Here is a 56,863-nt window from a genome sequence, read left to right on the forward strand (position 1 = left end):
TTTTCTTTGTAATTATCTCTCTTTCGCGATTCTCTAGTCCAGGCCGTGGTTGATTCTTCATTTTGCAGCTTTTCGAGGTGAGATCTTTTTATAATTTGATTTATTAGGGTCTTGGATGTGGTCATTCTTCCGACAGGAATTGAAACTGAGTCTGATAATGGTGCCATTACAGTCACCATTGCGAAGAAGTCTTTCATGGCCAAAATTTCTACAGAATTTGTTTGGCGCCCTGGGTTTATGTATAGGCCGTTGTCAAAAATTCGGTTAAATGCCTTGGCTGATTTTGTTTTAAGTGACGCTGGTAATAGTAGCGAGGTAGAAAGGGATTGGGGGCTGCCTGACCACCTTCTGACTAAAGCTCTAAGATCTCCCAAGAGGTAGTTTAAGTCTTCTGTTGCTCCCCAAGACGATCCGCCAGGGCGTAACCAAAAAAAACTAGGCTCTTGTGTTTCGTTTGCTTTAGGGATGTCTGAGTTTGAAATAAGCTCGAGTAAGGCTTTTCTGTTATGGTCAAGATATGGGTAGCCAATGAATGGTCTATTTTGCGAGTCGCAAAGGCCGCTTTCAATGTCGAGCCACTTATGAAGATCTAAATATCCATCCTGAGATGTCGCTTTTTCTAGTGAGTCGATGCTTACTAGTCGAGAGTACTCTTTGCGTGCGGCAACTGTTGCAGCAGGGCGGTCTAATTTTCTGAGTTCATAGGACATTGCATCAGTAAGCTGTCTAAGCTTTCCGGGGCGATCACCTTCAATAGTTGTTAGGGTGGTTTCAAGTTTCGGGGTTAACGTCAGGGTTAGATACTCGCTTCCAGCAATCTGTGCATGGCTAAATCTGCCCGGCTGTACGTCTAGAATTGAATAAAGACTCCACTGCTCCGGGTTCTTTATTTTTCTAAATTTTCTTAAATAGTCTTTGAAGTTAGCATCAAAGGCTTCTCGGGCGAAGTTTGCCTCTATATCCATTCTTGCTGGAATAGGCGTCAGGGTTATTAAATTTCTTGCACTATGAAGGCCGCGAGAGGCTATCATGCTTTGGCTTATGAGATCGAACCAAACTTTTGCGTGGAATTCATCAACAACTGTTAGCGTTGGGGTCGAGTCTGTACTTGTCCGAAATAACTCTCGGGCTGACTGATGTAGTTCTACATTATCACCAGTAATTGTTACAAGGCTCCGTGCTCTTAAGTCATTTAGCACTACTCCGAGATCGTGTCCGTCGAATCCAAAGAAGCGAGCGAGGCGTGAGATACTAATTTGCTCAATGGTATTTAGTACTCGAAGGACAAACTCGTCTACAACAGGCATTCGCCTGTCTTTTGTGATCTGTGCGGATATGATGAATTCCCTGCATGGGATATTAAATCCAAAGGTGTTAATTAAAATTGGCTGAGCAAGGTCTATATCAAGATTGTATTCGGTCATGATAAGTCCTCAATGGGAATTACTTTAGAGTGTTCCGGGTGTGATTTTAAGTGATGTAGTACTTTTGACATTGGGGATCTATTTGAGACCGAACTCCACATGCGTGCTGATCCTATTATGATAAGTCTGGCTTTTGCGCGAGAGACAGCAACATTACATCGATTTGGCGAGCCGACGTGCCCAGTATCCTTTATGTGATTGCTGGCTACCAAAGATAGAATTACTATTGAGTTCTCTTTTCCTTGATAGGAGTCCACGGTATCTATGCGAACCATTCTCCTGAACTTTGGATCCCACGCATGTTTTGCCCATGCGATTTCTAGCTTTCTTTTTTGACCGGCATACATGCAGATCACACCGATAGGGGTTTCTTCGTCGAGTTTGTATAGTTGGGCGGTTATTTCTTTGTCTTCGCTAATTATCTCAAGTGTACGTAGGATTGCTTCAATTTCTGAGTTGTTGTGGCGAGTTGTTTCGCCGGCAGGTCTTTTCTCGCATTCTTCAGGGTGTGCAGAAGTGTCAATCCATGTAATAGGGTTCTTAAGAATGTTGCTTATCGAGCTGTCAAAAGAAATCCCTTGTTGTCGCATTGGTGATGTTTCGAGCTTGACTTCATGCGGCTCGTAGAAGCATGAAGACACCATCTTGCAGATGGCTGGATCCATTCGATATTGTTCAGTGAATCGAGAGCCAATTGTATTGCCGTATGGTGAGGTAAACGTGCGCTCGAAGTCACTTATTTGAACTTGCTCAGCCTCTACTTCGCCGAGTTTTTCGGATAGCTGATATGCTATATCTCTGCTAAGCATTGGCTTTAGCTGGAGATGATCTCCTACTAAGAGCACTCTTCTTGCCATTTGAATGGGCACAGCTAGTTCGCCTGGTGTACATCTGGCTGCTTCGTCGACAATAACCCAGTCAAAAATTTGGGTGTCGATCCTGATTTTTGTTTGCCCAACACCGACGCATGTAGCGGTAACGATATTTCTTGTTTTGGCTAGAAATTCTTCAAAGTTGCGTTGTGGGGACGATAATGCACTCAGCCAGTCTCTAGTTAACGTTAAAGATTTTCTAGCTGAATTCGCGTCGGCAGGGGAAACACCTGTATGCTTTTGGGTCAGTTCTTCTACTGCGTAGTCCAGCTCTTCTAGCGGAAGCTTTACATTAACCTCACGTCCGAGCGTCTGTTTTGCTGCTGCATGAAATGCAGACTCAAGTCTCGCAATCTGATTAAGAGTTCGTTCACGTTCAGGGCTAGACTCATCGAGATCCAAGGTGCCCGCATTTTGAGCGGCATAACATCTTCTGGCTGATAAGCCTACACTGCTATCTAGGTCGAAAAGTTCACTGGCAAAAGGTCGTGCGATACCTTTTGCTGATGTGAGTTGCGAATATCTGAACTTTGCGGCAGCCTCGAAGCGTACTCTGTAGCGCTCTCTAAGCTCTGCAGAATGGTACGGTTTTATTTTTTCTGTGATTCCTTTTGAACCAATTCTCAGTAGGTTTGGGCGGCCACCGAATTGTTTATACAAAGATAGTAAAGATTCAATTGCATTGTTTACCGCTTCGTGTGATTGGCTGGCAATTAGTATTCTTTGGCTTCCGCCTGTTGTCAGTAGCCAGTGCACAAAGGATGCAATGAATCTAGTTTTTCCTGTCCCAGGTGGGCCCTGCAACAAACCGACTGGACCATAACGCAGTAATTTTCGGAAGGCCGATTTTTGTCCTTCGTTTAGATTGTATTTTTTTAGGTCTTCTTCGGGTATTTCTACTTCAAAATCGGTTGGATGTTTGTCGGTATTTGAGTGAAAGTAGTCAATAAGGTCAGGAATGGCAGATCGTCTGTCTAGGATCCGATCAACAGCTTTTGTTCTTCTGTCAATAGAGGTTTGGGCTCTTCTATCTACCAGTTGAACTATATCTCCTTCCGAGAGGCGCCGCCCATTTCCACGAATTGCAATTGTTCCGGGAAAGCTGCTAAGGCTGTACTCTACTTCGCCGATACGTTTGTTAGAAGTTGAGTAAACTTCAACTGTGTCGTCGGGGTCGAAGTCGAACTCCTTTCTTGTATTCTCATACTTATATATTGAAGTGCCGTCCGAACTTGCGATAAGTCTTGTTAACTCAATTTCGATACGATCTTGCTCCTCCAAGTCCATGATAGTTCGCCAGTGTCGCTCGACATCAAGTTTGCTTGAATGGGGTTTCGGCTTTAAGGGGAATGTCTGGATTTTCGCTTGTCCAGTAATACCCCTTAAATAATGATAGATGTCATCAAATGAGTCCTGCTTTGATTCTTCTATTTCTACTTCTATATCTATCGCTTGCCCAGTAACAGAGGCGTGCGCCAAGGCCGTGAAGTGGGGTTTTTGATGTTTCAATGATTTTGAATTTGCTCTATCTCCTTCGATTATTATCTGTATGTGTGGTGAGGTTAATGTGAATTGCTCGGTATCAGCGTCTGGTTCTGTCCTTGAAAGGTAGAAGCCACGTCCTGTGGTGTATTCGCCGGGAGTGTGTTTTAGATAAACTTTGAAGCGAGATGCTGGAGGTGTATTTATTCTATTTATGCATTCTTTGATTGAGTGTAATGCGGGCTCTAGGGACTCTATTATAGGTCGTTCAGTTTCTTTTAGTAAAAATGTAAGGATTTCTCTTGTTTGATCGGACGGGTGTTGTGTGAGCAGGTTTGTAATGATTTTTAGCGCAGCGTACCGATCTAATGATTGTTGAGGCATTCTCTCCCAATTAGGTGGGCACATTGCTGGTGTTCTGATCTCCCCAGAGCCAACAGGAGATATGTCAAATGGATCTAGTATGTAGGTTTCATTTGTAGCTTCGTTAAAGATAATGTTGGATGGTGATATATCACCATGGTCGCAGCCAAGGTCATGTAGGGCTGTGACAGCGTTCAGGATCTGCAGGGCTATGCTCAAGATGTCTTGAGGGCTTAAGTTCTCTATTTTACCTATAGGTGTTCCTTCACAATACTCATAGATCACATAGGGGCCTATTGGAGATAGGCCAGTATCTAGGAACTTGGGGACTCCAGGAATTGGGGAGGATTTTAGCCTGTGCGCGCTATCTAATAAGCTGAATAATGCAAGGTCTGTCGCTGTAGATAATCCGCGTAATACACCATTCCATACTTTAACAGTTAGGTCACTATTTGAATCATGGGCGGTGATATATACGGAGCAGCTCGCTTTTGTCGATAGCGGCGATTTCATCGGCCAGCGTTGATATGGAATTATATCTGTTTCGAATCTGTCTAAAAGGGATTGGTCAATAGATTCTCTTTGGTTGCCCTCGATGAGATTAGAGAAATCTTCGGTCATTGTTATGGCGTCGCAGTATCTTTCGTGCGGCGCCTCGGAAAGACCCTTTGTGATCCAGCCTTTTAAGTGTAGTAATTCTGGGAGGAGGGATGATTCCAAGGAGGAACTATCTCTGCCAGGTGGGCTCCCTGTTAATATTAATGTTGCTAGATATGCGCACATATAAACATCGCGCTGTTGCCCGGTGCTCGGTGTGCTATTTGGTGAAATATCCTCTGGTAGGTCTGGTGAGTAACCTCGTAGAGATGTTAGCCAGTCGACTACGGATTCTTGATCAGGGATTTGAGAGCACATTAATCCTGTTGCTGAAATATCACTTGGGCTGCCAATCCACAAGCAGCGTGCTCCTAAGTCTCGGTGTGAGATTTGATGTTGGTGTAACTGAGAGACTATATTTAGAAGTCCTGAGGTTATTACCAATCTATCGGATATCGATAGATCTTCATGAGCGCGCTCCAAATAACGATCGAGGGTGCTCCAGCCTTGGGATATAGCCCTAATTTCAAAATGATGTGTGGAAATTTCTTCGTGAGGGGTTGATATTTCCCTTAGTAATTTATTTCCGGAGACTAGGCTGCTTTCCTTTTCCTGTAGATGAGCAAATGCCTTGGTTTCTCGGAGGGCAATAAATTGGCGCCTATCAGGACTGTTTAAACCGACCGGTAAATTTTCAAATGACCAGGTTCTAACTATTGCTTTTAGTCTAGTCTCTGCTTTTCGCTCTGCTCTGTGGTCAGACCAGACCCCTTTAGGGTGTTTAAATAGGTCGGGCTCGATAACTTGGTATCCCGACCAATCTGCTTCAAGTGGTTGAAACAACTTTGTGTTGCCAAAAGCTTTCTCAAACTCGGTTTCTAGTTGGTATAGTTTTAGAATTCCAAGCTTTGTCTGTTTTAGGAGCTCTCGCTTTTTGGTCGGTGTAGCGATAGAGCAGGCTTCATTTAGACTCCATACGTAATAGGTCTCCGAGGGGTGAAGGAATTGCTTGGTTGCACTTCCTGTTAGAACCACGCGGTGATCAACATAGAGCTGGCTTCCGATGGCGCCAAGCTCGCCTTTTAATACGGTCTTTAGTTTTTTTGCTTTTTCGCTTGCTTGGATAACAGCTGATCGCCCTCTATTTTGACGGCCAATTAACCATCTGTCGTTCTGATGTGTCAGCTTTCCATTCCAGTCTTTTATTTCTAGTATTAGAACTCTATCGTCCATCACCACTATTGCGTCGATTTCCATAGGGTCTTGACCCCTAGGAAAGCAATTTAGTGCAACATAGAGCAGCCACTCTTGGGGGAGGGACTTGGATAGGGCTTCAACTCCCTTAATCTCTCTTTTCATTATCCCTGAGCTGTTCAGGTAGCGAACTCGGCAAGCCATAATATTTCCCTGTAATTGGCTGTCTTTGGTTTCTAGCTGAGTTTCTTTGCTAGGTTTTCAGTTTTGGGGTGGTAGTAGCGCATAAGCATTCTGGTGTCTTGGTGGCCAGTTATTTTAGTTAGCTCGTGAAGTGGAAATATTTCGGCTAATCGTGAAGTCGCTTCATGTCGTAGGTCATGAAAGCGCAGATCGACCAGAAAAAGATTGCTATCTATCAACTGATCAACTTTGTCTTCTGATAAGCCTTCGTGCTGAAGCTGCACGGTAAGCCCCTCCACATAGGCTTGGCGAGCATCGACTATGGCATTGTTGAATGCTTTAGTAATGGTGTCCGGGCGGCTCTTGAACACGCGACCATTCTCGCGTTTGGGCTGGCTCTTCACGATTTCAGCTGCGCGGCTAGAGAGGGGGACGCCAAGGGCAGAGCCGTTCTTGGTCAGCGGCAAAATGGCGGTGCGTTTTTCTACGTCAACGTTGCTTCTCAGCAGTCCAGCGATCTCACTGCGGCGCATGCCGGTTTCGACAGCAAATTGAATGATCTGTGGCAACTCGGCCGAACGAGCGTGCCGACAGATCATCTCCAACTCGTCCAGGTGCTCGCATACCAGTTTGCCGTCCCGGAGTGCCCACACATTCGCGCTCATGATTCGCCTATCCCTGGCGTCATCAACACTGGGCTGGCGAATCAGCTCCACGGGGTTGCTCAGGGACTCCATGCGCCACTCTTTACGGGCGATGGTGAAGACATGGGATATCAACGCAAGCTCACGGCGTACTGTGGCCGCTGCTAGCCCGTCTGCAAGGCGTTGATCGCGGTAACTGGCCATGTCGGCGCCGCGAATGCTGGCCAGCGATCTTAGGGCCAGTGGGTGGCGTTGCAGGGCTTGTACGCGGGATAGCTCAGAGTCGCTGCTGCGCTTCTTGCTGGTAACCTGCTCGGCGTACATCTCCAGGGCTTTGGCGAAGGAGGTCGATTCCGCCTCGTTGCGGCTGACAAATACGCCGGCGTCTATCTCACGCTCGATCATCGTCGCCCAAGCTTTCGCTTCAGCCTGGGTGTTGAAAGTGCGGGTCTGTTGGGGCCACCCTTTACGCCTGATTTGGGCGTGCCACTGGTATGGGCCTTTCTTCCTGATCGTCGCCATCTTCAATCGCACTGTGCCAAAAATGTGCCATTAATCTTACAGGAACACCCATGGAAGCCGCAAAAAACGCGCTTATACGCGAAACCTTCCCTGTCTTGCCTTTGCAGTGCAACTGCACGGCCATCAGCGGTGTATGCACCGCGACCGGCGACTGACGCCCCTCGAAGTCACCCACCAGCAGGCTGAAGTCGAGGCCATTGGCCTGCCAGCGCGGCACCTCGGGATGATGGGTGAAGACCGGCGGCCCGTGGCGCTCGGCATCCGGCAGGGCGATCCACAGTTGCACGGCATGCAGGCGGCCGCCGTCGGTCGGTGAATCCTCGGTATGCACGATGCCGTCGCCGGCGCTCATCAGATTGACTTGGCCCGGCCGTACCCACTGCTGGTTGCCGAGACTGTCGCGGTGCAGCAGCTCGCCTTCGATCATCCAGGTGAAGGTCTGCAGGCCGATGTGCGGGTGGGCGCCCACGTGCATGCCGCCCTCCCCCGCGAACGTCGCCGGGCCGGCGTGATCGAGAAAGCACCAGGCACCGATGCGCCGGCGCTGCCGCGACGGCAACAGGCGCTGGATCGGGATACCGCCGCCGATTTCTTCACGACGGGCGGTGATGCGTTGGAATGACGATGACATGGGAAGCACCGATGAGCATTGAGGGGCTCAGGGTGCGGGAGATGCGCGGAGGCGTCCAGCCGTGCTGGGAAGCCCCCTCTCTGTGCAACCGGAGCATAGGTAACAAATTAAACCGGCAGCATGGGTTACACCTTTCCCCTCGCATGCCATTGGGATGCGGGCTCCAATCGTGAAGTCTGCAGGTTGATGTAACCCAGCAGGTGAAAGCTATAACGCACCTCCAGGCGTCCATCATCGACTTCACGTAACCCCACACGATGCTGGGCTAGCAGCTCGCTGATGTAAACGAGGCGGCCTTTGCACTTGATCTCACCGTTTTATCGAACGTTGCGTACCTGCTGGTCCTCGTTGTACTCGACAGACCGCTGCACTGGCGAATACCGGCGCAGCGAGGCTTGATATAGGCTCGCTGGCGTATATCTGTCCAAGCCTTCATGGCTACGGTGCTCATTGAACTCCTTGCGAAATGCGGCTAATGCTGCCTGTTGAGCGAGCGCCGACGTTCCACGCAGCTGATCACCGATAGCCCGATTGAGTGATCCATGCATGCGCTCATGACGAGCATTTTGCGTCGGCGTGCCCGGCCGGGTGCGATGCACTCGGATGCCTAATTCAACCCACCACTTCGACAAGCGCGTCAGGCCTCCCGCGCCTCGACTGGCAAAGGGGGAGCCGTTGTCGGTCAAGAGCCCCTCGGGCAAGCCATACTCATGGAAAACCCATTCGAAGATTGGCTTGGCCTGCGCGTAATCAGGGGCCTGCACGGCATGGCAGCCAAGCAGGAAACGGCTGGCGTTGTCCGTCACCGTCAAGGGATAGCACCAGTGCCCGCCCTGCGTAACGTACTGACCTTTGTAGTCCGCGCTCCACAACGCATTGTTGCTGCGGCCTAGCTCGAAGGGCTCGGGCGCCGCTGGATAGGGCCTACGATAGCGCCGCTGTTTGACCAGCCCAGCAGACTTGAGCACCTCACCGGCGGTACTGTCTGCCGGCCAATCGTGGCCAGGCCGCTCGCGGCGCAACAGGTCCATCACCTTCTTGGGACCAAAGCTGGGATGCTCTTTCTTGACGGCTACGATCTGCTCAGCCACCTGCGGATTTACCGCATGCGGGCAGCAGTGAGGGGCTTTAGAGCGCTCCATCAAACCCTCGGCTCCCGCCCGCTGATAGCGCTCGATCCATTTGTAGACGGTCTTGCGGCTAAGCCCATAGCCCACGGCAAGCTCACTAATCGAGTACCGGGCGCTTAGCCAGTCGGCAATCAGCTTTACCTTCAAATCCATTACACAAGTCTCTTTCCAGGGCATGGGCAGCACCTCCTGCTCACACCGTAACTTGTGTAACCCATCCTCCCGGTCTCGTTTGTTACCCATGTTGCCGGTTTGGACACTCCCTGGCCCTCTCCCGCGAGGGGAGAGGGAATGCTCGACGGTAATCGCGGGCAGTTTTAGAGCGTTTTGACGCGCAGCTCGCGGGGCATGGAGAAGGTGATGTTCTCCGGGCGGCCGTCGAGTTCGACCACCTCGCCGGCGCCCCAGGCGTGCAACTGGTCGATGACGCCGCGCACCAGGACTTCAGGCGCCGAGGCGCCGGCGGTGACGCCGATGCGCTGCACGCCGTCGAGCCATTCGCGCTTGAGGTCTTCGGCGCCGTCGATCAGGTAGGCCGGCGTGCCCATGCGCTCGGAAAGCTCGCGCAGGCGGTTGGAGTTGGAGCTGTTCGGACTGCCCACCACCAGCACCAGGTCGCTGTCGCCGGCGAGGGTCTTCACCGCGTCCTGGCGGTTCTGCGTGGCGTAGCAGATGTCGTTCTTGCGCGGCCCGGCGATGTTCGGGAACTTGGCGCGCAGGGCGTCGATGACCTTGCGCGTGTCGTCCATCGACAGAGTGGTCTGGGAGACGTAGAACAGCGCGTCGGGGTTGCGCACTTCCAGCGCGGCGACGTCCGCCTCGTCCTCGACCAGGTAGATCGCGCCGCCGTTGCGCGCGTCGTACTGGCCCATGGTGCCTTCCACCTCGGGGTGCCCGTGGTGGCCGATGAGGATGCATTCCTGGCCGTCGCGGCTGTAGCGGGCGACTTCGATGTGCACCTTGGTGACCAGCGGGCAGGTCGCATCGAACACCTTCAGGCCGCGCCGATCGGCTTCCTGGCGCACTGCCTGGGACACGCCGTGGGCGCTGAAGATGACGATGACGTCGTCCGGCACCTGGTCCAGTTCCTCGACGAAGATGGCGCCACGGGCACGCAGGTCCTCGACGACGAACTTGTTGTGCACCACCTCGTGACGCACGTAGATCGGCGGACCGAAGACCTCCAGGGCGCGGTTGACGATCTCGATGGCGCGGTCGACGCCAGCGCAGAAGCCACGGGGATTGGCCAGTTGGATTTGCATGCAAGGACTCGCGGGATAGGCTTTGGGGCCAGTCTAACGGGGTTCGCCCGGCACCGCAGGCTAGCGGGCCGGACGGTGATCAGCTGTTGTCGACGTCGAGGATCTTCACCTCGAAGGTGAGCGTCTTGCTCGCCAGCGGGTGGTTGAAGTCGACGGTCACGCGCTGCTCGTCGAAGGCTTTGACGATGCCCGGCAGCTCGGTGTTGGCGGCGTCGTTGAAGATCACCAGCAGCCCTTCGGAGAGCTCCATGCCCTCGAACTGGCTGCGCGGCATGACCTGCACGTTGGCCGGGTTGTGCTGGCCGAAGCCCTGCTCCGGGGCGATTTCCAGGCTGCGCTCGTCGCCGGCCTTGAAGCCGTAGAGCGCCTGTTCGAAGCCCGGCAGCAGGTTGCCGTCGCCAACCTTGAAGGTCGCCGGCTGCTTGTCGAAGTTGCTGTCGACCACATCGCCGTTGTCCAGCTTGAGGGCGAAGTGCAGGGTCACTCGGCTGATGGGGCCGATGCGTTGTTCAGCCATGCGCGGCCTCCTTCGGCTGCTTGCCGATGAACATGTCCAGTGCCAGCATCACGGCGCCGACGGTGATGGCGCTGTCCGCCAGGTTGAAGGCCGGGAAGAACCAGCGCTCCTGCCAGTGCACCAGCACGAAGTCGATCACGTGGCCGAGCAGCATGCGGTCGATCAGATTGCCCAGAGCGCCGCCGAGAACCAGCGCCAGGGCGATCGCCAGCCAGGTCTCGTGGGCCTTCAGGCGCTTCATCCAGACCACCAGGGTGATGCTCACGCCGACCGCGATCAGCGCGAACAGCCAGCGCTGCCAGCCGGACTCGTCAGCGAGGAAGCTGAACGCCGCGCCGGTGTTGTAGGCCAGGGTCCAGTCGAAGTAACCGGGAATCACCGTGATGCGCTGGTACAGCGAGAGGTTGCCCTCGAACCAGAACTTGCTGGCCTGGTCGAGGACGAACACGACGAGCGTGAGCCAGAGCCAGGCGAGCTTGCCGAATCGGGAGGTCATGCGGGTCTCCAAACGACGGATGAGGCGCCGCCGGCTGGCGGCGCCCGATGGGTCAGGCGAACTGGCGCTTCTCGCCTTCGCCGTAGACGTTGCTCACGCAGCGACCGCAGATTTCCGGATGCTCCGGATCGACGCCGACGTCCTCGCGCAGGTGCCAGCAACGCGCGCACTTGGCATGCGCTGACTTGCGCACCAGCAGCTTGAGGCCAGGGCGCTCGCTCTGCACGGCGTCTGCCGGTGCCTCGCCTTCGGCGTGCACCTCGGCCTTGGAGCTGATCAGCACGAAGCGCAGCTCGTCGCCCAGCTTGCCGAGCTTCTCGGCCAGAGCGCTGTCGGCGTAGAGATCAATCTCCGCCTGCAGGTTGCCACCGATGGTCTTGGCCGCGCGCAGGTTCTCCAGTTCCTTGTTCACCGCCACCTTGGCTTCCATCACCTGGGCCCAGAATTCGCGACCCAGCTCGAAGTCCGCCGGCAGCTCGCTGAGGCCCTGGTACCAGGTCTCGAGCATCACCGACTCGCCGTGCTCGCCGGGCAGGTACTGCCACAGCTCGTCGGCGGTGAAGGCCAGGATCGGTGCGACCCAGCGCACCAGCGCCTCGCTGATGTGGTACAGCGCGCTCTGGCAGGAGCGCCGCGCCACGCTGTCGGCGGCGGTGGTGTACTGGCGGTCCTTGATGATGTCCAGGTAGAAGCCGCCCAGCTCCTGCACGCAGAAGTTGTGCACCTTCTGGTAGACGTTGAGGAAGCGGTATTCGGTGTAGGCCTGCTCGATCTCGCGCTGCAGCAGCAGGGCGCGGTCCACCACCCAGCGATCCAGGGCCAGCATGTCCTCGGCAGGCAGCAGGTGCTGCGCCGGCTCGAAGCCATTCAGGTTGGCCAGCATGAAGCGCGCGGTGTTGCGGATACGGCGGTAGGCATCGGCGCTGCGCTGGAGGATCTGGTCGGAGACCGCCATCTCGCCGGAGTAGTCGGTGGAGGCGACCCACAGGCGCATGATGTCGGCGCCCAAGGTGTCGTTGACCTTCTGCGGGGCGACGGTGTTGCCCAGCGACTTGGACATCTTGCGGCCGTTCTCGTCCACGGTGAAACCGTGGGTCAGCAGCGCCTTGTAGGGTGCGTGACCGTCGATCGCGGCGCCGGTCAGCAACGACGAGTGGAACCAGCCGCGGTGCTGGTCGGAGCCTTCCAGGTAGAGGTCGGCGGCCGGGCCGTCGGCGTGCGCCAGCTCGGCGTGGGAGCCGCGCAGCACGTGCCAGTGGGTGGTGCCGGAGTCGAACCAGACGTCGAGGGTGTCGACGATCTTCTCGTACTGCGCGGCCTCGTCACCGAGCAGCTCGGCGGCGTCCAGCTTGAACCAGGCCTCGATGCCTTCCTGCTCGACGCGCTGCGCCACCTGCTCCATCAGTTCGACGGTGCGCGGGTGCAGCTCGCCGCTTTCGCGGTGCAGGAAGAACGGGATCGGCACGCCCCAGTTGCGCTGGCGCGAGATGCACCAGTCCGGGCGCCCGGCGATCATGCCATGCAGGCGCGCCTGGCCCCAGGCCGGGACGAACTGAGTGTCGTCCACGCCCTTCAGCGCCCGCTCGCGCAGGGTCGGGCCTTCATGGGGCTGAGTGCCGTCCGCGGCCCGATCCATACCAACGAACCACTGTGCGGTGGCGCGGTAGATCAGCGGGGTCTTGTGCCGCCAGCAGTGCATGTAGCTGTGCGAGATGGAAGCGTGCTTGAGCAGCGCGCCGACTTCGTCGAGCTTGGCGACGATGGCCGGGTTGGCCTTCCAGATGAACTGGCCGCCGAAGAACGGCAGCGAGTCGACGTAGACGCCGTTGCTCTGCACGGGGCTCAAGATGTCGTCGTTGCTCATCCCGTAGCGCTTGCAGCTGTAGAAGTCGTCCTCGCCGTAGGCCGGTGCGGAGTGCACCACGCCGGTACCGGCGCCCAACTCGACGTAGTCGGCCAGGTACATCGGCGACAGGCGGTCGTAGAACGGGTGGCGGAAGTTGATCAGCTCCAGCGCCTGGCCCTGGCAGGTGGCGAGGGTTTCGCCCTGCAGGCCGTAGCGCGCCAGGCAGGATTCGACCAGCTCCTCGGCCAGCACCAGCAGGCGCTCGCCGGTGTCGACCAGCGCGTAGGTGAATTCCGGGTGCACGTTGAGCGCCTGGTTGGCCGGGATGGTCCAGGGCGTGGTGGTCCAGATGACGATGGCGGTGGGCTTGGGCAGTGCGTCCAGGCCGAAGGCGGCGGCCAGCTTGTCGGCGTCCTCGACGGCGAAGGCGACGTCGATGGCGTCGGACTTCTTGTCCTGGTATTCCACCTCGGCCTCGGCCAGCGCCGAGCCGCAGTCGAAGCACCAGTTCACCGGTTTCAGACCCTTGAACACGAAGCCCTGTTCGACCATCTTGCCCAGTGCGCGGATTTCCCCGGCTTCGTTGGCGAAGTTCATGGTCTTGTAGGGGTTGTCCCAGTCACCCAGCACGCCCAGGCGGATGAAGTCGGCCTTCTGCAGCTCGATCTGCTCGGCGGCGTAGGCGCGGCACAGTTCACGCACCTTGTCGGCCGGCAGGTTCTTGCCGTGGGTGGTCTCGACCTTGTGCTCGATGGGCAGGCCGTGGCAGTCCCAGCCCGGCACGTAGGGGGCATCGAAACCGGCCAGGGTGCGCGAGCGGACGATCATGTCCTTGAGGATCTTGTTCACCGCGTGGCCGATGTGGATCACGCCGTTGGCGTAGGGCGGGCCATCATGCAGAACGAAGCGGGGACGACCCTCACCGACCTTGCGCAGCTTGCCGTAGAGGTCGATGTCCTTCCAGCGCTGCAGGGTCTGCGGTTCGCGCTGGGGCAGCCCGGCCTTCATCGGGAATGCCGTGTCCGGCAGGTTGAGGGTCGCTTTGTAGTCGGTCATGTCATCGCCTGTTCAAGTTCGTCGCGGCGCCCGCAGCGGCGCCCAGCATCGCATTCATCACGCAGGCCCGGCCTGCGCGTCTTGTTCGTTCATTCAGTCCAGCGGCTGACCCAGCCAGTACGCCTTCGCCGCATCGATATCGGCGGCAATCGCGACCTGCAGCTCGGCCAGCGAGGCGAAACGTCGCTCGTCACGCAGCTTGCGGTGGAAGGTGACCGTCAGCCGGGCACCGTAGAGGTCACCGGAAAACGCCAGCAGGTGCACCTCCAGGTGCGCGCGTCCGTCGCCCTGCAGCGTGGGGCGCATGCCGATGTTGGCCACCCCGGTGTGCCGCTGCCCTTCATGCAGCACGCTGACCAGGTAGACCCCGGCGAGCGGCACGCGGCTGCGCTTGAGCTGCACGTTGGCGGTCGGCGCGCCGAGCTGGCGACCGAGCTTCTGCCCATGCAGCACGCGCCCGGCGATGCTGTAGTGGCGACCGAGCAGGCGTTCGGCCAGGCGAAAATCGCCTTCGGCCAGCGCCCGTCGTACCCGCGTACTGCTGACCCGTTCGCCATCCACCTCGACGGTGCCGGCGGCCTCGACGCTGAAGCCGGCCTGCTCGCCGGCGCGCACCAGGAAGGCGAAGTCGCCGGCACGATCACAGCCGAAGCGGAAGTCGTCGCCGACCTCCAGATGGCGAATGCCCAGCCCGTCGATCAGCGCCTGCTGCACGAAGGCCTCGGCGCTGAGCTCGCGCAGGCGGCGGTTGAACGCCAGGCACAACACCAGGTCGACGCCGGCCTCGGCGAACAGCTCGAGCTTGTCACGCAGACGGGTCAGCCGTGCCGGCGCATTGCCCGGGGTGAAGAATTCACGGGGTTGCGGCTCGAAAATCACCACGCACGCCGGTACGCCCAGCTCCCCGGCGCGCTCGCGCAGGCGTTTGAGAATCGCCTGGTGGCCCCGGTGGACGCCGTCGAAATTGCCGATGGTGGCGACGCACCCCCGATGCCGGGGACGCAGGTTGTGTAGACCTCGAACCAGCTGCATGACACGCATCTTGCTTACAAAGTGGCCGATTATACGCACAGGCGTGGCCCCGTGCCTCCCCTTATCCGGCTCAGCCGATTGCACGTCGAGCGAACTGCCGCGGACGCATGCCAAGGGCCGCGAGCACCGCGAAATAGCCCGAGGCGCCGACCACCACCAACAGCATCAGGCGCGCCAGGCGCCAGTGCATCGCGCCCTGCTCCCAGGGCGGCATGACGTGCATGCAGCCGAGCAGCAGCGCGGCCATCGCCAGCACGCCGAGAATCACGCGCAGGAGGAAGCCGGACCATCCCGGCTGCGGCTCGAACAGCCGCTGGCGGCGAATCTGCCAGAACAGCAGCGCGGCGTTCAGGCAGGCCGCCAGGCCGATCGACAGCGCCAGCCCGGCATGCTGCAGCGGACCGATGAAGGCGAGGTTCATCAACTGCGTCGCCAGCAGGGTAACCAGCGCGATGCGCACCGGGGTGCGGATGTTCTGCCGTGCGTAGAAGCCGGGCGCGAGGATCTTCACCAGGATCAGACCGAGCAGGCCGGCGGCGTAGGCGATCAGCGCGCGCTGGGTCATCGCCGCGTCCAGCGCGGTGAATTCGCCGTACTGGAACAGCGCCACGGTGAGCGGCTCGGCGAGCACCGCCAGAGCCACGGCGCAGGGCAGCGCCAGCAGCACGCAGAGGCGCAGGCCCCAGTCGAGCAGCCGCGAATACTCGGCGCGGTCGTCGCTGGCGTAGGTCTTCGCAAGCGCCGGTAGGAGGATGGTCCCCAGCGCCACGCCGAGCACCCCGGTGGGCAGCTCCATCAGGCGGTCGGCGTAGTACATCCAGGACACCGATCCAGCCTGCAGGAACGAGGCGAACACGGTGTTGATGATCAGCGACACCTGCGCCACGGACACCCCGAGGATCGCCGGCCCCATCAGCTTGAGCACGCGCCAGACACCGCTGTGGCGCAGGTTCAGGCGCGGCAGCACGAGCATGCCGATCTTCTTCAGGTGCGGCAGCTGCCAGAGCAGTTGCAACACGCCGCCGACCAGCACCGCCCAGCCCAGCGCCAGCACCGGCGGATCGAAGTGCGGCGCGGCGAGCAGCGCGAAGCCGATCATCGCGACGTTGAGCAGGGTCGGCACGAACGCTGGCACCGAGAAGCGGTTCCAGGTGTTGAGCACCGCGCCGGCCAGCGACGACAGCGAGATCAGCAGGATGTACGGGAAGGTGATGCGCAGCAGATGGCTGGTGAGCGCGAAGCGCTGCGGCTCGTCGGCGAATCCCGGCGCACTGATCCACACCACCAGCGGCGCGGCGAGCATGCCCAGCGCGGTAACCAGCGCCAACGCCAGGGTCAGCAGGCCGGCCACGTAGGCCAGGAAGGTGCGCGTGGCCTCCTCGCCCTGCTGGGTCTTGTACTCGGCGAGGATCGGCACGAAGGCCTGGGAGAAGGCCCCCTCGGCGAAGATCCGGCGCAACAGGTTGGGCAGCTTGAAGGCGACGAAGAAGGCGTCGGTGGCGATGCCAGCGCCGAAGATGCGTGCGATGATGGTGTCGCGCACGAAGCCCAGCACCCGAGACAACAACGTCAGGGAGCTGACCGCGGCCAGTGACTTGAGCAGATTCATGGATATCCTGGTTGCCTGTGCGCCCGGGCGGCGAGTGTAGAGCCTGCGCCACGGATTCGCACCTACGCACGTTCGTCCGGCCATCGCTTCGATCACCGGACGGGTGCTTGACAAGCCATCCAGGCATCGGCATGATTCGCGGCCTTATTTGTAAGCCAACCCCCGATTTCGAGGAGTTCGAAAGTGGCCAACAGCCCTTCCGCCAAAAAACGCGCAAAACAGGCTGAGAAGCGTCGCAGCCACAACGCCAGCCTCCGTTCCATGGTCCGTACCTACATCAAGAACGTAGTCAAGGCCATCGACGCCAAAGATCTGGAGAAAGCCCAGGCTGCCTACACCGCAGCGGTCCCGGTCATCGACCGTATGGCCGACAAGGGCATCATCCACAAGAACAAGGCTGCTCGTCACAAGAGCCGCCTGAACGCGCACATCAAGGCCATGGCAATCCCCGCCGCTGCCTGATAAGCACGTTCGAATGAAAAGACCGGCCAATGGCCGGTTTTTTCATGCCCGCGAGAAAGTGCCGGCAAAAGAGGCGGATGCCTCCCTCGCCGAACAGCACTCAGACCATGATCAGGTTGTCGCGATGGATCAGCTCGGGCTCGTACTCGTAGCCGAGCATGCCGGCGATATCCTCACTGGGATGGCCCGCGATGCGCTGCGCTTCGGCTGCGCTGTAGTTGGCCAGGCCATGCGCCACCTCACGCCCTGCGGTATCGACGCAGACCACCATCTCGCCACGTCGGAAGGCGCCCTGCACGGAGCGCACACCCACCGCCAGCAGACTCTTGTGCCCCTGGCGTAGCGCGCGCACGGCGCCGTCGTCGAGCACCAGGGTACCGCGCATCTGCAGGTGCCCGGCGAGCCACTGCTTGCGCGCCGCCAGCACTTCGCGCTCAGGCGCCAGCAGGGTCCCGATCGCCTCGCCGGCGTGCAGGCGATCCAGCACCCGCTCGATACGCCCACCGGCAATCACCGTATGCGCCCCCGAACGCGCCGCCAGACGCGCGGCGCGCAGTTTGGTCTGCATGCCGCCGCGCCCGAGCACGCCGCCGCTGCTGCCAGCGACGGCATCCAGCGCCGGATCGTCGGCACGCGCCTCGCTGATCAGTTGGGCACCGGGGTTATTGCGCGGATCGGCATCGAACATACCGTCGCGATCGGTGAGGATGACCAGCAGATCCGCCTCGACCAGGTTGGCGACCAGCGCCGCCAGGGTGTCGTTGTCACCGAAGCGGATTTCATCGGTGACCACGGTGTCGTTCTCGTTGATCACCGGCACCACCTGCATGTCGAGCAGGGTACGCAGGGCGCTGCGGGCATTCAGGTAGCGCTTGCGGTCGGACAGGTCGTCGTGGGTTAGCAACACCTGGGCAGTCTGCCGGCCCAGCTCGCCGAAGGCGCTTTCCCAGGCACGGATCAGGCTCATCTGGCCGACCGCGGCGGCGGCCTGCAACTCGTGCATAGCGCTTGGTCGCCGCTCCCAGCCGAGGCGCTTCATACCGGCGGCCACGGCGCCGGAGGACACCACCACCAGTTCGACGCCCGCACGACGCAGCGCCTCCATCTGCTCGATCCACACCGCCATGGCCTGGCGGTCCAGTCCGCGGCCATCGGCCGTCAGCAGCGCACTACCGATCTTCACCACCCAGCGTTGCGCACCACTCACCTTGTCACGCATTTCTCGCCTTCCGTAAAACCCGCCAGGCGCGCCGGACGGCGCGCCATCCGTCACCGCACGTAGATGATTTCCGGCCCGTCGCCGTCATCCTCGTCGTCGTCATCCCAGTCGTCTTCCTCGACCGCATCGGCGCTCTTCAGGCCGGCACGACGCAGCGCGCGCTGGTCATCCATCGCCTGCAGACGGGCGCGCGCCTCGTCCTCGATGCGCTGATCGAGCTCCGCCAGCTCCTCGGCATACTCCGGCTCCTCGGCGATACGCAGGTTGCGCTCGTCCAGGTAGCGCATGATCTCCTGGGACAAGGCCTCGGTACCTTCGCGCTCCAGCGCGGAGATGACGAACACCGGGCCTTTCCAGTCGAGCCGCTCGACCACCTGGCGCAGGCGCTCCTCGCGCTCGTCGTCGAGCAACTGGTCGGCCTTGTTCAGCACCAGCCAACGCTCGCGTTCGAGCAGCGCCGGGCTGAATCTCTCCAGCTCGGTGAGAATGGTTTCGGCCGCATCGGCCGGGTCGCTCTCGTCCAGCGGCGCCATGTCCACCAGGTGCAACAGCAGGCGCGTGCGTGACAGGTGCTTGAGGAAGCGGATACCGAGGCCGGCACCGTCCGCCGCGCCTTCGATCAGCCCCGGAATGTCGGCGACCACGAAGCTCTTGTAGCGCCCGACACTCACCACCCCCAGGTTCGGCACCAGGGTGGTGAAGGGATAATCGGCGACCTTCGGCTTGGCCGCGGACACCGAACGAATGAAGGTGCTCTTGCCGGCATTCGGCAGCCCCAGCAGACCGACGTCCGCCAGCACCTTGAGCTCCAGCTTGAGATCGCGAGCCTCGCCCGGCTTGCCCGGTGTGGACTGTCGCGGCGCACGGTTGGTACTGGACTTGAAGCGGGTGTTGCCCAGCCCGTGCCAGCCGCCCTGGGCGACCAGCAGGCGCTGCCCGGCCTTGGTCAGGTCACCGATGATCTCCTGGGTGCCGGCATCGATCACCGTGGTACCCACCGGCACCGGCAGGACCATGTCCTCGCCTTTGCGGCCGGTGCAGTCCTTGCTACCGCCGTTCTGCCCACGCTGCGCGTCGAAGCGCCGGGTATAGCGGTAGTCGACCAGGGTATTGAGGTTTTCGTCGGCCTCCATGTAAACGGAGCCGCCGTCGCCGCCATCGCCACCGTTGGGGCCACCGAACTCGATGAACTTCTCGCGCCGGAAGCTCACCAGACCGTTGCCGCCGTCGCCGGCCTTGACGAATATCGATACTTCATCGACGAATTTCATGAAACGCCTCCCGCCCTTGGGCGGGCTGGTTGATGCATTGGAACGGGCCGGCAAAACCGACCGCTTTCATAGGATACAGAAACGAAAAAGCCCCGTCGCACGGACGGGGCTCTTTCACGCGAGGGTCAGGCTCAGGCGGCCACGACACTCACGTAGCGACGGCCGAAGGCGCCCTTCACTTCGAACTTGACCACGCCATCCACTTTCGCGAACAGGGTGTGGTCTTTGCCGATGCCCACGCCGAAACCGGGGTGGAACTGGGTGCCGCGCTGACGCACGATGATGTTGCCGGCCTTGATGACCTGGCCGCCGTACAGTTTCACGCCAAGGCGTTTACTTTCTGAGTCGCGACCGTTGCGGGTAGAACCGCCAGCTTTTTTGTGTGCCATGAGTCAAATCCTCCTAGAAGATCAGGCCTGGATGCCGGTGATCTTGATTTCGGTGAACCACTGACGGTGGCCCTGGCGCTTCATGTGGTGCTTACGACGACGGAACTTGATGATGCGAACCTTGTCGTGGCGACCCTGGGAAACCACTTCGGCGACGACGGTGGCGCCGTCGACCACCGGTGCGCCGATGGTGACGTCATCACCGTTGGCAACCAGCAGAACGCGGTCGAAAGTCACGGATTCGCCAGTGGCGACTTCCAGCTTCTCGACCTTGAGGAATTCACCTTCAGCGACTTTGTACTGCTTGCCGCCGGTAACGATAACTGCGTACATGGATGTTCTCCGTTAAACCTGCTCACCCGGTGCTTTGTCGGAATAAGAATCGACCGGCATGGCTGCCCGGCACCGAAGTAGCGCCTGGGCAATTGCGTAGGCAGGGAAATACCCTGAGGAAGTTCGGGGTGCGCGATTCTACGCAAGCCCGCCGTGCCGCGCAAGCGCCGCCCGGCGCTGCCTTGACAGCCTCCCGAGCGCCACCTAGCATGCCGCGCAACTCACAGGAGCCCCCAGACCGATGCAACCCCAGGCTTTCCATCGCGTGGTTGCGGACGATTTCGCCGCCGTCGACGGCATCATCCGCGAACAGCTGTCTTCCCGCGTCCCGCTGGTGGAAAAGATCGGTGATTACATCGTCTCCGCCGGCGGCAAGCGCCTCCGCCCCCTGCTCGTGCTGCTGGTCGGCAAGGCCCTCCAGCGCAATGACCGCGATCTGCAACTGCTGGCCGCGACCATCGAGTTCCTGCACACCTCCACGCTGCTGCACGACGACGTGGTCGACATGTCCGGCATGCGCCGCGGTCGTTCCACGGCCAACGCCCTGTGGGGCAACGCCCCGAGCGTGCTGGTTGGCGACTTCCTCTACGCGCGCTCCTTCGAAATGATGGTCAAGCTCGGTTCGATGGAGGTGATGCGCATCATCGCCAACGCGACCCGCGTCATCGCCGAGGGCGAGGTACTGCAATTGTCGCGGGTACGCGACGCCAGCACCACCGAAGCCATCTATATGGAAGTCATACGCGGCAAGACCGCGATGCTCTTCGAAGCGTCCACCCACAGCGCCGCGGTACTCGCCGGCGCCACGCCCGAGCGCTGCGAGGCGCTGCGCCAGTTCGGCGACCAGTTGGGCATCGCGTTCCAGTTGGTGGACGACCTGCTGGACTACCAGGGCGATTCCGAGACGCTGGGCAAGAACGTCGGCGACGACCTTGCCGAAGGCAAGCCGACCCTGCCGCTGATCTACGCCATGCGCGAGGGCACGCCCGAGCAGGCCAGCCTGGTGCGCAAGGCGATCCAGAAAGGCGGCCTCGACGACCTCGAGCAGATCCGCCAGGCGGTTCAGGACAGCGGCGCACTGGCCTACACCGCACGTCTGGCACGCGAACACGCCGAACGCGCGGTCGACCTGCTGCAGGAACTACCGCCGAGTGAATACCGTGAGGCGCTGATCGAACTCACCCGCTTCGCCGTGGCCCGCACCTACTGACGCGATCAATCGCGGCGATAGGCAAAGACGAATTCCTCAAGGCGATCGATCGGGCAAAACTATGCCCATCGATCGTCCACCGAGGAATTTCGCCATGCAAACCCTGCTTCGCCTGTTTCGCAACGCCCCCAGTCCCGCCGCCCCCTCCGACGCCAGCGAAGAGCATCCCAACTTCTGGATGTACTAGGGCCTGATTGCGACCTTCAGCACACCGTCACGCTGGTGAGCGAAGAGGTCGTATGCGGAAACGATGGTGTCGAGCGAATAGCGGTGCGTCACCAGTGCGCCGAAATCGGCGCGATTCGACTCGATGACGCTCATCAGCCGGCGCATGCGCTCCTTCCCGCCGGGACACAAGGCGGTGTTGATCTTGTGATCGCCCAACCCCGCGGCGAAGGCCGAGAGCGGGATCTGCAAGTCACTGGAATACACCCCCAGGCTCGAAAGCGTACCGCCCGGCTTGAGTACCTTCATGGCTTGCTCGAAGGTGCTGGGCAGCCCCAGGCATTCGATGGACGAGTCGGCGCCCCGCCCGCCCGTGAGCTTCATGACCTCGTCCACCACGTCGCATTTCGTGAAGTCCAAGGTGATGTCGGCGCCCATGCCCTTCGAGATACCCAGGCGGTGTTCGTTGCCGTCCACCGCGATGATCGTCGAAGCGCCCAGCAGCCTCGCGCCAGCGGTCGCGCACAAGCCGATCGGGCCTTGGGCGAAGATGACCACCGTGTCGCCGATGCGAATGTTCGCGTTTTCCGCGCCCTTGAAGCCCGTCGACATGATGTCGGGACACATCAGCACCTGCTCGTCGGTCAGGCTGTCCGGAATGGGCGCCAGGTTGCCCTCAGCGTCCGGCACGAGCACGTATTCGGCCTGAGTTCCATCGATGAGGTTGCCGAAGCGCCAGCCCGCGGTAGCCTTGTAACCGTGGCAGGCACAACGCCCCTGCTCGACCAGATAGCTGCCGTCCTGCGAGGCGACGCCATCCTGCGCCGCGTAGGAGTTGAAGTTCGGGCAGATGGCGCCGGCGATAACGCGCTGGCCCTCCCGGTAGCCCTTGACGGCGCTCCCGAGCTTCTCGATGACCCCGACAGGCTCGTGGCCGACGGTCAGGCCTTTCGCCACGGGATATTCGCCCTTGAGGATGTGTACATCGGTCCCGCAGATGGTCGTCGTGGTGATCCGCACCAGCGCGTCGTTCGGCCCCACTTCGGGGATCGGTTTGTCCGCCAGTTCGATTCGACCGGGTTCCACGAAAATCGCCGCTTTCATCATCGCCATCATTCACTCTCCTTGGGTGGGAGCAACATTGAGGTCGCATACCATCGATCCAGTGTCCGCAGACCGGGCGCTGTCCCGTTGATGCATATCAGCGAAACATTTCACATCCGCGACGCTGCCGGACCAACGGTGCCAATCACTGGACGCAAGGGAGTCCGGCGCTGACTCACGCCTGGTTAGCGAGTATTGGCCTCATCGACAGGATGCAAAAGCCTGCCACCCGTCACGCGAAATGGATCACGATTTCGCGAGCGGTCCTTGCCAAAATATAAATAAGAATTATTCTCATCTCATTCACTTACAAGGAGATGAGCCATGACCTATCTGATCGACGCCTGGCTGGAGCGCCCACACCCCTATCTGCGCATCCTCGACCGCGAGAATGGCAAGGTCTGCGCGGTTCTCGAGGAAGAAGCCATCGAGGAACTGCGTGAACAGGGCGAGCTGGACCTCGCCGGCCTCAACTCCACCGAACCGGCGGTGCTCAAGGAGCTGGTGCGCAATCTCTTCCTATTCTGCTACGCCCGCGCCCTGCGCCCCGCGGAGGCCTTGCACTGATACCGGCGCACCGTTGAAAAGACAAAAAGAAGGAGCGCCTTGGCGCCCCTTCCCTTTGCCGTTCGCTGCACTCAGAGCACGTCGAGCAATTCCACCTCGAACACCAGCACGCTGTGCGGCGGGATGCTGCCGACGGACTGGCCGCCATAGGCCAGCTCGCTCGGCACGTGCAGGCGCCACTTGCTGCCGGCATTCATCAATTGCAGGGCTTCGACCCAGCCAGCGATGACGCCACCCACCGGGAATTCGGCCGGCTCGCCACGCTGGTAGGAGCTGTCGAACACAGCGCCGTCCACCAGGGTGCCGTGGTAATGCACGCGCACCTGGTCGTCACGGGACGGAATACGCCCTTCGCCCGCCTGCAGCACTTCGTATTGCAGGCCGGAGGGGAGCTCGGTGACGCCCTCACGGGCTGCGTTGCGCTGCAGGTACTCACGGCCGACTTCGGCGGCAGCCTCTGCACGCGCCTGCGCCTCGGCCTGCATGCGCTCGCGAATCACCTTGAAGCTGGCCGACAGGGCCTGCCCATCGACACGGCTGGGTTCGCCGGCGAAAGCGTCACGCAGACCTGCGAGCACCGCGTCCAGGCTGACACCCGGCGGCGGGTTGTCGCGCAGTTGGTCGCCCAGCTGGCGGCCGATGCCATAGCTGACACGGGTTTCGTCGGTGGAAAGGTCGAGTTCGGACATGCGCGCTCCGGGAGGCTGAGATTCAAAGGCCGGCTAGCCTAGCACAAGGTCAACGCCTGAACGCCCGCCACCAGAGCCCACCGGCCAGGCTAGACCAGGTGCTGGAGCAGCACCTCCAGCGCCCGCGCATCCTCGGGCGAGAGGTCGATGATGTGGAAACCGGACCAGTGATGCTCGGCGCTCGCCCCCTCCCGCGTCCACAGGCAGTCTGCCCCCAAGTGGACTTCCGGCAAGTCCAGTTCATCATCGGCGACGATACGGCACTCCCATACCGAGTCGCTCGGCAACGTCATCTCCCCGAGCAGCATGAAGCCCTCGCGCGATAGGTCGACGATACGCCCCATGTACTGACCGCTGCCCTGATCGAACACCTCCAGGCGCACGTGAGCCTGCATGCGTACGTGCTGCCGTCGTTCCTGGCTCATTGCCTCTCCTCGCTCAACGTCACTTTTCTCTATCCCGCAGCATGCGGCGAATCGCCTGCAGCGCACGGTCCATCCAGGGCAGCGCGGCCTCTTCCGCCAGCACCTGCACGCGACCGGCCCGCAGCTCACGCGCCAACTGCGCCAGCGGCACGATGGCCGCCGGCATGCCGCGCGGGTCAACGAACATGAAGTGCTCCGTCGACGGGCTGAACCAGGACAGCTTCCAGCGCTGCCTGCCGTCCTCCGCGGGCACCTCGAACCAGGTGCCGAAAGGCAGTTGGCGCAACAGCCGCTCCTCTTCGGGCGCCCGCGCACCGTCATCCTCCGGGGCCACCGGAAGCGGTGCCTGGTAGGCCGCAAAAACCTCCCCGGAAGACGCTTCCAGCACGGGCTGCAACTCGGCCAGGGCCTGCGGCCGATCATTCTGAACCGCGTCCTGGCACGCGACCAGTATCTCCAACTGCCGGCGCACACTGTCCATCGAATGACCGCCCAGCAATTCCAGCCCCTTGCGCAATTCATCACACAGCGAATCGCGCACCGCGAACAATGTGCGCCGCCCGCCGGCATCCTGCGGCGTCCCCCCCCAGGCCAGCGTCGCCGTGGCGCGCAGCGCGCGCTGCCAGTCGGCGCTGTCCTCACCCTGGCGCAAGTGAATGAAGGTCAGCACGTCGCACCAGACGCCTTCGAGGAAGCGACTGATCGGCTCCGGGGCATGGTGTCGCTGCAACACCTCACCGATACGCGCCGTCGCTTGCTCACGCGCCACCAGCAGCCGCTCGCGCCCACGGGCCGCCTCGACGCTACGCTGCTCGCGCAGCTCTGCACGCTGCTGCAAGGTGGCGACGAAGGTTTCGAAATCCTCCAGCAGCAAGGCATAGCGATCCCCGTCCATGCCGGGCTGCGCGAGCAGATACTCGACTACCGTACGGATCTTGCGTTGCACGCCCTGCTCGTCGCCATCGCGCGCATACAGCGCCGCCGCCTGGGCCATGGCGTTCAGCAAACGTCGCGCAGGGTGCCGATAACGGGTAAAGAGGCTGGGATCGCGCAGCGCCAGACGTAGATAAGGCAAGTGCAGGTAGGACAGCAGCGCCCGACAGCCGTCGGGCAGCCGCTCGTCATCGAGGAGAAATTCGAAGAGCATCGCCAGGAGATCGAGCGTGTCCGCCGCGCCCCCCTCCAGACGGGCGAACTCATCGCCACGCGCCTGCAGCTCATTGCGCACGCCTCCGCGCGCGAGTACGCCACGTGCGCCCTCGGACGCGCTTCTTAGCGCATCTTCATCGCCTTCCTGCAGACGATCCAGGGCCGCCATGAGCGCCTCGGGGCGCAGAGCCGCGCCTTCGTCAGCGGTCGACTCGGGCGCCCCCTCCGCGGCTCGCACGGTACGCAGCAGATCGCCCAGTTCCTGCAGCAGTCGCTCGCCCTCATCCTCGTCGGACGCCTCGCCCACCGGCCGGGACCGAGGGGCGTGCGACGCTGCGCCGGTATGGCCACGCAAACGCAGGTTCGGCAATACACCCGCGGCGACCAGGGTTTCATTGAGTTGACGGTAGAACGCATCGAGGCGCTGCATCGTCTGCGCCTCGAAGACATCGTAGAGCACCAGCCGCACCGGCAACGGCAACCCGCAAGGCGCCAGCGCCCGGCGAAATGAGCGCGCCAGTACCGTCGGACCGAAGGGATTGTTGTCCTCGGCGAACTTCACGCCCCGATTGAGCAGGGCCAGGCGTTGCTCCAGCGCATGCAGTTCCCCCGTGCAGCGGGCTTTGAGACGCCCCGCCATACCGCTGACCCGCAGGTCCTCCTCGTAGTCGTCCGCGCTGACCAGTTCGAGTGACGCAGGGGGCGCGGGCGCCATCCCCGGCTGGCGCGCGGCGAACGCCGCAAAACCGGCGGCGACCTGACGGTGATAGTCGCGCTCGAGGGTAGGCCGCAGACGTCGCACCTCGCGCATGGCATCGAAGAAGAGCGCCTGCGTCTGGTTGTTCCCGGCACGCTCGGCGCAACTGAACAAGGCCTCGTCCGCAGCGGTGAAGGTCGCCGCGAGCCCGGCCACGAGATGATCGGACAAGGCCTGTCGACACCGCTGCACCAGCCGCCCATGGCGCGGCTGGATACGTCGACTGGCCAGCGCGTGGGGCGCCGAAGGCGGACTTTCCTGGTCTCGTTTCAAGGCAGAGAACCGCAGCTTGTTCCCGGGTCGCACAGGTATAAAGCGCCGCAGGACGGTGCGCAAGAACTTCACGGGAAAAGTGCGTGACAGGGGTTGACAGCCCGCCGGCCAGACGTAAAATGGCGCGCCTCTGATGCGGGGTTTGCCCGAGCAGAGATTGGAAGCCGATGTTCCGCGATAGCTCAGTCGGTAGAGCAAATGACTGTTAATCATTGGGTCCCTGGTTCGAGTCCAGGTCGCGGAGCCAACTTCCAGGCGGGGTATAGCGCAGTCCGGTAGCGCGCCTGTTTTGGGAGCAGGATGTCGGGAGTTCGAATCTCTCTACCCCGACCACATTTGGGTCGTTAGCTCAGTTGGTAGAGCAGTTGGCTTTTAACCAATTGGTCGTAGGTTCGAATCCTACACGACCCACCATATAGACGCCCCTCGGGGCGACGAAAGAGCCCGCCACCCGGCGGGCTTTTTCGTTTCCGGGATTCGCCCCGGCGGGGAAGCGCCCTCCCCCGCCGGGCGCCACTCAGTCGCCGATACGCCAGCCCGAGGTGATCGGATAGCGCCGGTCGCGACCGAACCCACGCTGCGTGACACGCACCCCGACCGCCGCCTGGCGCCGCTTGTATTCGTTGAGGTCGACCAGGCGCAGCACGCGGCGCACGTCCACCTCGTCGAAGCCCTCGGCGATGATCGCATCGGCGGACAGGTCATGCTCGATGTACAGGCGCAGGATCTCGTCCAGCACCGGATACGGCGGCAGCGAGTCCTCGTCCTTCTGATCGGGCGCGAGCTCGGCCGACGGCGGCCTGTCGATAACCCGCTGGGGAATCGCCGGGGACACCCCGTTGCGGTATTCGCAGAGACGGAACACCAGGGTCTTGGGCACGTCCTTGAGCACGTCGAAGCCACCGGCCATGTCGCCATAGAGCGTCGCGTAGCCCACCGCCATCTCGCTCTTGTTGCCGGTGGTCAGCACCAGGTAGCGCTTCTTGTTGGAGATCGCCATCAGCAGGGTGCCACGGCAGCGCGCCTGCAGGTTCTCTTCGGTGGTGTCGCGCTGCAATCCTTCGAAGACCGGCGCCAAGGTTTGCATGAAGCCCTCGACCATCGGCGCGATGGGCAACACGCTGTACTTCACACCCAGGGTACGGGCTTCCTCCTCGGCGTCCTCGAGGCTCATCTGCGCGGTGTAGTGGTAAGGCATCATCACCGCCTCGACGCGTTCCGCGCCCAGGGCGTCGACCGCCACCGCGAGCGTCAGCGCAGAATCGATGCCACCGGAGAGACCCAGCACGACACCCTGGAAGCCGTTCTTGCCCACGTAATCGCGCACACCGGCAACCAGCGCCTGGTAGACGCTGGCCTCCAGGGCCAACAACGGCTCCCGCTCCGCCGCACGCGGCGTCACCTGCTCGGCGCAGTCGAACTGCGCCAGGTAGAGCCCCTCGGCGAAGGCCGGCGCGCGCTGAGTGGTTTGTCCTGCGGCGTCGACCACACAGCTGTAGCCGTCGAACACCAGCTCGTCCTGACCGCCCACCTGGTTGACGTAGACGATCGGCAAGCCGCTTTCCCGGGCCCGCTGGGCAAGCACCGCTTCGCGCTCGCGCTGTTTGTCGATATGGAACGGCGAGGCGTTCGGGCAGAGCACCAGTTGCGCCCCGGCCTGGCGTGCGCGGGCGATCGGCTGCGCGAACCAGACGTCCTCGCAGATCACCATGCCCACCGTCACACCGGCGATATCCACCACGCAGGGGGCGTCGCCCGGCTCGAAGTAGCGCTTCTCGTCGAAGACCCGGTAATTGGGCAACTGCTGCTTGTAGTAGCGGCCGACCACCTCACCGTCGCGAATCAGCGCGCAGGCATTGAAGCGGCGCTCGCCCTCCAGCCAGGGATACCCCACCAGCAGGTGAATCCCGTCCACCTCCGCGCACAACCGCGCCAGCCCCTGCTCGACGCGCCGCTGCATGCTCGAACGCAGCAACAGGTCCTCGGGGGGATAGCCACACAGCGACAGCTCCGGGAACACCACCACGTCGGCGCGCAGTTCGTCGCGCGCGCGACGCGCATGGTCGATGATGCGCTGCACATTGCCGTGGACGTCGCCCACGCGCAGATTCAACTGGGCCATTGCGACCCGCAGGGTTCGGCTCATGCCGCCTCCGTCAGACTCTGAAGCGCCCGAACAGGGGCGCGTGTGGCGGCATTTTCCCGCATCCGTCGCCGTGGCGACAGCATGGCGTTGCATTGCGTTCTCCCCCGCCCCGCCGAGCAGTGCCGTCGGGCGACTCCTTTTGCTCAAGTCTTGCCGTTATCATCGGCGAGGTCACGGGCGCCGCGATGCGCTGCCCCTAGGGCCTGTTCCCGTTTCATTCGCGAACCGCGTTGTCGCCAGAAATGGCCGTGAATGAAACGGGAACAGGCCCTAGCCTCCCCAATCCATGGCCGACTGCTAGAATGCCCGGCCCGCCACCTCACGGAAGACACCATGGGTCTGTTCCGCCTGCTATTCATCATCGCCCTGGCGCTGGTCGTCGTCTGGCTGTGGCGGCGCTTGCGCAGCGCCGCGCGTCCGACGCCGCGACAGGAGTCTACGCAGATGGTGCGCTGTGCCCATTGCCGCCTACACCTGCCGATGCAACAGGCGCTGCGCGAAGGCGAGCACTGGTACTGCAGCCAAGCCCACCTGCAACGAGGCCCCCGTGACTGAGGGGTATCACCAGGCCCAGCGAATCCTGCGCCTCTATCATCTCTATCGGCTGAGCATCGGCCTGGCGCTGGTACTGCTGATTTCCAGCGATCTGGACACCCAATGGCTGCCATTGGCCCATGAGCAACTGTTCCAGGGTGGCAGCTGGGCCTACCTGATCATCAACATCGTGCTCGCGGTACTGCTGCAGCAACCGCGGACGGTACCGCTGTTCTGTCTCGGCCTGCTCGACGTACTGATGCTCTCGGTGCTGTTCTACGCCGGTGGCGGCATTCCCAGCGGCATCGGTAACCTGCTGATCGTCGCCGTGGCGATCGCCAACATCCTGCTGCAGGGCCGCATCGGCCTGTTGATTGCCGCGCTGGCGGCGATCGGCATGATCTACCTCACCCTTTACTTGAGCCTCTGGCTGCCCGGCGCCAGCGCTCAGTTCGTCCAGGTCGGGGCCTTGGGCGCACTGTGTTTCGCGGTCGCCATCCTGGTACAGATACTCACCCGGCGCCTGCGCCTGAGCGAATCCCTGGCCGAGCAGCGCGCAGCGGACGTCGCCAACCTGGAGGCGCTCAACGCCCTGATCCTGCAACGCATGCGCACCGGCATCCTGGTCCTCGACGCCGAACTGAAGGTCCTGCTCGCCAACCAGGGCGCGCATCAGTTGCTCGGCCGCGCGGTGCCGCCGGGGCTGCCGCTGCAGGAGCTCTCGGGCGAATTGCTCGAGCGCCTGCTGGCCTGGCAGGTCAACCCCACCCGCCAGGCCCAGACGCTACGTGGCTATGACGCCGGCCCGCTGCTGCAACCCAGCTTCATCGCGCTGTCCCGGGCGGACCGTCATGACACGCTGATCTTCCTCGAGGACGTGGCGCACATCGCGCGCCACGCGCAACAGCTCAAGCTGATCTCCCTGGGCCGCCTGACCGCCAGCATCGCCCATGAGATCCGCAACCCGCTGGGGGCGATCAGCCATGCCGCGCAACTGCTGCAGGAGTCCGAGGCGCTGGGAGGTGACGACCGTCGCTTGACGCAGATCGTCCAGGAGCAGTCGCTGCGGATGAACCTGATCATCGAGAACATCCTTCAGCTGTCGCGTCGACGTCCCTCGGAACCGCAACTGATCGACCTCGAGTTCGCCCTGCAGCGTTTCGTCGCCGAACAGCGCGAGCGCGCCGGGGAGGGCCGGCTTTACCTGCATATCGAAGGCCAGCACCTGCAGACCCGCATGGACCCCAACCAGTTGGAGCAGGTGCTCGGCAACCTGGTCCGCAACGCCTTGCGCCACAGTCCCAGCAAGCAGGTCTGGCTGACGCTACGTCGAGATGCCACCAGTGGCCTGCCGCTGCTCGACGTCGAGGAAGACGGACCGGGCGTTTCCGCCGAACAGCGCACGCACCTGTTCGAGCCGTTCTTCACCACCGAAGAACATGGCACCGGCCTTGGGTTGTATATTTCCCGGGAACTGTGCGAAAGCAACCAGGCGCAACTCGACTACCATGACGGCGGCCAGGGTGCCTGCTTCCGCATCACCTTCGCCCACCCGCACAAGCCAGGCTGAGAGTACCGTGAGCCAGAGAGCCCTGATCATCGACGACGAGCCCGACATCCGCGAGCTGCTCGAAATCACCCTGGGGCGAATGAAGCTCGACACCCGCAGCGCCAGCAGCTGTCAGGAGGCCCGCCGCTACCTGGACAGCGAACACTTCGACCTCTGCCTGACCGACATGCGCCTGCCCGACGGCACCGGCCTGGAACTGGTGGAATACATCCAGCAGACGCACCCGCAGTTGCCGGTGGCGATGATCACCGCCTACGGCAGCCTCGAGACGGCCATCGGCGCCCTCAAGGCCGGCGCCTTCGACTACCTGACCAAGCCGGTCGACCTGCCGCGCCTGCGCGAGCTGGTGAACAGTGCACTGCGCCTGCAACCCAGCCCGCCTGCCAGCAGCAAGGGCCTGGACAGCCGCCTGCTCGGCGACTCACCGCCCATGCGAGCGCTGCGCCAGCAGATCGATAAGGTCGCCCGCAGCCAGGCCCCGGTTTACATCGGCGGCGAGTCCGGTACCGGCAAGGAACTGGTGGCCCGCCTGATCCACGAACAGGGCGCACGATACGGTCAGCCATTCGTCCCGGTGAACTGCGGGGCGATCCCCGGCGAGCTGATGGAAAGCGACTTCTTCGGCCATCGCAAGGGCAGCTTCACTGGCGCCATCGACGACAAGCCGGGGCTGTTCCAGAGCGCCAACGGCGGCACCTTGTTCCTCGACGAAGTCGCCGACTTGCCGCTGGCGATGCAGGTCAAGCTGCTGCGCGCCATCCAGGAAAAGGCCATACGACCGGTCGGCGGCCAGCAGGAAATGTCCGTGGACGTCCGCATCCTCAGCGCCACCCACAAGGACCTGGCCGCCGAAGTCGCCGCCGGGCGCTTCCGCCAGGACCTCTACTATCGGCTCAACGTCATCGAGCTGCGCGTGCCGCCGCTGCGCGAGCGCCGCGAGGACATCGCCCTGCTCGCCAACGCCCTGCTCGGCCGCCTGACCCGCGGCCGTGGCCCGGTGCGCCTGGAGCCGCTTGCCCTGGAGAAGCTGCAAGCCTACCGCTTCCCCGGCAACGTCCGCGAGCTGGAAAACGTCCTCGAACGCGCATTCACCCTCTGCGAGGGCGAGCGTATCGGCGCCGCCGACCTGCGCCTGAGCGACGCGCCCCGCTGCGCCGAACCCGGCGGACTGGACGAGGTGGCCAACCTCGAAGACCACCTCGAGGAAGTCGAGCGCAAGCTGATCGTCCAGGCCCTGGAGGAAACCCGCTGGAACCGCACCGCCGCCGCCCAGCGCCTGGGACTGAGCTTTCGCTCGATGCGCTATCGCCTGAAGAAGCTGGGCCTGGACTGACGGCAAGCCCGTCGCATCTCGGGCGGCCCATCACAGAACCGGGCAAAACCTCGGCGCAAGCGTTGACTCCAGGTCCCAGCGGTTTAAAAGCAGGGGCTGACAGGATGTCTTCGACAGGTGCGCCCCATGGATGCCCGCCATAGCCTCGGCTTCTCGCTGATCGAGCTACTGACCACACTCACGCTACTGCTGATTTTTGCAAGCGCTGCTCTGCCGAGCTACCAACAGTTCAGCGAGCGCAACCGCCTACAAGCATTGATGGAAGAGCTACAGGCGCATGTGCGGTTCGCGCGGACCACCAGCGTACTGAACAAGCGCCCAGTGGATCTCTGTGGTTCCAGCGATGGAAACCAATGCGACAACCAGTGGAACCGCGGCTGGCGGGTCGCATTTTCAGACAGCCAGGAAACCTTGCGTGCTTATCAGCTGACAAGCTCCGATCACCTCGACTGGCGGGGCATGAGCTCGAAAATTCGCTTTCGTGATAACGGCACTGCACCCATGAGCAATGGACGCTTCTATCTGTGTGATGCCGATGATGCATTAGGCTGGCAGTTGGTACTCAGCCGCCAAGGGCGCCTGCGTCGCATCCAAGGCCTGGAAGACGGGCAGGAATGGAACGGGCACTGTGATTGAGCTCATTCCATCACCAGTCATCTACCTAGCTGGGCCGGTCATCCCAGCACCAGGGACAATGCCATCGCCAATAGCCATCATGCACGGCAAGCAGTCATCAGGAGCAGCGCATGATCGCCCAGCGGCAAATTACAGGGTTCACACTTATCGAACTCATCGTCGTGGTCACCCTGCTCGCTATCTTTGCCGCCATCGCCGTACCCGGCTTCACCTACTTCATCAATCAGAACCGTGCGCAGGCCAGCAATCAGGAGCTGCTTTCTTTGTTGCAGTTCGCCCGCGCGCAGGCGGTGGCACAGCGAACCACAATACGCGTATGCCCACAGAGCAACGGCTGGCGCGTACAGACCGACTGCTCGGCAGCCGCCAGTAACGCACTGCGAACCTTAGAAAATCCCCCGGGCATATCGGTGAACTACAGCATGAACCCGGCTGGCAACCAGATCCTGTTTTTGCAGAACGGTAGCGCGACGGCCGTCACACGTCTCATCACCTGTTATCAGAACCGTCCGAGAGACGGCTATACGATCGACATCGCGCGAACCGGCAATGTGCGAGCTTATGCGCGCGGCAAGAGCAGCGCTGACGGCTCCACCGACATGAACAGCTGCACACCATCATGAAAGGATCCGTCATGAAGGGCTTCAGCATGATCGAAGTACTGGTGACACTTTTGCTGCTGTGCGTCGGCATCCTCGGCATGGTCGCACTGCAAGGACGCTCGCTGCAGTACACCCAGGACGCGACCCAGCGTAATGTGGCTGCGGCCTTGGCGAACGATCTGGTGGAGATGATGCGAGCCATGCCCAGCGAGACCGGCTTCTACAAGACTGGAACCGGATCACTCCCCAGCGCGCCAAGCAGTTGCAACCCATTACCCAGTAACGCTGCGCAACAACTCGCCTGCTGGGCCAACCGCGCCACGACGGCACTCCCCGGCGCCGCAGAACTCTGGTCGAGCGAATTCCATGTCTGCCCCTCGCTGCAACCCGGCATCTGTGCCACCGGCAGCGCAATTGAAATACAACTGGCCTGGCGTGGCCGTGCCGGCGAGTGCCTGACCGACGACAACACATCCAGCGACATCTGTCGTTATCGCCTGCGCACCCAGCTCTAAGGGAGGCCCCATGAAGTTCATCGCAGCACAGCGCGGACTTTCACTCGTCGAGTTGATGGTGAGCCTGGCTATTGGCAGTTTTTTGATCCTCGGCGTCACCCAGTTGTACATCGACAACAAACGCACCTACGCCTTCCAGCAGAATCAGTCGGAAAACCTCGAAAGCTCGCGCTTCACGTTGCTCCTGTTACAACAAGAACTGGCCAAGGCCGGTTATCGACGGCGCCCTGACGAGCCGCAGGAAAACGCATTTCCAGCCTCAAACGCCGCGACCTGCGCCTTCACCGCCGGCCAGGTGGTGAAATGGCAATCAGCGAACTCACTATGCATCCGTTATCAGCCACACACACCGACCGATCGTGACTGCCAGGGCGACCTGCCGGTCAACACCAGCGCATTGGCGAACCCCTATACCAGCGCCCAGGAAATCTACGTGATGCGCTTCTTTCTGGAGGACAACAGCCTCAAGTGCCAACGCGCGCGCACCAACGCCTCGGGCGCCGTGCTGTCTTCCCCAGCCGTTAGCTCCGTCGAGCTGGTCACGGGCGTGGCCGACCTGAACTTTTCAACGGGCGTGGGCGCCGATGCAGATCGCAGCCGAGTGATTCAGTACCAAAACACCGACCCAGGTACCGCCCCGATTCTCTCCGTGCGCTATACGCTGCTGCTGCGCAGCAGCAACCCCAACCAGCGCGAAGGCATCAGTGTTACCGATGCCCTGGCGCCCTGGCGCACGCAACTGGGACTGTCGACGTCGAACAGTCGCTACACAGCCGTCAGTAACGCCGATGCAGGCCAGCTCTACCAGCTCCAGCAAAGCACCGTAATGCTGAGGAACCAGATGCCATGAGACATGCTCCCGCCTTTCGTCAACAACGCGGTGCTGCTCTATTCATCGCCCTGGTCATGCTCTTGGTGATTACCTTGCTGGCGCTTTCCAATACTAGGGAGATCACCCTTGAATCTCGTATCACCTCCAACTTCGTTGAACAGCAGCGGCTACTCAACACTGGCGAGGCTGGACTACGGGAAGGCGAGACGAGGATGGTCGGCCCACTCAAGCCACGCAATGCCACCTGTCAACCCGATGCGGACTTCTGCATGACGAACACCAAGGCCTACGCACAGAGTTTCGCCAACAGTAAACCCTATGCCCCCGCCGACGGTACCCAGACTCGTAGCGACACCCAGGTACGCTGGTATGCAGCGCCTGCTTCGACGGGCAGCGAGACGGCCCAGGCAGAGAACCCGGAATACGGTGAAATGCTGCGAGGACGGGGAATCTTCCGCTACGAGATCAATTCCGAATCGACCAATACCACCAGCAGCCAAAGCGTACGTCTGCGCTCGACCACGGCGAAAATCTTCAACTAGATAGAGGCCACGACCATGACGATTTTTACGAGCCTCAAGCGTTTCGCCCTGAGCCTGCTGCTTGCATCGCTTTATCTCGGCGGGATTCAGCAAGCGCAGGCAACCTTGCTGAATATCAGCCAGACGCCGCTGGTACTTTCAGAGAGTGTCGCCCCGAACCTTATTCTTACCCTCGATGATTCGGGCAGCATGCGTTTCGGCTTCGTTCCCGATAGTGTGGGCCAAGAGAGCAGCGGCTATCGCAATTTGCGAAGAGCCAAGGCCGCAGCATTCAACTCAATGTACTACAACCCGAACATAAGTTACGAGATCCCCACCCGCATGAATACCGATGGCTCACAGGCCAGCACCGGCTACAGCACGAGTTTCACCCAAGCCTATCACAATGGCTTCGATACCAGTGTGGGTTCAGTCAACTTGAGTAATAACTATCGAGTGGCCTGGGACGTACCCATCACGACCGCACCATCGAACTATGGGTATGGCTCCGGCACTAATTACAGTGGTAGCGGGACGATCTATAGACTGGCAGAGAACCCTGAGCGAGACTTCAGCGTGACGACCTCAGAACCAGGCAGCTTCACCAGCCCAGGCGGAATCACCTTTAACATTCGCGCCCAACCTTTCAGCTGTAGCGCTACCGCTAGCTACCCAGGCGTATTCAGCAATCTGACCGTTCCCTGCAGCAGGACATGGACCGACTACACCGCATCAATTATCCAAAGCGCCGTCCCCGCTTATTACTACACACTCAGAAGCAACTGCACGAACACCAATAACGACGACTGTTATCAACTCAACTTCGTCACCAGTGCGGAACAGCAAAATTTCGCCATCTGGTATTCGTTCTACCGCAACCGCGCACTGGCCACAGTCAGTGCCGCCAACCTCGCCTTCAACCAGCTTCCCTCATCCGTCAGGCTGACCTGGCAAACGCTCAACGCCTGCACAACGCTTAATTCGAAAAATTGCGGCACCAACTATTTCCGCGCCTTCAACGGCCGCCAGCGCGGCAACTTCTACGCCTGGCTCAGCAGCATTTCATTCGATAACGGTACGCCCTTGCGCGCGGCCTTGGGGCGTGCCGGAGAATTCCTGCGCAGCAACGACGCCTGGGCTTACAACCCCAACCCCTTCACCAACAATGGCGGCCGCGGTTCGACGGTGCGCAGCCCCGAATATGCCTGCCGCCCCAGTTACCACATCATGATGACCGACGGCATGTGGAACGGCACGGACGGCAACCCGTCGACCACCCTCAGGCCCGACCACAGCAACGTCACCTTGCCCGACGGTAGGAATTACAGTCAGCAAAGGCCTTTCTTTGGCGATAACCTCCACGACGAGGATCCTCGTAACAACAACACGACCAGTCTGGCGGACTTGGCATTCCATTACTGGGCCACTGACGCCAACAGCTCGCTGAACAACTCCGTCAAACCCTACGATCCCTATGCTGCCAACCCCTCGTCATTAACCAACGCGGAGTACTGGGACCCGCGCAACGACCCGGCGAGCTGGCAGCATCTGGTCAACTACACGGTCGGCCTTGGCTTATCGTCCTCGTTAACGCTCAACGGCCTGCAATGGGACGCCTCCCAGGGCACCTATGGCGGCACCGGCTACAACAACCTGCGCAACGGTACGCGCGACTGGCCAGCCGCCGACGAGGACAACCCCAACAACGTCTACGACCTCTGGCACACCGCGATCAACTCCCGCGGCGAATTCTTCAGCGTGGATGCCCCCGATGCGCTGATCGCCGCGTTCAGCCGCATCATCAACCGAATCGGCGACTTCAACACCTCCGCCAGCGCCCCGGCCGTGGACGGCAACCAGGTCGACGGGCTGAACAACTACGAAACCTACGAAACGGAATTTTCCAGCGAGGACTGGAGCGGTGACATCCGTAAATACACGATCGATAATCTTGGCAACCGCTCCCTGGCCTGGAGTGCGAAGGGCCTGGCAACCACCACACGCACAGCCGTCTATATGGCCAACGCCGCCGGTACTGCACTACAGGACTTTACCTGGAACAACCTGAGCAACGCACAAAGGGCGCTGTTCAACATCAACCCCGACAGTAATAGCCTGGCAACCGACAGCCGAGGCGAGGCGCGCTTGAACTATGTACGGGGTGATCGCGGCAATGAGGGCAGCGGCGACGGGAACTTCCGGCGACGCAACAGCCTGCTGGGCGACGTCGTCAATTCCTCGCCCGTCCTGGTTCAGCAAGCCCAGTACCTGCCCTACCTGGCCGAACGCATCGACGGCGGCAGTGGTAGCTACAGCGCCTTCGCCAGCACCCAGGCCAACCGTACGCCGATGCTTTATGTCGGCTCCAACGACGGCATGTTGCACGCCATCAACGCTAACACCGGACGAGAGGTTTATGCCTTCGTCCCCAGCGCCGTGCTACCCAACCTATTCCGCCTGAGCGGCCAGGGTTATCGCTCGGCTCACCGCTTTTTCGTCGACGGTACGCCGACGGTCGCCGACGTCTATTACGGCGGTGCTTGGCATACGGTCTTGGTCGGCAACCTGCGCGGCGGCGGTCGTTCGCTGTTCGCCCTGGACATCACCACCCCAAACAACCCGCGACTGCTCTGGGAATTCACCCACGCCGATCTCGGCTACACCTTTGCCCAACCCACCATCGCCCGGTTGCACAATGGCCATTGGGCCGTGGTCACCGGCAATGGCTACGGCAACCAGAGCGGCAACGTAGCCGACCGGGCTGCGTTGTTCGTTTTGGACATTCAGACCGGACAGCAACTGACACCTAACCAGGCCCCCTTGGTGGTCAGCGGCGATACGAACCGAGCCAATGGCCTATCCAGCGTGCGCTTGGCCGACAACAACAGCGACGGTATCGCCGACTACGCCTATGCCGGCGATATTCAAGGCAATCTCTGGCGCTTCGACCTCTTCGGCGCCGTGGGCACCAGCGCCAGCGACCCTTTCAGCGGCATCAGCAACGGAACGATTAGTGTGTCCTATGGCGGGCGCCCGCTGTTCACCGCCGTCGATGGCTCGGGCAACGCGCAGACCATCATGGGACCGCCATCACTCGTGCGGCATCCCACGCAGACGGGTTATCTGGTGCTGTTCGGCACCGGCAAATACTTCGAAACCACCGATGGCAACGTCGATACCAGCCGTATGCAAAGTCTTTATGCCATCTGGGATCGCAGGACACGGGGCGAGTCGACGTCCTCTCCCCCCAGCATCACCCGTAGCTCGCTGCTGACCCAAACCATCACCAGCCAGACCACCGCGTCGGGCAGTACCGTACGCCTGGTCAGTCAGAACACGCCACAGTGGTATCGCACCGGCACGACCGAGCGAACCGACGCCAACGTCAACCAATGGGGCTGGAAACTCGATCTCGCGGTAAACGGCGACCGCAGGGGGGAAATGATGACCCGCGCCATGGTCGCGCGCGGTCAAACCCTGCTGTTCTCCACCCTCACGCCGAACAGCGATCCCTGCGAAAGTGGGGCGGAAAGCTGGCTTTACGGCCTGGATGCGTACACGGGAGGCAGAACGCTGTTCAACGTCATGGATATCAATAACGACGGGGTGGTCGATCTTTCGGATCGGTATAACAATTCCGACACGGTCTCTGGGCTGCAAGCGGGCAGCATCAGCAGTTTCAGCGTACTGGGCGATCATCTGTTCTTCAGCGAGCAAAGCCTCGCCATCAACTACGGTCCCAACGCAACGGGCCGGCAGACCTGGCAAGTCATCCCGGAAACCGAGGAGTAGCGATGCAGTCGTCCAGTAAAGGCTTCACACTCATCGAAGTCATGATCGTCGTGGTGATCGTTGGCATCCTCGCCTCGATCGCCTACCCAAGCTACCAGCGCTATGTCCTGCGCGGGCATCGCGCCGAAGGGCAGGCGTTGCTCAACGACATGGCGGCGCGCCAGGAGCGCTACCGCACCCAACGAAACACCTACACCAGCAATCTGAACGATTTGCTCACCCAAGCCGAGCGCAACAAACTCGCCTACTACACACCGAGTATCGTGAGCGCGAGCGCAACGGCGTATAGCCTGCAGGCGACGGCCAAGGCTGGCCAAACGAGAGATACCAGTTGCACGCCGCTAACCCTGAACGAGACAGGTGCTCAGGGCCCCACTCCGGACTGCTGGAAATAACCTTCACCCTGGCAACGCCCGCTCCAGCAGTGCCCGCACATCCACCCCGCGCGGCAATTCGCCGTAAACCAGCCCACGACGCTCCAGCCGGCTGCCGATGAAGGCATCGGCCAGGGCGTCGTTGCCGGCCTCCAGCAGCAGCCGCGCCTGGAGCGCCAGAGCGATGTCGCCGGTGAGTTGGCGGGCGCGATAGGGCAGCTCGTCCGTATCGACGAAGGCCTGCTTGAGGGCGGCGACGTGCGCCCCCAGGCGTCGATCCCCGTGCCCGTCGTCCAAGGCCTCGAACAGCGTATCGAGCATGCCGGGCTCGCGCGCTAGGGCGCGCAGTACGTCGAGGCACTGCACATTGCCCGAGCCTTCCCAGATGGAATTGACCGGGGCCTCTCGGTACAAGCGCGGCAGGATGCTCTCCTCCACGTAACCGGCGCCGCCCAGGCATTCGGAGGCCTCGTTGATCATTCCCGGCGCGCGCTTGCAGATCCAATACTTGCCCACGGCGGTGACCAGGCGAACGAAGCGGGCCTCGCCAGGATCAGCCAGATGGTCCAGTGCGCGACCCATGCGCAGGGTCAGCGCCAGCGCCGCCTCGCTTTCCAGCGACAGGTCGGCCAGCACGTTGCGCATCAGCGGCTGTTCGAGCAACGGCTTGCCACCGACCTGACGGTAGCGGCAGTGGTGCAGGGCCTGGGTCAGCGCCTGGCGCATCAACGAGGCGGAACCAATCATGCAGTCGAAACGCGTCATGCCGACCATATTGAGGATGTTCGCCACTCCCCGCCCCTCCTCGCCAATCAGCCAGGCCAGGGCACCGCGGAACTCCACCTCGCTGGAGGCGTTGGCGCGGTTGCCCAGCTTGTCCTTCAGGCGCTGGATGTAGAAGGCGTTGCGCGTGCCGTCCGGGCGATGGCGCGGCAGCAGGAAGCAGGACAACCCATGCTCGGTCTGCGCCAGGGTCAGGAAGGCATCGCACATCGGCGCGGAACAGAACCACTTGTGACCGACCAGTTCGTAGGCCTGGCCCGGCCCGGGCTGCCCCAGCGGATGGGCGCGCGTCGTGTTGGCGCGCACGTCGGTACCGCCCTGCTTCTCGGTCATGGCCATGCCCAGGGTCAGCCCGGCCTTGCGTTCCATCGGCAGGTTGCGCGGATCGTACTCGCTGGACAGCACGCCCGGCAGCCAGCGTTCGGCGAGGTCCGGCTGCAAGCGCAGCGCGGGCACGCTGGAGAAGGTCATGGTCAACGGACAGCTGCTGCCCGCCTCGGCCTGGTTGTGCAGGTACATCAGCGCCGCGCGCGCCACGTGGGCGCCCTCGCGCGGCTCGCGCCAGGGCAGCGAGGGAATGCCGTGGGCCACCGCCGCACGCATCAGCTCGTGATAGGCCGGATGGAAGTCCACCTGGTCGATGCGCTGCCCATATCGATCGTGGGTGCGCAGGCGCGGAGGGTTCTCGTTGGCGAGAAACCCCGCCGCCATCAGCGGCCCGCCAGCCAGCGCGCCATAGGTATCCAGCCGGGACTCCGCCCAGCCGCCGGCATAGTGCGCCACCCACTGCTGCAGCGGCAGGTCGAGGCGGTAGAGGTTGCTGCCCTCCAGGGGCGGCGGTTGGTTGAACACTTCGTGGGTTTCGGCCAGGACAGACATGGCGGGCTCCATCGCGCGTTACCAGGAGCTCCTAAGTGAAGCACGCGCCGCCCCATTGCACAGGCGTGCATTCGGCCAAACGCGAGGCCGTCGCCGACAGGCACCGGCGTTGCCCGCGGTCATCGAACAACGCTGATTTGGTGGTAAGCTCGCGCACCATGAAAACGCCCACTTCCCGTCCCGTCGTCCTCTGTCTGTCCGGCCACGATCCCAGTGGTGGCGCCGGCCTGCAGGCGGACATCGAGGCCCTGCTCGCGCAGGGCTGCCACGCCGCTCCGGCGGTCACCGCGCTGACCGTGCAGGACACCGTGAACGTCAGCGATTTCCGCGTGCTCGACCGCGACTGGGTGCTCGCCCAGGCCTACGCGGTCATCGCCGACCTGCCGGTCGCCGCGGTCAAGCTGGGCATGCTCGGCTCCTGCGAGATGGTTGAAACGGTCCTGGAAATCATGCGCCGACTGCCGGACGTTCCGCTGGTCTGCGACCCGGTGCTGCGCGCCGGGGGCGGCGGCTCGCTGGGGCCGGACGATGTCGGCTATGCGATTCGCGAGCGCCTGCTGCCCGTAGCCGCCATCGCCACGCCCAACCTACCCGAGGCACGCATTCTCGCCGAGCTGCCCGAGGGTAGCCCTGATGAATGCGCCGCGGCCCTCGCCGGACGCTTCCGCTATCTGCTGATCACCGGCGGCCACGGCGAGGAATCCGACGTGTGCAATCGCCTGTACGACGCCAGTGGGCTGATCGACAGCTTCAGCAACCCGCGCCTGCCCGGCAGCTTCCACGGCTCCGGCTGCACCCTGGCCAGCACCCTGGCCGGACGCCTGGCGCTGGGCGAAGCGATGGACAGCGCCGTGCGCTCGGCGCTCGACTACACCTGGCGCACCCTGCGCGACGCCGAGGCGCCGGGGCATGGCCAGTACGTGCCACGTCGCCTGCCGCTGGACTTCTGTCACTGATGAAACGCCTGGAAAAGCTGCGCGGTCTCTACGCCATCACTGACTCCACGCTGCTCGCCGAAGGTCGTCTGCTGCTCTATGCCGAGGCCGCCCTGCGCGGCGGAGCGCGCCTGCTGCAGTACCGCGACAAGAGCCGCGACGACTCCCGGCGCCTACGCGAAGCCGAAGCCTTGCAGCAACTCTGCACCCAGTTCGGCGCGCAATTGATCATCAACGACGACCTGGAGCTGGCCGCGCGCCTGGGCGTCGGCGTGCACCTGGGCCAGGAGGATGGTTCGCTGTCCGCCGCCCGCGCCCTGCTCGGCCGCCAGGCGATCATTGGCGCAACCTGTCACGCCCGGCTCGAACTGGCCGAGCAGGCCGTCGCCGAAGGCGCCAGCTACCTGGCCTTCGGGCGTTTCTTCGCGTCGCACACCAAGCCCGGTGCTCCGTCCGCCGGGCTGGAACTGCTGGCCCAGGCTCGCGAGCGCTTCAAGCTGCCGCTGGTGGCCATCGGCGGTGTGACCCTCGACAACGCGGCCGCGCTGGTCGCCCACGGCGCCAGCCTGCTAGCCGTCGTGCATGCCCTGTTCGCCGCCCCGGATGCGGCCGAGGTGGAGCGCCGTGCGCGCGCCTTCGCCGCCCTGTTCGACCCTTCCTGACCGACGCACCGCGCCGGCCGTCACGCTTCATGCGAGGTTAGCCATGTCCCGTTCCGAAACCCTCTTCAACAGCGCCCAGAAACACATCCCCGGCGGCGTCAATTCGCCGGTGCGCGCGTTCAAGAGCGTCGGCGGCACGCCGCTGTTCTTCAAGCACGCCGAGGGTGCCTACGTCGTCGACGAAGATGACAAGCGCTACGTCGACTACGTCGGCTCCTGGGGGCCGATGATCCTCGGCCACAGCCATCCCGACGTGCTCGACGCGGTACGCCGCCAGCTCGACCACGGCCTCTCCTACGGCGCGCCCACCGCGCTGGAAACCGAGATGGCCGAACTGGTCTGCCAACTGGTGCCGTCGATGGACATGGTGCGCATGGTCAGCTCCGGCACCGAGGCGACCATGAGCGCCATCCGCCTGGCCCGCGGCTACACCGGCCGCGACAGCATCATCAAGTTCGAGGGTTGCTACCACGGCCACTCCGACAGCCTGCTGGTGAAGGCCGGCTCCGGTGCCCTGACCCTCGGCGTGCCGAGCTCCCCCGGCGTGCCGGCGGCCTTCGCCCAGCACACCCTGACGCTGCCCTACAACGACCTCGCCGCGGTGGACGCCACCCTCGCCGAGGTCGGCGAGCAGGTCGCCTGCATCATCGTCGAACCGGTAGCCGGCAACATGAACTGCGTGCCGCCGGCCCCCGGCTTCCTCGAAGGCCTGCGCGCCGCCTGCGATCGCCACGGCGTGGTGCTGATCTTCGACGAGGTGATGACCGGTTTCCGCGTCGCCCTCGGCGGCGCCCAGGCGCACTACGGCGTGGTCCCGGACCTGACCACCTTCGGCAAGATCATCGGCGGCGGCATGCCGGTCGGCTGCTTCGGCGGCAAGCGCGCGATCATGGAATTCATCGCTCCGCTGGGCCCGGTGTACCAGGCCGGCACCCTCTCGGGTAACCCGCTGGCGATGGCCGCCGGTCTGACCACCCTGCGCCTGATCCAGCGCGAAGGCTTCCACGCGGAACTCAGCGACTACACCAGCCGCCTGCTGGCGGGTTTGCAGGAACGCGCCGATGCCGCCGGCATTCCGTTCGTCACCACCCAGGCCGGCGGCATGTTCGGCCTGTACTTCTCCGGCGCCGATGACATCCAGACCTTCGCCGACGTGATGGCCAGCGACGCCGAGCGCTTCAAGCGCTTCTTCCACCTGATGCTCGAAGGCGGCGTGTATTTGGCCCCCTCGGCGTTCGAAGCCGGCTTCACCTCCATCGCCCATGGCGACGCGGAACTGAAACTGACCCTGGACGCCGCCGAGCGCGCCTTCGCGAACCTCGCCTAGGTTGACCGAGGCGCACCCGTAGGATGGGAGTCGCGTAGCGACGACTCCCATCGGTTGCGTCTCACCTGATGGGTATCGCTACGCTCAACCTACGCGGCCCGACCCATCCCACCTGCGGCGCGACACCCCAACGCACCGATGAACGGCACGAAGAAATTTCCGTAAAGGTTCTGTAAGGCTGCGTGCGCTTATTCCATAATGGTGCAGTCGGCGTGTCGCCGGCCGGGGCCTCCCCCGTTAGCTTCATCGATAGGCGCTTCGAACCGCATGAAACGCACCGGTCGCGGCCTGTTCATTGGCTGCCTGCTGCTCGCCCTCTCCACGACTGCCATGGCCGGCGGTAACTCGCTGCTGATCCCGGCGACCACGCGCTGCGCGCTCGGTGTAGCCCCGGAGGAACTCTCCGAGGCGCTCGCCAGTTGCCAGCAAATGGCGATCAAGGGCGATAACCAGGCGCAGTACGAACTCGGCGAGTTCTACTACGATGGGCAACGCACCCCGCGCGATCTCAAGCAGGCACTGAACTGGTTCGAGCAGGCCTCGCTGGGCGGTCATGCCCAGGCCCAACTGCGTCTGGGCAACATGTTCTTCCGTGGCGAAGGCGTTCCGGCCAATAACATCCAGGCCTTCATCGTGCTGAAGATGTCGGCGGTCAATGGCTCGGAAGAGGCACTGGACGTCGCCGACCTGGTCTCGGCGCAGATGCGCCGCGAGGAACTGGACATTGCCACCCAGGTGCTCGGTCAGATCTTCCGCAATTACCTCACCGACCTACAGATGGTCGAGAGCGGTTCGCCCTTCGCGCCGTTGCCGTAGTCACCCCGTGAATGAAACGGGAACAGGCCCTAGCGCTTGTCCGGCATCGGCATCGGGAACGGCATGACGTTGCCGGCACCGCTGGCCTCGCTGATCTTCGGCGTTCCCAGGCGTTCGACCTCGTCGATGCGGATGATCGAATGCATGGGCACGAAGCTGCGCAGTACACCGTCGAACTGGGCCTTGAGCTTTTCCTCGCTGGGGTCGACCACCACCTGGGTGCGCTCGCCGAAGACGAACTCCTCGACCTCCAGGAAGCCCCACAGATCGCTCTGGAAGATCTGCTTGGCGTACATCTCGTACACCTGACCCTGGTTATGGAAGATGACCTTGAAAATGGCGGGCTCGCGCTTGCTCATGGCAGGAAGGGATCGCAACGCAATGGAATCGGGGCGCGAATATTAGCACGCCCGGCGGTCACTGGAGTGCCCCTTCGGCGCCTGCGGGGTGTGCGCATGCGCCAGTGGCCTCTATAATGTCCGGTCATTTTCACAGCACGGCCAACGACATCACCATGACCCGGAAGCTCTACATCGAAACCCACGGCTGCCAGATGAACGAGTACGACAGCTCGCGCATGGTCGACCTGCTGGGCGAGCACCAGGCCCTGGAAGTCACCAGCGACCCGAGCGAGGCCGACGTAATCCTGCTCAACACCTGCTCGATCCGCGAGAAGGCGCAGGAGAAAGTGTTCTCTCAGTTGGGCCGCTGGCGCGAGCTGAAGCAGGCGCGCCCCGACCTGGTGATCGGTGTCGGCGGTTGCGTGGCCAGCCAGGAAGGCGCGGCGATCCGCAACCGCGCGCCCTACGTCGACGTGGTGTTCGGCCCGCAGACCCTGCACCGCCTGCCGGAGATGATCGACGCCGCGCGCAGCACCGGCAGCGCCCAGGTCGACATCAGCTTCCCCGAGATCGAGAAGTTCGACCGCCTGCCCGAGCCGCGCATCGAAGGCGCCTCGGCGTTCGTCTCGATCATGGAAGGCTGCAGCAAGTACTGCAGCTTCTGCGTGGTGCCCTACACCCGCGGCGAAGAAGTCAGCCGGCCGCTGGACGACGTGCTCGCCGAGGTGATCCACCTGACGGAGAACGGCGTCAAGGAAGTCACCCTGCTGGGGCAGAACGTCAACGGCTACCGCGGCGCCACCCACGACGGGCAGATCTGCGACTTCGCCGAGCTGCTGCACCTGGTCGCCGCCATCGACGGCGTCGAGCGCATCCGCTACACCACCAGCCACCCGCTGGAGTTTTCCGATGCACTGATCGCCGCACATGCCGAAATCCCGCAACTGGTGAAGTTCGTCCACCTGCCGGTGCAGGCCGGGTCCGACCGCGTGCTGGCGGCGATGAAGCGCAACCACACCGCGCTCGAATACAAGTCGCGTATCCGCAAGCTGAAGGCCGCGGTGCCGGACATCTGCATCAGCTCCGACTTCATCGTCGGTTTCCCCGGCGAGACCGAGAAGGACTTCGAAGCGACCCTGAAGCTGGTACAGGATGTCGGCTTCGACTTCTCCTTCTCCTTCGTCTACAGCGCGCGCCCCGGCACGCCGGCGGCGGACCTGGTCGACGACACGCCTGAAGAGGTGAAGAAGCAACGCTTGCAGATCCTCCAGGCACGCCTGCATCAGCAGGGCTACGAGAACAGCCGACGAATGGTCGGCAGCGTGCAGCGCATTCTCGTCAGCGACTACTCCAAGAAGGATCCGGGCATGCTCCAGGGGCGTACCGAGAACAACCGCATCGTCAATTTCCGTTGCGACGATGCACAGTTGATCGGCCAGTTCGTCGAGGTGCACATCGACGATGCCCTGCCGCACTCCTTGCGTGGCACGCTGGTGCAGTCCAGCATTGAACAGGCACTGCCAGCCTGATCGGCGTCCACGGAACCATGGTCGTAGCGCGCCGGCTTCAACCGCGCGCCACGTGCGGTTATGCTCTCATTCACTCCAGCTGCCGCCTCGCGGCCAGACAAGACGACATTGAACGCCACCAAAGACCCCCATCGCTTCACCCTGGAACCCTTTGAAGCGCCCCGCTTCGCCAATCTCTGCGGGCAGTTCGACGAGCACCTGCGGCTGATCGAACAGCGCCTGGGCATCGAGCTGCGCAACCGCGGCAACCAGTTCGAACTGGTCGGCCCGGCGAAGGCCACCCAGGCCGCCGAGAACCTGCTGCGCCGCCTCTACCGCGAAACCAAGACCACCGAGCTGTCACCGGACATGGTGCACCTGTTCCTGCAGGAATCGGGGATGGAAGAAATCGCCGAGGCCCGCACCGACAGCGGCGTCTCGCTACGCACGCGCAAGGGCACCATCCGCCCGCGCGGCGCCAACCAGCAGCGCTACGTGCGCGCGATCCTCGATAACGACATCAACTTCGGCATCGGCCCGGCCGGCACCGGCAAGACCTACCTGGCGGTCGCCGCTGCGGTCGACGCGCTGGAGCGCGAACAGGTGCGCCGCATCCTGCTGGTGCGCCCGGCGGTGGAGGCCGGTGAGAAACTCGGCTTCCTTCCCGGCGATCTGGCGCAGAAGATCGACCCCTATCTGCGTCCGCTGTACGACGCGCTCTACGAGATGCTCGGCTTCGAGCACGTGGCGCGCCTGATCGAGAAGCAGGTCATCGAGATCGCACCGCTGGCCTACATGCGCGGACGCACGCTGAACAACAGCTTCATCATCCTCGACGAAAGCCAGAACACCACGCTGGAACAGATGAAGATGTTCCTCACCCGCATCGGCTTTGGCTCCACCGCGGTGATCACCGGCGACATCACCCAGGTCGACCTGCCGCGCGGCACCCGCTCCGGCCTGGCCCACGTGATGCAAGTGCTGGCCGATGTGCCGGGCATCAGCTTCACCCACTTCAAGCCCAAGGACGTGGTACGCCATCCGCTGGTGCAGCGTATCGTCGAGGCCTACGAGCGCTTCGAGGAACGTGCCGCCGCGCCCCGCCAGCAGCCGCCCGGCGATGACAACGATCCCGGAGCCAGGAACGACTGACGATGGTCGAACTCGACGTCCAGCTGGCCAGCGAGGCCAGCGAACTGCCTGACGCGGCACAACTGCAGCGCTGGTGCGAACTGGCTCTGCGCCAGCGCCAGAGCGACTCCGAGCTGACCATCCGCATCGTCGACGAGAGCGAAGGCCGCGAGCTCAACCACACCTGGCGGGACAAGGACTACGCGACCAACGTGTTGTCGTTCCCCGCTGACGTACCCGACGACTACCTGGACATCCCGCTGCTGGGCGACCTGGTGATCTGCGCGCCGGTGGTGGCCCGCGAAGCGAGCGAACAGGACAAGCCGCTGCAGGCGCACTGGGCGCACATGGTCATCCATGGCTGCCTGCACCTGCTCGGCTACGATCACATCGACGACGACGAAGCCGAGGAAATGGAATCCCTGGAACGGCAATTGCTCGCCGAACTGGGCCACGCCGACCCTTACGCCGGCGAACACTGACAGACTGGACCCTATGAACGAAGACCGAACAGGCACCGGGCACCGCAGCTGGCTGGAGAAGATCATCCAGGCCTTCGCCCACGAGCCGAAGAACCGCGAAGAACTGCTCAACCTGCTGCGCGAAGCCCACCAGAACAACCTGCTCGACAGCGAGGCCCTGGCCATCGTCGAAGGTGCCATCCAGGTCGCCGACCTGCAGGTACGCGACATCATGGTGCCGCGCTCCCAGGTGATGAGCATCCGCCTGGGGCAATCGCCACGCGAATTCCTTCCGGCCGTGATCGAAGCGGCGCATTCGCGCTACCCGGTGATCGGCGAGACCCTCGACGACGTCATCGGCATCCTCCTCGCCAAGGACCTGCTGCCGCTGCTGCTGCGCGACGACATGGACGACTTCGACATCCAGTCGCTGCTGCGCCCCGCGACCTTCGTTCCCGAATCCAAACGCCTGAACATCCTGCTCAAGGAATTTCGCGCCAACCGCAATCACATGGCGGTGGTGGTCGACGAATACGGTGGCGTCGCCGGCCTGGTGACCATCGAGGACGTGCTCGAACAGATCGTCGGCGACATCGAGGACGAGCACGACGTCGAGGAAGACAGCTACATCAAGCCGCTGCCCTCGGGCGATTTCCTGGTCAAGGCACTCACCCCCATCGAGAACTTCAACGAGTATTTCGAGGGCAGCTTCTCCAACGAGGAGTTCGATACCGTCGGCGGCCTGGTGATGAGCGCCTTCGGCCATCTGCCCAAGCGTAACGAAACCACGGTGATCGGCGGCTACCGCTTCCGCGTGCTGAACGCCGACAGCCGCCGCCTGCACCTGCTGCGCCTGACGCCCGTCGAGCGCGGCTGAGCCACCGGGGCGGCGCTGTCGCCCCCTCCTCACGTACTGCCTGCGAGTTCCCTCGATGCACTGGATCACCCGCCCCGGCTGGCCCGGAAACCTGATCGCCCTGGTTGCGGGGGCGCTCACCCCGCTGGCCTTCGCGCCCTTCGACCTGTGGCCGATCGAGCTGGTCTCGCTGGCGCTGTTCTACCTCGGCCTGCGCGAACTGTCGCCGGGCGCCGCACTGCGCCGTGGCTGGTGCTACGGCCTGGGGCTGTTCCTGGCCGGCACCAGTTGGGTGTACGTCAGCATCCATGACTACGGCGCCGCCTCGGTGCCCCTGGCCGGTGCATTGACCTTCGGCTTCTGCGCCGGCGTGGCGCTGTTCTTCGCCCTGCCCGCCTGGGCCTGGGCGCGCTGGCTGCGCCGCAGCCAGGCACCGCTGGCCGACGCCTGCGCCTTCGCGGCCCTGTGGCTGGCGCAGGAAGCCTTCCGCGGTTGGTTCCTCACCGGCTTCCCGTGGCTTTACGCCGGCTACAGCCAGATCGATGCACCGCTGGCCGGCCTCGCGCCGGTCGGTGGCGTCTGGCTGGTGTCCAGCGCGCTGGCGCTGATCGCCGCACTGCTGGTCAACCTGCCGCGTCTGCGCGGCAAGGCGCTGACCGCCGCGCTGCTGTTGCTGGTGCTCCCCTGGATCGCCGGGGCGCTGCTGCGTGGCCACCTGTGGACCCACGCGGCAGGGGCTCCGCTGTCGGTCGCGGCCGTGCAGGGCAACGTCGCCCAGGATATGAAATGGAACCCCGCGCATGTCGAGGCCCAGCTGGCGCTGTATCGCGACCTCAGCCTGCAGTCCAGGCACGCCGACCTGATCGTCTGGCCGGAAACCGCCATCCCCTTGCTGCGCGACTACGCCGAGGGCTACATCCAGGCCATGGGGCGCTTCGCCAGCCTGCGCGGTTCGGCATTGATCAGCGGCGTACCGATTCGCCAGGCCGACGCCAGCGGTGCGCCGCGCTACTACAACGGCGTGATCGCCACCGGCGAAGGCAGCGGCACCTACCTCAAGCAGCGCCTGGTGCCCTTCGGTGAATACGTGCCGCTGCAGGACCTGCTGCGCGGGCTGATCGCCTTCTTCGACCTGCCCATGTCCGACTTCGCCCGCGGCCCCAGCGATCAGCCACCGCTAGAGGCCAAGGGCCACCGGCTGGCCACGCTGATCTGCTACGAGGTGGTGTATCCCGAGCTGTCGGCGCGCATGGCCGCAGACAGTGACCTGCTGCTGACGGTGAGCAACGACACCTGGTTCGGCACCTCCATCGGCCCGCTGCAACACCTGCAGATGGCGCGCATGCGCGCGCTGGAAGCCGGTCGCTGGATGATCCGCGCGACCAATAACGGCGTCACCGCGCTGGTCGATCCCTTCGGCAAGATCGCCAACGAGATCTCGCAATTCCAGCAGGAAGTGCTCTACGGCCAGGTCGAACCGATGCAGGGGCTGACCCCCTATCTACGCTGGCGCAGTTGGCCCCTGGCGTTGCTCGCCACGCTGCTGCTCGGCTACGCGGCACTGAGCCGCCGGCGCCAGGATTGAGCCGGCGCGAAATCAGTCCTGAGCGGACTGCTGCGCCAGCGCCACCAGCGTGTCGCGCCAATCGGCGCCGGCCGGCAGGGCGAGGAAGTACGGATTGAGGTAATCCTCCCGCGCCTGGTAGTCCAGCGGCGCGCCGCTGGCATCCAGTAATTCCCCACCGGCGCCTTCGAGCACGCCCTGTGCCGCAGCGGTGTCCCACTGCGAGGTCGGCGCCAGGCGCGGATAACAGTCGGCGGCACCCTCGGCGAGCAGACAGAGCTTGAGCGAACTGCCGATGTTGGCCAGGCGCAGGTCGCCGAAGCGTGCCTGCAAGCCCTCCAGCAGACGTTGCTGGGCCGCGCTGGAGTGGCGCTTGCTGGCCACCACGGTGAAGCCCTCGCTAGGCGTCGGGCGCACCTGGATCGCTTCGGCGGACTGCTTCGGCGCCTTGCGCCAGGCGCCCAGACCGGCGCCCCCGTAGAAACACAGACCACTGACCGGGATGCCAACCACCCCGAGCACCACCCGTCCGCGCTCGATCAAGGCGACGTTGACCGTGAATTCCTCGCTGCCGGCGATGAATTCCTTGGTGCCGTCCAGTGGATCGACCAGCCACCAGCGGTGCCAGCCACGGCGGGTCTGCAGATCGATGCTGCAGGCCTCCTCGGACAGCACCGGAATATCCGGCGCCAGCGCCCGCAGGCCACGCACGAGAATGTCGTTGGCGGCGAGATCGGCCGCGGTCACCGGCGAATCATCGGCTTTCTGCTGCACGTCCAGCTCGCGCCGCCAGTAGGGCAGAATCGCCTCGCCGGCCTGACGTACCAGTTCGAGCAGCGGGGGAAAGAGTTCCAGGCTCATGCGCGCAGGACTCCACGGCTGATCAGCAGGTCACGCGCGAGGTACAGCGCGGCCAGCGCGCGGCCCTCGCTGAAGCGCGGGTGTTGCGCCAGCTCGGCTAACGCATGCAGGTCCACCTGGCTGACCTCCAGGGGCTCCGGCTCGTCGCCGGGCAGGCGCTCGGGATACAGGTCCTGGGCCAGCACCACCTGGATCTTCTGGCTCATGTAGCCCGGAGACAGCGACAGTTCGGTCAGCCATTCCAGTTGCCGGGCGCCGAAGCCGGCCTCCTCCTTAAGCTCACGATTGGCGGCCAGCAGTACGTCCTCGCCCGGCTCGATCAGCCCCTTGGGCAACGACAGCTGGTAGTCGTCGGTGCCGCCGCAGTATTCGTCCACCAGCAGCGCCTGGCCGGGCTCCACCATCGCCACCACCATCACAGCGCCGTAGCCGCTGCCACGCCCGACCAGCCGTTCGTAGGTACGCTCGGCTCCATTGGAGAAGCGCAACTGCACTTGCTCCACGGCAAACAGGCGACTGCGGGCGACGATCTCGCTGGAAAGCTTGGTAGGCTTCTGACGCATGGACGAACTCCTCTGGCGGACCGGTATCATACCCTGGCCGGCGCGGAGGTCACCGCCGGCGAGACCCTCTGTAACGACTCGAAGAAATCCGATGCCGACGCCTTGCTGGCAAACGGTGGACAGCGTGCTTCTGGACATGGACGGCACCCTGCTCGACCTGCATTTCGACAACCGCTTCTGGCTGCAGCACGTGCCGCTGCGCTACGCGCAGCGCCATGGCCTGAGCGCGGCCGAGGCCCAGGCACGTCTGCAAGGGCTGTTCACCCGCCACGCCGGCACCCTCGACTGGTACTGCCTCGACTTCTGGAGCGCCAAGCTCGACCTGCCGATTCTCCAGCTCAAGCACGAGCTGGCCGAACTGATCGTGCCGCTACCCGATGCCCTGGCCTTTCTCCAGGCGCTCGACGCGCGCGGCCTGCGGCCCCTGCTGGTGACCAATGCGCACCCCGCCTCGCTCGCGCTGAAGCTGGAGCGGGTCGCCCTGGCGCCGTGGTTCCAGGGCCTGGTCAGCACTCACCAGATCGGCTATCCCAAGGAGGATGCGCGGCTCTGGCAGGCGCTCGAGGCGCAGTGGGGCTTCGACCCCCAGCGCACGCTGTTCATCGACGACAGCCTGCCGGTCTTGCGCGCCGCTCGCGACCACGGGATTGCCCAGTTGCTCGCGGTGCGTCACCCGGACAGCCGTCAAGGGCCTCGCGACACCGCCGAATTCCCCGCGCTGGAGAGCTACGCCGAACTGCTCGCCAGCCTTCCCGGATAAGCCCATGGACATCAAGCAACTACGCTTCCTGGTCGCCCTGGCCGACACCCGCCACTTCGGCCAGGCGGCCACGCGCTGCCACGTGACCCAGCCGACACTGTCGGCGCGCCTGCGCAACCTGGAGGAGGAGCTGGGCCTGGAGCTCGTCAGCAGAGACCAACGCTTCGAGGGCTTCACCGAAGCCGGGCAACGCATCCTCGCCTGGGCGCGCAGCGTGCTCGCCGCCTGCGACGGGCTGCAGGCCGAGGCCGAGGCCTGCCGCGGACAGTTGCTCGGCACCCTGCGCCTGGGCCTGGTGCCGCTGCCCAGCCTGGACCCGCAACGCCTGCTGCGCTGCCTCAGCCAGGCCCATCCGGGCCTGCGCTTCGCGTTGCACACGCTGTCCGCCGCGCAGATCCTCGAAGGCCTCGCGGATAATCGCCTGGACCTGGGCCTGAGCTACGTCGAGGGCATCGATCCGGAGCACTTTGCCGTGCTGCCGCTGGCGACCACCGAGGTGGGCCTGCTGCATCATGCCGGATACTTCCAGTTCGACGAAGCCGTGCTCGACTGGGAAGCGTTGCACGCCTTGCCCCTCGGGCTACTGGGCACCGACATGCACTTTCGCCGAATGATCGATCACGCCTTCCTCTCGCGCCGGCTGCAGCCCGCGCCACTCCTCGAAAGCGACGCGGTGCAGCCGCTGATCCAGGCGGTACGCGATGGCCTGTGCTGTGCACCGGTTCCCTTGCATGCTGGCCTCGAACGCAGCGATGCCGAGCTGCGCCTGCATCCGCTGCAGCCGCTACCGGGCCTCGCGCCGATGGGCCTGCTGATGCGCCGCGACGCGCCCCGTTCGGCCCTCGCCGAGGTCTGCTGGAGTACCCTGGCCACCGCCTTCGACAGCGCACATCCCGGCAGCTCGCCCCCCTGAGATAAATCGACATGCCCGCCACCCTCGACGCCCGAACCGCTCGCCTGCTGCCCTGGATGGTCGCCATCGCGTTTTTCATGCAGACGCTCGACGGCACCATCCTCAACACCGCACTGCCGGCAATGGCCCGTGACCTGGCGGAAGACCCGCTGCGCATGCAGTCGGTGGTGATCGCCTACATGCTCACCGTGGCGCTGCTGATCCCCATCTCCGGCTGGATCGCCGACCGCTTCGGCACCCGCCGGGTATTCCTCTGCGCGGTGGCGCTGTTCACCCTCGGCTCGCTGGCCTGCGCCGCGTCCGACAGCCTCGGCATGTTGGTCGCCTCACGCGTACTGCAGGGATTGGGCGGCGCCCTGATGCTGCCCGTCGGCCGGCTGATGGTGCTACGCGCCTATCCGCGCAGCGACCTGGTACGCATCATGAGCTTCATCACCCTGCCCGGCTTGCTCGGCCCCCTGGTGGGCCCGACCCTCGGCGGCTGGTTGGTGGAGTACATCAGCTGGCATTGGATCTTCCTGATCAACCTGCCGGTGGGCCTGCTCGGCTGCGTGGCCATCTGGCGCTACATGCCGGACTTCCGCGGTAGCGACCAGGCACGCTTCGACGGCGTCGGCTTCGTCCTGTTCGGCGCCGCCATGCTGTTGATCAGCGTCGCCCTGGAAGGACTGGGCGAGATGCGCATGCCACACGTGCGGGTGGTGTTGCTCTTGCTGATCGGCTTCGCCTGCCTGATCGCCTACTGGCTGCGCGCTGCGCGCATCGAGGCGCCGCTGTTCAGTCCGCTGCTGTTTCGCACGCGCAGCTTCGCCGTCGGCATTTTCGGCAACCTCTTCGCGCGCCTGGGGAGCGGCGCCCTGCCCTTCCTGACGCCGCTGCTACTGCAGGTCGCGCTCGGCTATTCCCCCGCCGAGGCGGGGATGTGCATGATCCCGCTGGCGCTTTCGGCGATGGCAGCCAAACCGCTGGTCGGCCCCCTGCTGGGGCGTTTCGGTTACCGCCGCATGCTCACCGTGAACACCGTCGCGCTGGGCGCCTTCATCGCTTGCCTGGGGTGGTTCGGTCCGAGCCATCCGCTGCTACTGCTGCTTTTGCTGACCGTGCTCGGGGGCATCAACTCGATGCAGTTCACGCTGATGAACACCATCACCCTGATCGGCCTGCCGGACCGCGACGCCAGCGCCGGCAACAGCCTGCTGTCGGTGGTGGTGCAGTTGTCCATGAGCCTCGGCGTGGCCGCCGCCGGGGCGCTGCTCGGCGGCTTCTCGGCGGACTTCGGCGGCGAAGTGCTCGGCGCCTTCCAAGCCACCTACCTGTGCATCGGCCTGATGGCGATGGCCGCCTCGGCACTGTTCCTGCAGTTGGATGCCGAAGAGGGGCGGAGCCTGCCAACACGGCCGACGAGCGACGAATGACGGTGCGTACATCAAGATGCAGCATTACCGTGCCAGCATCACGCTAGGAGAGTAACGATGCGCAATATCCTGGTCGTCGAGGACAGCCCGCTGGTGCTGAAGATCCTCGAACACCTGTTCCGCCATGAGCCTGATCTGGAACCCCTCTTCTGCGCCAGTCTGGGCGAGGCGCGGGTGTTGCTGGAAACCTCGGCGGACCTGCTGTTCGCCGCGATCGTCGACCTCAACCTGCCGGATGCGCCCGACGGCGAGATCGTCGACCTGGTGATGGGTTTCCGTCTGCCGTGCATCGTTCTCACCGGCTCCTACGACGAACGCCGGCGCGATGACCTGCTGCTCAAGGGCGTGGTGGACTACGTGCTCAAGGACAGCCAGCATTCCTACGAATACGCCTTCCGCCTGCTGCACCACCTGGAGCGCAACGCCTCGGTGAAGATCCTCGTCGCCGACGACTCCGAGGCCACCCTGAACCTCGTGCGCCGCGTGCTTACCCCGCACCGCTACCAGATCATCGAAGCTCGCGATGGCGAACAGGCCCTGCAACTGCTCCAGGCCCAGCCGGACATCGACCTGCTGCTGGTCGACCACTCGATGCCCGGTCTCAGTGGCTTCGACCTGGTCAAGCTGCTGCGGCAGAAGCTACGCCGCTCGGAGCTGATCATCCTCGGCCTGTCCGCGGACACCAAGGGTTCGCTGTCGGCGATGTTCATCAAACACGGTGCCGACGACTTCCTACGCAAGCCCTTCTATCCCGAGGAGCTGAACTGCCGGGTGATGTCCAGCCTCGAACGCCGCGACCTGTTGCGCGCCCTCAAGCGCGCCGCGCAATATGATTCGCTCACCGAGCTGCTCAACCGCCACGCCTTCCAGGAACAGGGCCACGAGCGCCTGCGCCAGCTCAAACGCAACGGCCAGAAGGTAACGATCGCGATGATCGATCTCGACCACTTCAAGGCCATCAACGATGGCTACGGGCATGCCAGCGGCGACGCGGCGCTGAGGGTCTTCGCCCGCTGCCTGCGCCAGGCCCTGCCCGATGCCTTGCTCGGCCGACTCGGTGGCGAGGAGTTCGCAGCCATCACCAGCCAGGGTGGAGGCGCCCTGCGGGAGGCCCTCGAGCACCTGCGCAAGAGCCTGCGCGGCGTGCGCTATGCCGGCGAAGCGCCGGCACTGTCGTTCAGCGCCGGAGTCTACGAAGGCGAAGCCGAGGACCTGGAAAGCCTGCTGCACGAGGCGGACCAGCGCCTGTATCACGCCAAGCGGGGTGGCCGCGCACGTACCGAATAGCGTGACACCGAGGCACACTGAGACGTCAACTGCAGAACCGCGCCTTGCGCGGCCTTCGTCAAGCCAGCCATCG

At 62.8% G+C, this 56,863-nt stretch carries 50 protein-coding genes, 3 tRNA genes and 2 pseudogenes (2 of these 55 cut by a window edge); 31 read left to right on the plus strand and 24 right to left on the minus strand.

Features of this window, described 5'->3' with window-relative positions; translation table 11 throughout:
- From ACYRGX_RS21885 to ACYRGX_RS21895, 3 genes are all read right to left on the minus strand, one after another.
- Positions 1-1,424, minus strand: partial view of a hypothetical protein gene (locus tag ACYRGX_RS21885; RefSeq protein ID WP_473054520.1) — the 5' portion only. The gene continues 10 nt to the left of window position 1, outside the view; the window shows 1,424 of its 1,434 coding nt (coding positions 1-1,424); its start codon is at positions 1,422-1,424; the stop codon falls past the left edge of the window.
- On the minus strand, positions 1,421-6,097 hold the full coding sequence (locus ACYRGX_RS21890) for an AAA domain-containing protein (protein WP_473054521.1): 4,677 nt from the start codon (positions 6,095-6,097) through the stop codon (positions 1,421-1,423). The genes ACYRGX_RS21885 and ACYRGX_RS21890 overlap by 4 nt, the downstream gene beginning before the upstream one ends.
- A gap of 71 nt (positions 6,098-6,168) precedes the next feature.
- Positions 6,169-7,164, minus strand: coding sequence for a tyrosine-type recombinase/integrase (locus tag ACYRGX_RS21895; protein ID WP_473054522.1), 996 nt, complete (start codon positions 7,162-7,164; stop codon positions 6,169-6,171).
- A gap of 167 nt (positions 7,165-7,331) precedes the next feature.
- Here ACYRGX_RS21895 and ACYRGX_RS21900 point away from each other — a divergent pair.
- Positions 7,332-7,421 (plus strand): annotated as a pseudogene (locus ACYRGX_RS21900) (MBL fold metallo-hydrolase); the annotation flags it as partial.
- Between the two features lie 143 nt (positions 7,422-7,564).
- Here the strand turns inward: ACYRGX_RS21900 and ACYRGX_RS21905 are convergent.
- From ACYRGX_RS21905 to murJ, 8 genes and pseudogenes are all read right to left on the minus strand, one after another.
- A pseudogene (locus ACYRGX_RS21905) lies at positions 7,565-7,912 on the minus strand (pirin family protein); the annotation flags it as partial.
- Between the two features lie 317 nt (positions 7,913-8,229).
- Positions 8,230-9,219: a DDE-type integrase/transposase/recombinase gene (locus tag ACYRGX_RS21910; protein WP_473054523.1), complete on the minus strand. Its 990-nt coding sequence runs from the start codon at positions 9,217-9,219 to the stop codon at positions 8,230-8,232.
- 140 nt (positions 9,220-9,359) lie between these two features.
- The gene (gene ispH, locus ACYRGX_RS21915) at positions 9,360-10,304 is read right to left on the minus strand and encodes a 4-hydroxy-3-methylbut-2-enyl diphosphate reductase (RefSeq protein ID WP_473054524.1); all 945 of its coding nucleotides are present in this window, start codon (positions 10,302-10,304) and stop codon (positions 9,360-9,362) included.
- Positions 10,305-10,383: 79 nt separating this feature from the next.
- On the minus strand, positions 10,384-10,821 hold the full coding sequence (locus ACYRGX_RS21920; protein ID WP_473054525.1) for an FKBP-type peptidyl-prolyl cis-trans isomerase: 438 nt from the start codon (positions 10,819-10,821) through the stop codon (positions 10,384-10,386).
- Positions 10,814-11,317 (minus strand): signal peptidase II, encoded by a 504-nt coding sequence (lspA, locus tag ACYRGX_RS21925; RefSeq protein ID WP_473054526.1) that lies wholly within the window; start codon positions 11,315-11,317, stop codon positions 10,814-10,816. Before lspA ends, ACYRGX_RS21920 begins: the two co-directional genes overlap by 8 nt.
- Positions 11,318-11,369: 52 nt before the next feature.
- Positions 11,370-14,219: an isoleucine--tRNA ligase gene (ileS, locus tag ACYRGX_RS21930; protein WP_473054527.1), complete on the minus strand. Its 2,850-nt coding sequence runs from the start codon at positions 14,217-14,219 to the stop codon at positions 11,370-11,372.
- A 93-nt stretch (positions 14,220-14,312) separates the two neighbouring features.
- On the minus strand, positions 14,313-15,251 hold the full coding sequence (ribF, locus tag ACYRGX_RS21935) for a bifunctional riboflavin kinase/FAD synthetase (RefSeq protein ID WP_473054528.1): 939 nt from the start codon (positions 15,249-15,251) through the stop codon (positions 14,313-14,315).
- A gap of 70 nt (positions 15,252-15,321) precedes the next feature.
- The gene (gene murJ / locus ACYRGX_RS21940; protein ID WP_473054529.1) at positions 15,322-16,860 is read right to left on the minus strand and encodes a murein biosynthesis integral membrane protein MurJ; all 1,539 of its coding nucleotides are present in this window, start codon (positions 16,858-16,860) and stop codon (positions 15,322-15,324) included.
- A gap of 183 nt (positions 16,861-17,043) precedes the next feature.
- On the opposite strand from murJ, the gene rpsT reads away from it, so the two are divergent.
- Positions 17,044-17,322, plus strand: coding sequence for a 30S ribosomal protein S20 (gene rpsT / locus ACYRGX_RS21945; RefSeq protein ID WP_473054530.1), 279 nt, complete (start codon positions 17,044-17,046; stop codon positions 17,320-17,322).
- Between the two features lie 100 nt (positions 17,323-17,422).
- Here the strand turns inward: rpsT and proB are convergent, their stop codons facing one another.
- From proB to rplU, 4 genes are all read right to left on the minus strand, one after another.
- Positions 17,423-18,541: a glutamate 5-kinase gene (gene proB, locus ACYRGX_RS21950; protein WP_473054531.1), complete on the minus strand. Its 1,119-nt coding sequence runs from the start codon at positions 18,539-18,541 to the stop codon at positions 17,423-17,425.
- Between the two features lie 50 nt (positions 18,542-18,591).
- Positions 18,592-19,812: an Obg family GTPase CgtA gene (cgtA, locus tag ACYRGX_RS21955; protein WP_473054532.1), complete on the minus strand. Its 1,221-nt coding sequence runs from the start codon at positions 19,810-19,812 to the stop codon at positions 18,592-18,594.
- 131 nt (positions 19,813-19,943) lie between these two features.
- Positions 19,944-20,201 carry a 50S ribosomal protein L27 gene (rpmA, locus tag ACYRGX_RS21960; RefSeq protein WP_473054533.1) on the minus strand — a complete coding sequence of 86 codons (258 nt, stop codon included), beginning with the start codon at positions 20,199-20,201 and terminating at the stop codon, positions 19,944-19,946.
- A 21-nt stretch (positions 20,202-20,222) separates the two neighbouring features.
- Positions 20,223-20,534, minus strand: coding sequence for a 50S ribosomal protein L21 (gene rplU / locus ACYRGX_RS21965; RefSeq protein WP_473054534.1), 312 nt, complete (start codon positions 20,532-20,534; stop codon positions 20,223-20,225).
- Positions 20,535-20,775: 241 nt separating this feature from the next.
- On the opposite strand from rplU, the gene ACYRGX_RS21970 reads away from it, so the two are divergent.
- Positions 20,776-21,744: a polyprenyl synthetase family protein gene (locus tag ACYRGX_RS21970; protein ID WP_473054535.1), complete on the plus strand. Its 969-nt coding sequence runs from the start codon at positions 20,776-20,778 to the stop codon at positions 21,742-21,744.
- A gap of 183 nt (positions 21,745-21,927) precedes the next feature.
- Here ACYRGX_RS21970 and ACYRGX_RS21975 read toward each other — a convergent pair whose 3' ends face one another.
- Positions 21,928-23,025: an NAD(P)-dependent alcohol dehydrogenase gene (locus tag ACYRGX_RS21975; RefSeq protein WP_473054536.1), complete on the minus strand. Its 1,098-nt coding sequence runs from the start codon at positions 23,023-23,025 to the stop codon at positions 21,928-21,930.
- Between the two features lie 312 nt (positions 23,026-23,337).
- On the opposite strand from ACYRGX_RS21975, the gene ACYRGX_RS21980 reads away from it, so the two are divergent.
- Complete coding sequence (locus ACYRGX_RS21980) at positions 23,338-23,580, plus strand: PA4570 family protein (protein WP_473054537.1); 243 nt, start codon at positions 23,338-23,340, stop codon at positions 23,578-23,580.
- Positions 23,581-23,651: 71 nt separating this feature from the next.
- Here the strand turns inward: ACYRGX_RS21980 and ACYRGX_RS21985 are convergent, their stop codons facing one another.
- The 3 genes from ACYRGX_RS21985 to ACYRGX_RS21995 all read right to left on the minus strand — a co-directional run bounded on the left by ACYRGX_RS21985 (position 23,652) and on the right by ACYRGX_RS21995 (position 27,086).
- On the minus strand, positions 23,652-24,269 hold the full coding sequence (locus ACYRGX_RS21985; protein WP_473054538.1) for an FKBP-type peptidyl-prolyl cis-trans isomerase: 618 nt from the start codon (positions 24,267-24,269) through the stop codon (positions 23,652-23,654).
- Positions 24,270-24,358: 89 nt separating this feature from the next.
- Positions 24,359-24,694 carry a PilZ domain-containing protein gene (locus ACYRGX_RS21990; RefSeq protein ID WP_473054539.1) on the minus strand — a complete coding sequence of 112 codons (336 nt, stop codon included), beginning with the start codon at positions 24,692-24,694 and terminating at the stop codon, positions 24,359-24,361.
- Positions 24,695-24,713: 19 nt separating this feature from the next.
- Positions 24,714-27,086 carry a DUF1631 domain-containing protein gene (locus tag ACYRGX_RS21995; protein WP_473056756.1) on the minus strand — a complete coding sequence of 791 codons (2,373 nt, stop codon included), beginning with the start codon at positions 27,084-27,086 and terminating at the stop codon, positions 24,714-24,716.
- Between ACYRGX_RS21995 and ACYRGX_RS22000 the strand changes: the two genes are divergently transcribed.
- The 3 genes from ACYRGX_RS22000 (at position 27,045) to ACYRGX_RS22010 (ending at position 27,287) form a co-directional block, all read left to right on the plus strand.
- Positions 27,045-27,120, plus strand: a tRNA-Asn gene (locus ACYRGX_RS22000). The two genes, ACYRGX_RS21995 and ACYRGX_RS22000, sit on opposite strands and share 42 nt — an antisense overlap.
- A gap of 9 nt (positions 27,121-27,129) precedes the next feature.
- Positions 27,130-27,206 (plus strand) — tRNA-Pro (locus ACYRGX_RS22005).
- Positions 27,207-27,211: 5 nt separating this feature from the next.
- Positions 27,212-27,287 (plus strand) — tRNA-Lys (locus ACYRGX_RS22010).
- Positions 27,288-27,390: 103 nt separating this feature from the next.
- Here ACYRGX_RS22010 and ACYRGX_RS22015 read toward each other — a convergent pair.
- Positions 27,391-29,019: an NAD+ synthase gene (locus tag ACYRGX_RS22015; RefSeq protein WP_473054540.1), complete on the minus strand. Its 1,629-nt coding sequence runs from the start codon at positions 29,017-29,019 to the stop codon at positions 27,391-27,393.
- A 333-nt stretch (positions 29,020-29,352) separates the two neighbouring features.
- On the opposite strand from ACYRGX_RS22015, the gene ACYRGX_RS22020 reads away from it, so the two are divergent.
- The 10 genes from ACYRGX_RS22020 (at position 29,353) to ACYRGX_RS22065 (ending at position 39,749) form a co-directional block, all read left to right on the plus strand.
- Entirely contained in the window at positions 29,353-29,574 is a 222-nt protein-coding gene (locus ACYRGX_RS22020) for a PP0621 family protein (RefSeq protein ID WP_473054541.1), read from the plus strand.
- Positions 29,567-31,123, plus strand: coding sequence for a sensor histidine kinase (locus tag ACYRGX_RS22025; protein WP_473054542.1), 1,557 nt, complete (start codon positions 29,567-29,569; stop codon positions 31,121-31,123). The genes ACYRGX_RS22020 and ACYRGX_RS22025 overlap by 8 nt, the downstream gene beginning before the upstream one ends.
- A gap of 7 nt (positions 31,124-31,130) precedes the next feature.
- On the plus strand, positions 31,131-32,456 hold the full coding sequence (locus tag ACYRGX_RS22030) for a sigma-54-dependent transcriptional regulator (RefSeq protein WP_473054543.1): 1,326 nt from the start codon (positions 31,131-31,133) through the stop codon (positions 32,454-32,456).
- A 126-nt stretch (positions 32,457-32,582) separates the two neighbouring features.
- Positions 32,583-33,092, plus strand: a complete 510-nt coding sequence (locus ACYRGX_RS22035; RefSeq protein WP_473054544.1) for a GspH/FimT family pseudopilin — start codon at positions 32,583-32,585, stop codon at positions 33,090-33,092.
- A 110-nt stretch (positions 33,093-33,202) separates the two neighbouring features.
- Positions 33,203-33,715 carry a GspH/FimT family pseudopilin gene (locus ACYRGX_RS22040; protein ID WP_473054545.1) on the plus strand — a complete coding sequence of 171 codons (513 nt, stop codon included), beginning with the start codon at positions 33,203-33,205 and terminating at the stop codon, positions 33,713-33,715.
- A gap of 11 nt (positions 33,716-33,726) precedes the next feature.
- Positions 33,727-34,209 (plus strand): type IV pilus modification protein PilV, encoded by a 483-nt coding sequence (gene pilV, locus ACYRGX_RS22045; protein ID WP_473054546.1) that lies wholly within the window; start codon positions 33,727-33,729, stop codon positions 34,207-34,209.
- 10 nt (positions 34,210-34,219) lie between these two features.
- On the plus strand, positions 34,220-35,059 hold the full coding sequence (locus tag ACYRGX_RS22050) for a PilW family protein (protein ID WP_473054547.1): 840 nt from the start codon (positions 34,220-34,222) through the stop codon (positions 35,057-35,059).
- Positions 35,056-35,583: a pilus assembly PilX family protein gene (locus ACYRGX_RS22055; protein ID WP_473054548.1), complete on the plus strand. Its 528-nt coding sequence runs from the start codon at positions 35,056-35,058 to the stop codon at positions 35,581-35,583. Before ACYRGX_RS22050 ends, ACYRGX_RS22055 begins: the two co-directional genes overlap by 4 nt.
- Before the next feature lie 15 nt (positions 35,584-35,598).
- Positions 35,599-39,354 (plus strand): pilus assembly protein, encoded by a 3,756-nt coding sequence (locus ACYRGX_RS22060; protein ID WP_473054549.1) that lies wholly within the window; start codon positions 35,599-35,601, stop codon positions 39,352-39,354.
- 2 nt (positions 39,355-39,356) lie between these two features.
- Positions 39,357-39,749, plus strand: coding sequence for a type IV pilin protein (locus tag ACYRGX_RS22065; protein ID WP_473054550.1), 393 nt, complete (start codon positions 39,357-39,359; stop codon positions 39,747-39,749).
- A 3-nt stretch (positions 39,750-39,752) separates the two neighbouring features.
- Here ACYRGX_RS22065 and ACYRGX_RS22070 read toward each other — a convergent pair whose 3' ends face one another.
- Complete coding sequence (locus ACYRGX_RS22070) at positions 39,753-41,390, minus strand: isovaleryl-CoA dehydrogenase (protein ID WP_473054551.1); 1,638 nt, start codon at positions 41,388-41,390, stop codon at positions 39,753-39,755.
- Positions 41,391-41,548: 158 nt separating this feature from the next.
- Between ACYRGX_RS22070 and ACYRGX_RS22075 the strand changes: the two genes are divergently transcribed.
- From ACYRGX_RS22075 to ACYRGX_RS22090, 4 genes are all read left to right on the plus strand, one after another.
- Entirely contained in the window at positions 41,549-42,346 is a 798-nt protein-coding gene (locus ACYRGX_RS22075; protein ID WP_473054552.1) for a hydroxymethylpyrimidine/phosphomethylpyrimidine kinase, read from the plus strand.
- Positions 42,346-42,987: a thiamine phosphate synthase gene (gene thiE, locus ACYRGX_RS22080; protein ID WP_473054553.1), complete on the plus strand. Its 642-nt coding sequence runs from the start codon at positions 42,346-42,348 to the stop codon at positions 42,985-42,987. The genes ACYRGX_RS22075 and thiE overlap by 1 nt, the downstream gene beginning before the upstream one ends.
- Positions 42,988-43,030: 43 nt before the next feature.
- Positions 43,031-44,314 (plus strand): glutamate-1-semialdehyde 2,1-aminomutase, encoded by a 1,284-nt coding sequence (hemL, locus tag ACYRGX_RS22085; protein ID WP_473054554.1) that lies wholly within the window; start codon positions 43,031-43,033, stop codon positions 44,312-44,314.
- Positions 44,315-44,581: 267 nt separating this feature from the next.
- On the plus strand, positions 44,582-45,130 hold the full coding sequence (locus tag ACYRGX_RS22090; protein WP_473054555.1) for a tetratricopeptide repeat protein: 549 nt from the start codon (positions 44,582-44,584) through the stop codon (positions 45,128-45,130).
- A gap of 29 nt (positions 45,131-45,159) precedes the next feature.
- On the opposite strand, the gene ACYRGX_RS22095 is transcribed toward ACYRGX_RS22090, so the two are convergent.
- A complete protein-coding gene (locus tag ACYRGX_RS22095) occupies positions 45,160-45,489 on the minus strand; it encodes a DUF1820 family protein (RefSeq protein ID WP_473054556.1) in 330 nt (109 codons plus the stop codon).
- 155 nt (positions 45,490-45,644) lie between these two features.
- Between ACYRGX_RS22095 and miaB the strand changes: the two genes are divergently transcribed.
- Genes miaB through lnt form a run of 5 tightly spaced genes read left to right on the plus strand, consistent with a single transcriptional unit; the run spans position 45,645 to position 51,012 of the window.
- Complete coding sequence (gene miaB / locus ACYRGX_RS22100) at positions 45,645-47,000, plus strand: tRNA (N6-isopentenyl adenosine(37)-C2)-methylthiotransferase MiaB (protein ID WP_473054557.1); 1,356 nt, start codon at positions 45,645-45,647, stop codon at positions 46,998-47,000.
- 60 nt (positions 47,001-47,060) lie between these two features.
- A complete protein-coding gene (locus ACYRGX_RS22105; RefSeq protein ID WP_473054558.1) occupies positions 47,061-48,131 on the plus strand; it encodes a PhoH family protein in 1,071 nt (356 codons plus the stop codon).
- Between the two features lie 2 nt (positions 48,132-48,133).
- Entirely contained in the window at positions 48,134-48,592 is a 459-nt protein-coding gene (gene ybeY / locus ACYRGX_RS22110) for an rRNA maturation RNase YbeY (protein WP_473054559.1), read from the plus strand.
- 13 nt (positions 48,593-48,605) lie between these two features.
- On the plus strand, positions 48,606-49,448 hold the full coding sequence (locus ACYRGX_RS22115) for an HlyC/CorC family transporter (protein WP_473054560.1): 843 nt from the start codon (positions 48,606-48,608) through the stop codon (positions 49,446-49,448).
- Positions 49,449-49,503: 55 nt separating this feature from the next.
- Positions 49,504-51,012, plus strand: a complete 1,509-nt coding sequence (gene lnt / locus ACYRGX_RS22120) for an apolipoprotein N-acyltransferase (RefSeq protein ID WP_473054561.1) — start codon at positions 49,504-49,506, stop codon at positions 51,010-51,012.
- 12 nt (positions 51,013-51,024) lie between these two features.
- On the opposite strand, the gene cysQ is transcribed toward lnt, so the two are convergent.
- Positions 51,025-51,852 (minus strand): 3'(2'),5'-bisphosphate nucleotidase CysQ, encoded by an 828-nt coding sequence (gene cysQ, locus ACYRGX_RS22125; RefSeq protein ID WP_473054562.1) that lies wholly within the window; start codon positions 51,850-51,852, stop codon positions 51,025-51,027.
- Positions 51,849-52,415 carry an ADP compounds hydrolase NudE gene (gene nudE / locus ACYRGX_RS22130; RefSeq protein ID WP_473054563.1) on the minus strand — a complete coding sequence of 189 codons (567 nt, stop codon included), beginning with the start codon at positions 52,413-52,415 and terminating at the stop codon, positions 51,849-51,851. The genes cysQ and nudE overlap by 4 nt, the downstream gene beginning before the upstream one ends.
- A gap of 91 nt (positions 52,416-52,506) precedes the next feature.
- Between nudE and yrfG the strand changes: the two genes are divergently transcribed.
- The 5 genes from yrfG to yccS all read left to right on the plus strand — a co-directional run.
- Entirely contained in the window at positions 52,507-53,175 is a 669-nt protein-coding gene (gene yrfG / locus ACYRGX_RS22135; protein WP_473054564.1) for a GMP/IMP nucleotidase, read from the plus strand.
- A 4-nt stretch (positions 53,176-53,179) separates the two neighbouring features.
- Positions 53,180-54,088, plus strand: coding sequence for a LysR family transcriptional regulator (locus tag ACYRGX_RS22140; protein ID WP_473054565.1), 909 nt, complete (start codon positions 53,180-53,182; stop codon positions 54,086-54,088).
- Between the two features lie 11 nt (positions 54,089-54,099).
- Positions 54,100-55,503: a multidrug transporter subunit MdtD gene (gene mdtD / locus ACYRGX_RS22145; protein ID WP_473054566.1), complete on the plus strand. Its 1,404-nt coding sequence runs from the start codon at positions 54,100-54,102 to the stop codon at positions 55,501-55,503.
- Positions 55,504-55,560: 57 nt separating this feature from the next.
- Positions 55,561-56,790 carry a diguanylate cyclase domain-containing protein gene (locus tag ACYRGX_RS22150; RefSeq protein ID WP_473054567.1) on the plus strand — a complete coding sequence of 410 codons (1,230 nt, stop codon included), beginning with the start codon at positions 55,561-55,563 and terminating at the stop codon, positions 56,788-56,790.
- 69 nt (positions 56,791-56,859) lie between these two features.
- A protein-coding gene (yccS, locus tag ACYRGX_RS22155; protein WP_473056757.1) for a YccS family putative transporter crosses the window boundary here: on the plus strand, positions 56,860-56,863 show its 5' portion. Its footprint extends 2,189 nt past the window's final position; 4 of the gene's 2,193 nt are visible here — the first part of the coding sequence; the start codon lies at positions 56,860-56,862; its stop codon lies beyond the right edge, outside the window.

It is taken from the genome of Pseudomonas sp. R4-15, from assembly GCF_055768815.1.

Coding starts and splice junctions, on each gene's coding strand:
- cgtA (WP_473054532.1), bottom strand. CDS start 19,812: ATGAAATTCGTCGATGAAGTATCGATATTCGTCAAGGCCGGCGACGGC.
- ACYRGX_RS21895 (WP_473054522.1), bottom strand. CDS start 7,164: ATGATCGAGCGTGAGATAGACGCCGGCGTATTTGTCAGCCGCAACGAG.
- ispH (WP_473054524.1), bottom strand. CDS start 10,304: ATGCAAATCCAACTGGCCAATCCCCGTGGCTTCTGCGCTGGCGTCGAC.
- lnt (WP_473054561.1), top strand. CDS start 49,504: ATGCACTGGATCACCCGCCCCGGCTGGCCCGGAAACCTGATCGCCCTG.
- thiE (WP_473054553.1), top strand. CDS start 42,346: ATGAAACGCCTGGAAAAGCTGCGCGGTCTCTACGCCATCACTGACTCC.
- ACYRGX_RS21985 (WP_473054538.1), bottom strand. CDS start 24,269: ATGTCCGAACTCGACCTTTCCACCGACGAAACCCGTGTCAGCTATGGC.
- ACYRGX_RS22020 (WP_473054541.1), top strand. CDS start 29,353: ATGGGTCTGTTCCGCCTGCTATTCATCATCGCCCTGGCGCTGGTCGTC.
- ACYRGX_RS22060 (WP_473054549.1), top strand. CDS start 35,599: ATGACGATTTTTACGAGCCTCAAGCGTTTCGCCCTGAGCCTGCTGCTT.
- ACYRGX_RS22065 (WP_473054550.1), top strand. CDS start 39,357: ATGCAGTCGTCCAGTAAAGGCTTCACACTCATCGAAGTCATGATCGTC.
- ACYRGX_RS22140 (WP_473054565.1), top strand. CDS start 53,180: ATGGACATCAAGCAACTACGCTTCCTGGTCGCCCTGGCCGACACCCGC.
- pilV (WP_473054546.1), top strand. CDS start 33,727: ATGAAGGGCTTCAGCATGATCGAAGTACTGGTGACACTTTTGCTGCTG.
- ACYRGX_RS22105 (WP_473054558.1), top strand. CDS start 47,061: ATGCTCTCATTCACTCCAGCTGCCGCCTCGCGGCCAGACAAGACGACA.
- ACYRGX_RS22115 (WP_473054560.1), top strand. CDS start 48,606: ATGAACGAAGACCGAACAGGCACCGGGCACCGCAGCTGGCTGGAGAAG.
- ACYRGX_RS21970 (WP_473054535.1), top strand. CDS start 20,776: ATGCAACCCCAGGCTTTCCATCGCGTGGTTGCGGACGATTTCGCCGCC.
- ACYRGX_RS22050 (WP_473054547.1), top strand. CDS start 34,220: ATGAAGTTCATCGCAGCACAGCGCGGACTTTCACTCGTCGAGTTGATG.
- murJ (WP_473054529.1), bottom strand. CDS start 16,860: ATGAATCTGCTCAAGTCACTGGCCGCGGTCAGCTCCCTGACGTTGTTG.
- ACYRGX_RS22070 (WP_473054551.1), bottom strand. CDS start 41,390: ATGTCTGTCCTGGCCGAAACCCACGAAGTGTTCAACCAACCGCCGCCC.
- rpmA (WP_473054533.1), bottom strand. CDS start 20,201: ATGGCACACAAAAAAGCTGGCGGTTCTACCCGCAACGGTCGCGACTCA.
- ybeY (WP_473054559.1), top strand. CDS start 48,134: ATGGTCGAACTCGACGTCCAGCTGGCCAGCGAGGCCAGCGAACTGCCT.
- miaB (WP_473054557.1), top strand. CDS start 45,645: ATGACCCGGAAGCTCTACATCGAAACCCACGGCTGCCAGATGAACGAG.
- ACYRGX_RS22090 (WP_473054555.1), top strand. CDS start 44,582: ATGAAACGCACCGGTCGCGGCCTGTTCATTGGCTGCCTGCTGCTCGCC.
- lspA (WP_473054526.1), bottom strand. CDS start 11,317: ATGACCTCCCGATTCGGCAAGCTCGCCTGGCTCTGGCTCACGCTCGTC.
- proB (WP_473054531.1), bottom strand. CDS start 18,541: ATGCGTGACAAGGTGAGTGGTGCGCAACGCTGGGTGGTGAAGATCGGT.
- hemL (WP_473054554.1), top strand. CDS start 43,031: ATGTCCCGTTCCGAAACCCTCTTCAACAGCGCCCAGAAACACATCCCC.
- mdtD (WP_473054566.1), top strand. CDS start 54,100: ATGCCCGCCACCCTCGACGCCCGAACCGCTCGCCTGCTGCCCTGGATG.
- ribF (WP_473054528.1), bottom strand. CDS start 15,251: ATGCAGCTGGTTCGAGGTCTACACAACCTGCGTCCCCGGCATCGGGGG.
- ileS (WP_473054527.1), bottom strand. CDS start 14,219: ATGACCGACTACAAAGCGACCCTCAACCTGCCGGACACGGCATTCCCG.
- ACYRGX_RS22035 (WP_473054544.1), top strand. CDS start 32,583: ATGGATGCCCGCCATAGCCTCGGCTTCTCGCTGATCGAGCTACTGACC.
- ACYRGX_RS22055 (WP_473054548.1), top strand. CDS start 35,056: ATGAGACATGCTCCCGCCTTTCGTCAACAACGCGGTGCTGCTCTATTC.
- ACYRGX_RS21995 (WP_473056756.1), bottom strand. CDS start 27,086: ATGATTAACAGTCATTTGCTCTACCGACTGAGCTATCGCGGAACATCG.
- cysQ (WP_473054562.1), bottom strand. CDS start 51,852: ATGAGCCTGGAACTCTTTCCCCCGCTGCTCGAACTGGTACGTCAGGCC.
- ACYRGX_RS22075 (WP_473054552.1), top strand. CDS start 41,549: ATGAAAACGCCCACTTCCCGTCCCGTCGTCCTCTGTCTGTCCGGCCAC.
- ACYRGX_RS21910 (WP_473054523.1), bottom strand. CDS start 9,219: ATGCCCTGGAAAGAGACTTGTGTAATGGATTTGAAGGTAAAGCTGATT.
- ACYRGX_RS21990 (WP_473054539.1), bottom strand. CDS start 24,694: ATGAGCCAGGAACGACGGCAGCACGTACGCATGCAGGCTCACGTGCGC.
- ACYRGX_RS21890 (WP_473054521.1), bottom strand. CDS start 6,097: ATGAAAAGAGAGATTAAGGGAGTTGAAGCCCTATCCAAGTCCCTCCCC.
- ACYRGX_RS22095 (WP_473054556.1), bottom strand. CDS start 45,489: ATGAGCAAGCGCGAGCCCGCCATTTTCAAGGTCATCTTCCATAACCAG.
- ACYRGX_RS22015 (WP_473054540.1), bottom strand. CDS start 29,019: ATGAGCCGAACCCTGCGGGTCGCAATGGCCCAGTTGAATCTGCGCGTG.
- ACYRGX_RS21975 (WP_473054536.1), bottom strand. CDS start 23,025: ATGATGGCGATGATGAAAGCGGCGATTTTCGTGGAACCCGGTCGAATC.
- ACYRGX_RS21920 (WP_473054525.1), bottom strand. CDS start 10,821: ATGGCTGAACAACGCATCGGCCCCATCAGCCGAGTGACCCTGCACTTC.
- ACYRGX_RS22150 (WP_473054567.1), top strand. CDS start 55,561: ATGCGCAATATCCTGGTCGTCGAGGACAGCCCGCTGGTGCTGAAGATC.
- ACYRGX_RS21980 (WP_473054537.1), top strand. CDS start 23,338: ATGACCTATCTGATCGACGCCTGGCTGGAGCGCCCACACCCCTATCTG.
- rplU (WP_473054534.1), bottom strand. CDS start 20,534: ATGTACGCAGTTATCGTTACCGGCGGCAAGCAGTACAAAGTCGCTGAA.
- yrfG (WP_473054564.1), top strand. CDS start 52,507: ATGCCGACGCCTTGCTGGCAAACGGTGGACAGCGTGCTTCTGGACATG.
- nudE (WP_473054563.1), bottom strand. CDS start 52,415: ATGCGTCAGAAGCCTACCAAGCTTTCCAGCGAGATCGTCGCCCGCAGT.
- ACYRGX_RS22040 (WP_473054545.1), top strand. CDS start 33,203: ATGATCGCCCAGCGGCAAATTACAGGGTTCACACTTATCGAACTCATC.